General features: G+C 65.8%; 45 protein-coding genes, 1 tRNA gene and 2 rRNA genes (2 of these 48 running past the window's edge). 18 read left to right on the top strand and 30 right to left on the bottom strand.

Features of this window, described 5'->3' with window-relative positions; translation table 11 throughout:
- The 10 genes from U0025_RS19030 to U0025_RS19075 all read right to left on the bottom strand — a co-directional run.
- Nucleotides 1-1,238, bottom strand: the 5' portion of a protein-coding gene (locus U0025_RS19030; RefSeq protein WP_004209074.1) for a thiamine pyrophosphate-binding protein. The gene continues 547 nt to the left of window position 1, outside the view; only the first 1,238 of its 1,785 coding nucleotides appear in the window; it begins with the start codon at nucleotides 1,236-1,238; the stop codon falls past the left edge of the window.
- Nucleotides 1,235-2,611 carry an aromatic ring-hydroxylating oxygenase subunit alpha gene (locus U0025_RS19035; protein WP_004209075.1) on the bottom strand — a complete coding sequence of 459 codons (1,377 nt, stop codon included), beginning with the start codon at nucleotides 2,609-2,611 and terminating at the stop codon, nucleotides 1,235-1,237. The genes U0025_RS19030 and U0025_RS19035 overlap by 4 nt, the downstream gene beginning before the upstream one ends.
- A 167-nt stretch (nucleotides 2,612-2,778) precedes the next feature.
- Complete coding sequence (locus tag U0025_RS19040) at nucleotides 2,779-4,608, bottom strand: flavin-containing monooxygenase (protein ID WP_004209076.1); 1,830 nt, start codon at nucleotides 4,606-4,608, stop codon at nucleotides 2,779-2,781.
- 186 nt (nucleotides 4,609-4,794) lie between these two features.
- Nucleotides 4,795-4,965 carry a hypothetical protein gene (locus U0025_RS19045; RefSeq protein WP_155276487.1) on the bottom strand — a complete coding sequence of 57 codons (171 nt, stop codon included), beginning with the start codon at nucleotides 4,963-4,965 and terminating at the stop codon, nucleotides 4,795-4,797.
- Between the two features lie 137 nt (nucleotides 4,966-5,102).
- Nucleotides 5,103-5,780: an SDR family NAD(P)-dependent oxidoreductase gene (locus U0025_RS19050; RefSeq protein ID WP_037490652.1), complete on the bottom strand. Its 678-nt coding sequence runs from the start codon at nucleotides 5,778-5,780 to the stop codon at nucleotides 5,103-5,105.
- Nucleotides 5,781-5,799: 19 nt separating this feature from the next.
- On the bottom strand, nucleotides 5,800-7,248 hold the full coding sequence (locus tag U0025_RS19055; RefSeq protein WP_004209080.1) for an NAD-dependent succinate-semialdehyde dehydrogenase: 1,449 nt from the start codon (nucleotides 7,246-7,248) through the stop codon (nucleotides 5,800-5,802).
- Nucleotides 7,249-7,411: 163 nt separating this feature from the next.
- A complete protein-coding gene (locus tag U0025_RS19060) occupies nucleotides 7,412-7,960 on the bottom strand; it encodes a nuclear transport factor 2 family protein (RefSeq protein ID WP_004209081.1) in 549 nt (182 codons plus the stop codon).
- Between the two features lies 1 nt (nucleotide 7,961).
- Nucleotides 7,962-8,840, bottom strand: a complete 879-nt coding sequence (locus tag U0025_RS19065) for an SDR family NAD(P)-dependent oxidoreductase (protein ID WP_004209082.1) — start codon at nucleotides 8,838-8,840, stop codon at nucleotides 7,962-7,964.
- An 11-nt stretch (nucleotides 8,841-8,851) separates the two neighbouring features.
- Complete coding sequence (locus U0025_RS19070; protein WP_004209083.1) at nucleotides 8,852-9,391, bottom strand: nuclear transport factor 2 family protein; 540 nt, start codon at nucleotides 9,389-9,391, stop codon at nucleotides 8,852-8,854.
- A gap of 112 nt (nucleotides 9,392-9,503) precedes the next feature.
- On the bottom strand, nucleotides 9,504-10,139 hold the full coding sequence (locus U0025_RS19075) for a TetR/AcrR family transcriptional regulator (protein WP_004209084.1): 636 nt from the start codon (nucleotides 10,137-10,139) through the stop codon (nucleotides 9,504-9,506).
- A gap of 83 nt (nucleotides 10,140-10,222) precedes the next feature.
- Here U0025_RS19075 and U0025_RS19080 point away from each other — a divergent pair, with 83 nt between their 5' ends.
- The 6 genes from U0025_RS19080 to U0025_RS19105 are packed head-to-tail and all read left to right on the top strand — an operon-like array spanning nucleotide 10,223 to nucleotide 16,284.
- On the top strand, nucleotides 10,223-11,347 hold the full coding sequence (locus U0025_RS19080) for an acyl-CoA dehydrogenase family protein (protein ID WP_004209085.1): 1,125 nt from the start codon (nucleotides 10,223-10,225) through the stop codon (nucleotides 11,345-11,347).
- A gap of 12 nt (nucleotides 11,348-11,359) precedes the next feature.
- The gene (locus U0025_RS19085) at nucleotides 11,360-12,544 is read left to right on the top strand and encodes an acetyl-CoA C-acyltransferase (RefSeq protein WP_004209086.1); all 1,185 of its coding nucleotides are present in this window, start codon (nucleotides 11,360-11,362) and stop codon (nucleotides 12,542-12,544) included.
- Nucleotides 12,545-12,566: 22 nt separating this feature from the next.
- On the top strand, nucleotides 12,567-13,328 hold the full coding sequence (locus U0025_RS19090; RefSeq protein ID WP_004209087.1) for a 3-hydroxyacyl-CoA dehydrogenase: 762 nt from the start codon (nucleotides 12,567-12,569) through the stop codon (nucleotides 13,326-13,328).
- Complete coding sequence (locus U0025_RS19095) at nucleotides 13,328-14,119, top strand: enoyl-CoA hydratase/isomerase family protein (protein WP_004209088.1); 792 nt, start codon at nucleotides 13,328-13,330, stop codon at nucleotides 14,117-14,119. The genes U0025_RS19090 and U0025_RS19095 overlap by 1 nt, the downstream gene beginning before the upstream one ends.
- Before the next feature lie 3 nt (nucleotides 14,120-14,122).
- The gene (locus U0025_RS19100) at nucleotides 14,123-15,286 is read left to right on the top strand and encodes an acetyl-CoA C-acetyltransferase (protein ID WP_004209089.1); all 1,164 of its coding nucleotides are present in this window, start codon (nucleotides 14,123-14,125) and stop codon (nucleotides 15,284-15,286) included.
- Nucleotides 15,286-16,284, top strand: a complete 999-nt coding sequence (locus U0025_RS19105; protein ID WP_004209090.1) for an NAD(P)H-dependent flavin oxidoreductase — start codon at nucleotides 15,286-15,288, stop codon at nucleotides 16,282-16,284. The genes U0025_RS19100 and U0025_RS19105 overlap by 1 nt, the downstream gene beginning before the upstream one ends.
- Before the next feature lie 33 nt (nucleotides 16,285-16,317).
- Here the strand turns inward: U0025_RS19105 and U0025_RS19110 are convergent, their stop codons facing one another.
- From U0025_RS19110 to U0025_RS19130, 5 genes are all read right to left on the bottom strand, one after another.
- Nucleotides 16,318-16,665 carry a hypothetical protein gene (locus tag U0025_RS19110; RefSeq protein WP_004209091.1) on the bottom strand — a complete coding sequence of 116 codons (348 nt, stop codon included), beginning with the start codon at nucleotides 16,663-16,665 and terminating at the stop codon, nucleotides 16,318-16,320.
- A 365-nt stretch (nucleotides 16,666-17,030) separates the two neighbouring features.
- Nucleotides 17,031-18,647, bottom strand: a complete 1,617-nt coding sequence (locus U0025_RS19115) for an alpha-amylase family glycosyl hydrolase (RefSeq protein ID WP_004209092.1) — start codon at nucleotides 18,645-18,647, stop codon at nucleotides 17,031-17,033.
- Nucleotides 18,648-18,949: 302 nt separating this feature from the next.
- Complete coding sequence (locus tag U0025_RS19120; RefSeq protein ID WP_004209095.1) at nucleotides 18,950-20,320, bottom strand: efflux transporter outer membrane subunit; 1,371 nt, start codon at nucleotides 20,318-20,320, stop codon at nucleotides 18,950-18,952.
- Entirely contained in the window at nucleotides 20,317-23,478 is a 3,162-nt protein-coding gene (locus U0025_RS19125) for an efflux RND transporter permease subunit (RefSeq protein WP_004209096.1), read from the bottom strand. The genes U0025_RS19120 and U0025_RS19125 overlap by 4 nt, the downstream gene beginning before the upstream one ends.
- Nucleotides 23,479-23,488: 10 nt before the next feature.
- Complete coding sequence (locus U0025_RS19130) at nucleotides 23,489-24,622, bottom strand: efflux RND transporter periplasmic adaptor subunit (protein ID WP_004209097.1); 1,134 nt, start codon at nucleotides 24,620-24,622, stop codon at nucleotides 23,489-23,491.
- 197 nt (nucleotides 24,623-24,819) lie between these two features.
- On the opposite strand from U0025_RS19130, the gene U0025_RS19135 reads away from it, so the two are divergent.
- Nucleotides 24,820-25,548: a response regulator gene (locus U0025_RS19135; RefSeq protein ID WP_004209098.1), complete on the top strand. Its 729-nt coding sequence runs from the start codon at nucleotides 24,820-24,822 to the stop codon at nucleotides 25,546-25,548.
- Nucleotides 25,545-26,915: an ATP-binding protein gene (locus tag U0025_RS19140; protein WP_004209099.1), complete on the top strand. Its 1,371-nt coding sequence runs from the start codon at nucleotides 25,545-25,547 to the stop codon at nucleotides 26,913-26,915. The genes U0025_RS19135 and U0025_RS19140 overlap by 4 nt, the downstream gene beginning before the upstream one ends.
- Here the strand turns inward: U0025_RS19140 and U0025_RS19145 are convergent.
- From U0025_RS19145 to U0025_RS19160, 4 genes are read right to left on the bottom strand one after another with little or no spacing between them, the layout of a single operon-like run.
- Nucleotides 26,912-27,226, bottom strand: a complete 315-nt coding sequence (locus tag U0025_RS19145) for a DUF3325 domain-containing protein (RefSeq protein WP_004209100.1) — start codon at nucleotides 27,224-27,226, stop codon at nucleotides 26,912-26,914. The two genes, U0025_RS19140 and U0025_RS19145, sit on opposite strands and share 4 nt — an antisense overlap.
- Nucleotides 27,223-28,737 (bottom strand): PepSY-associated TM helix domain-containing protein, encoded by a 1,515-nt coding sequence (locus tag U0025_RS19150; protein WP_004209101.1) that lies wholly within the window; start codon nucleotides 28,735-28,737, stop codon nucleotides 27,223-27,225. The genes U0025_RS19145 and U0025_RS19150 overlap by 4 nt, the downstream gene beginning before the upstream one ends.
- Nucleotides 28,734-29,042 carry a hypothetical protein gene (locus U0025_RS19155; protein ID WP_004209102.1) on the bottom strand — a complete coding sequence of 103 codons (309 nt, stop codon included), beginning with the start codon at nucleotides 29,040-29,042 and terminating at the stop codon, nucleotides 28,734-28,736. The genes U0025_RS19150 and U0025_RS19155 overlap by 4 nt, the downstream gene beginning before the upstream one ends.
- Entirely contained in the window at nucleotides 29,039-31,162 is a 2,124-nt protein-coding gene (locus U0025_RS19160) for a TonB-dependent siderophore receptor (RefSeq protein ID WP_004209103.1), read from the bottom strand. Before U0025_RS19160 ends, U0025_RS19155 begins: the two co-directional genes overlap by 4 nt.
- 197 nt (nucleotides 31,163-31,359) lie before the next feature.
- Here U0025_RS19160 and U0025_RS19165 point away from each other — a divergent pair, with 197 nt between their 5' ends.
- Nucleotides 31,360-33,753, top strand: a complete 2,394-nt coding sequence (locus tag U0025_RS19165) for a membrane-bound PQQ-dependent dehydrogenase, glucose/quinate/shikimate family (RefSeq protein ID WP_004209104.1) — start codon at nucleotides 31,360-31,362, stop codon at nucleotides 33,751-33,753.
- 37 nt (nucleotides 33,754-33,790) lie between these two features.
- On the opposite strand, the gene U0025_RS19170 is transcribed toward U0025_RS19165, so the two are convergent.
- Both U0025_RS19170 and U0025_RS19175 read right to left on the bottom strand, forming a co-directional pair.
- Entirely contained in the window at nucleotides 33,791-34,960 is a 1,170-nt protein-coding gene (locus tag U0025_RS19170) for a TonB-dependent receptor domain-containing protein (RefSeq protein WP_004209105.1), read from the bottom strand.
- The gene (locus U0025_RS19175) at nucleotides 34,951-36,042 is read right to left on the bottom strand and encodes a sphingomyelin phosphodiesterase (RefSeq protein WP_004209106.1); all 1,092 of its coding nucleotides are present in this window, start codon (nucleotides 36,040-36,042) and stop codon (nucleotides 34,951-34,953) included. The genes U0025_RS19170 and U0025_RS19175 overlap by 10 nt, the downstream gene beginning before the upstream one ends.
- A gap of 198 nt (nucleotides 36,043-36,240) precedes the next feature.
- On the opposite strand from U0025_RS19175, the gene U0025_RS19180 reads away from it, so the two are divergent.
- A complete protein-coding gene (locus U0025_RS19180; RefSeq protein ID WP_004209107.1) occupies nucleotides 36,241-37,011 on the top strand; it encodes a thioesterase family protein in 771 nt (256 codons plus the stop codon).
- On the opposite strand, the gene U0025_RS19185 is transcribed toward U0025_RS19180, so the two are convergent.
- Together U0025_RS19185 and U0025_RS19190 are read right to left on the bottom strand one after the other, a co-directional pair.
- On the bottom strand, nucleotides 37,012-38,346 hold the full coding sequence (locus U0025_RS19185; RefSeq protein ID WP_004209108.1) for an acetyl-CoA hydrolase/transferase family protein: 1,335 nt from the start codon (nucleotides 38,344-38,346) through the stop codon (nucleotides 37,012-37,014). It abuts the gene before it with no gap.
- Between the two features lie 133 nt (nucleotides 38,347-38,479).
- Entirely contained in the window at nucleotides 38,480-39,979 is a 1,500-nt protein-coding gene (locus tag U0025_RS19190; RefSeq protein WP_004209110.1) for a CoA-acylating methylmalonate-semialdehyde dehydrogenase, read from the bottom strand.
- A 154-nt stretch (nucleotides 39,980-40,133) separates the two neighbouring features.
- On the opposite strand from U0025_RS19190, the gene U0025_RS19195 reads away from it, so the two are divergent.
- The 3 genes from U0025_RS19195 (at nucleotide 40,134) to U0025_RS19205 (ending at nucleotide 43,094) form a co-directional block, all read left to right on the top strand.
- A complete protein-coding gene (locus U0025_RS19195) occupies nucleotides 40,134-41,762 on the top strand; it encodes an AMP-binding protein (RefSeq protein WP_004209111.1) in 1,629 nt (542 codons plus the stop codon).
- 49 nt (nucleotides 41,763-41,811) lie between these two features.
- A complete protein-coding gene (locus U0025_RS19200; RefSeq protein WP_004209113.1) occupies nucleotides 41,812-42,249 on the top strand; it encodes a c-type cytochrome in 438 nt (145 codons plus the stop codon).
- 68 nt (nucleotides 42,250-42,317) lie between these two features.
- On the top strand, nucleotides 42,318-43,094 hold the full coding sequence (locus tag U0025_RS19205) for a helix-turn-helix domain-containing protein (RefSeq protein WP_004209114.1): 777 nt from the start codon (nucleotides 42,318-42,320) through the stop codon (nucleotides 43,092-43,094).
- A 30-nt stretch (nucleotides 43,095-43,124) separates the two neighbouring features.
- Here the strand turns inward: U0025_RS19205 and U0025_RS19210 are convergent, their stop codons facing one another.
- Nucleotides 43,125-43,517 (bottom strand): group III truncated hemoglobin, encoded by a 393-nt coding sequence (locus U0025_RS19210; protein ID WP_004209115.1) that lies wholly within the window; start codon nucleotides 43,515-43,517, stop codon nucleotides 43,125-43,127.
- Between the two features lie 100 nt (nucleotides 43,518-43,617).
- Nucleotides 43,618-44,526 carry an SDR family NAD(P)-dependent oxidoreductase gene (locus U0025_RS19215; protein ID WP_004209116.1) on the bottom strand — a complete coding sequence of 303 codons (909 nt, stop codon included), beginning with the start codon at nucleotides 44,524-44,526 and terminating at the stop codon, nucleotides 43,618-43,620.
- A gap of 156 nt (nucleotides 44,527-44,682) precedes the next feature.
- On the opposite strand from U0025_RS19215, the gene U0025_RS19220 reads away from it, so the two are divergent.
- Both U0025_RS19220 and U0025_RS19225 read left to right on the top strand, forming a co-directional pair.
- Nucleotides 44,683-45,459: an SDR family NAD(P)-dependent oxidoreductase gene (locus U0025_RS19220; protein WP_004209117.1), complete on the top strand. Its 777-nt coding sequence runs from the start codon at nucleotides 44,683-44,685 to the stop codon at nucleotides 45,457-45,459.
- A 37-nt stretch (nucleotides 45,460-45,496) separates the two neighbouring features.
- Nucleotides 45,497-46,111 carry a glutathione S-transferase gene (locus U0025_RS19225; RefSeq protein WP_004209118.1) on the top strand — a complete coding sequence of 205 codons (615 nt, stop codon included), beginning with the start codon at nucleotides 45,497-45,499 and terminating at the stop codon, nucleotides 46,109-46,111.
- On the opposite strand, the gene U0025_RS19230 is transcribed toward U0025_RS19225, so the two are convergent.
- On the bottom strand, nucleotides 46,108-46,563 hold the full coding sequence (locus U0025_RS19230; protein ID WP_004209119.1) for a MarR family winged helix-turn-helix transcriptional regulator: 456 nt from the start codon (nucleotides 46,561-46,563) through the stop codon (nucleotides 46,108-46,110). The two genes, U0025_RS19225 and U0025_RS19230, sit on opposite strands and share 4 nt — an antisense overlap.
- Nucleotides 46,564-46,645: 82 nt before the next feature.
- On the opposite strand from U0025_RS19230, the gene U0025_RS19235 reads away from it, so the two are divergent.
- Nucleotides 46,646-47,731 carry an alpha/beta hydrolase fold domain-containing protein gene (locus U0025_RS19235; protein ID WP_004209120.1) on the top strand — a complete coding sequence of 362 codons (1,086 nt, stop codon included), beginning with the start codon at nucleotides 46,646-46,648 and terminating at the stop codon, nucleotides 47,729-47,731.
- Here U0025_RS19235 and U0025_RS19240 read toward each other — a convergent pair.
- Nucleotides 47,728-48,393: a TetR/AcrR family transcriptional regulator gene (locus tag U0025_RS19240; RefSeq protein WP_254792339.1), complete on the bottom strand. Its 666-nt coding sequence runs from the start codon at nucleotides 48,391-48,393 to the stop codon at nucleotides 47,728-47,730. The genes U0025_RS19235 and U0025_RS19240 overlap by 4 nt on opposite strands.
- A gap of 85 nt (nucleotides 48,394-48,478) precedes the next feature.
- Here U0025_RS19240 and U0025_RS19245 point away from each other — a divergent pair, with 85 nt between their 5' ends.
- Complete coding sequence (locus U0025_RS19245) at nucleotides 48,479-48,802, top strand: 2Fe-2S iron-sulfur cluster-binding protein (RefSeq protein ID WP_004209122.1); 324 nt, start codon at nucleotides 48,479-48,481, stop codon at nucleotides 48,800-48,802.
- Between the two features lie 11 nt (nucleotides 48,803-48,813).
- Complete coding sequence (locus U0025_RS19250) at nucleotides 48,814-50,034, top strand: cytochrome P450 (RefSeq protein WP_004209123.1); 1,221 nt, start codon at nucleotides 48,814-48,816, stop codon at nucleotides 50,032-50,034.
- A gap of 67 nt (nucleotides 50,035-50,101) precedes the next feature.
- Here the strand turns inward: U0025_RS19250 and U0025_RS19255 are convergent.
- The 3 genes from U0025_RS19255 to U0025_RS19265 all read right to left on the bottom strand — a co-directional run.
- Nucleotides 50,102-50,178 (bottom strand) — tRNA-Met (locus U0025_RS19255).
- 110 nt (nucleotides 50,179-50,288) lie between these two features.
- A 5S ribosomal RNA gene (gene rrf / locus U0025_RS19260) occupies nucleotides 50,289-50,403 on the bottom strand.
- A 169-nt stretch (nucleotides 50,404-50,572) separates the two neighbouring features.
- Nucleotides 50,573-51,787, bottom strand: a 23S ribosomal RNA gene (locus U0025_RS19265); it runs 1,578 nt beyond the window's last position.

The following is a 51,787-nucleotide window of genomic DNA, read 5'->3' on the forward strand; positions in this document are numbered from 1 at the left end:
CGGATCAGGATGCCGTCCTTGGGGAAGGCCTCGGTTGCTTCCACCGCCAGGCGGGCGGGATGGATCGGCAGGTCGCCGGTGCCGTCGCTCTTGGTGCGCGATTCCGCCGCCAGTTCGTCCAGCTCGGCCTGGCCGTCGCGCATGAAGGCTTCCAGCATCGGTGCAGGCGCGCGCGGCGTATCCTTCAGCGCCTCGACCAGCTGCGGCACGACGCCGCGCAGGTCGCCGACCAGCGGCACGTCGATCGGCCGGTTGACGCCGATCGCAGCGGGATCCTGCTCGACATAGATCCATTTGCGGATCGCTTCATTCTTCATCCAGTAGCGCCATTTGCCGAAATGGACCGGCTCGCCCAGTTCGGTGCCCAGCGCCAGCACCAGATCCGATTCCGTGACCGCCTCGATCGACGCCTTGGAGAAGACGTACTGGAAAGTGCGATCTTCCAGCCCCTTGATATAGCTTGTGCCGCCTGAGGTCTGGATCACCGGGCAGTTCATCAGGTCCGCCAGCTGCTTCACCGCCGCGCCCGAGCGCGAGGTGTGGACGGCATGACCGACAAGCAGGATCGGGTTCTTGGCGGCGCGGATCAGATCGGCTGCTTCCTTGACCCGGTCGATGTCAGCGCCCTGGTTGACCAGTCGATAGCGATCCGGCGCCAGCGGCGCGGGCAGGTCCAGCTCTTCCAGGATGATGTGGCTGGGATATTCGATATAGACCGGGCCGGGGGTGCCGCCCATCGCCTTGCGGATGCCCTCGCGCACGACCTCGTCGGTCTGGTCGGCATATTCGATCGAGGCGGCATATTTCACGCTATTCTCGAACAGCGGCATCTGCTTCACGAACTGGATACGGCCACGACGGACGCGCTGTTCGGTGACGCGGGCGCGCTGGCCCGACAGGAAGATGACCGGCGAATTTTCGACCAGCGCGCACTGGATGGCGGGCGCCATATTGGCGATGCCCGGCCCCAGCGTGCCGATGGCGACGGCGGGCTTGCCGGTGATGCGCGACGCGGCCTCGGCCATGAAGCCGGCAGCGGCCTCATGATGGGGCGCAACCACGGTCCAGCCGCGCCGTTCGGCCTCCAGGAACATGTGGACGAAATTGGGATCGGGAATGCCGAACAGCGTGTTGATGCCTTCGGCCTCGAACAGGTCCAGCATCCGCTTGTAGACCGGCGTGCCCTTCTTGTCGGTGGCGTTCACGTTGACGGCGGGCTTGGGATCGTCATAGCTCATTTGAGTAACCTCGGTGCGCCCGTACCCATGTACGTGGCTAGGTTGCGGTGGAAATTGGTGATCTTGCGTTCCTGGTGCGGGTTGGGCAGCGGTCCGCGGAAGCCGCGCGACTTCATGCCCTTCTGCACCCATTCCATGTTGGAGAAGTCCTGGGCGAGGACGGCGCCCCAGCCCTCGGCGGTGGCCTCCGTCTCTTCCCATTCGGTCACCGGCACTTCGCCTTCGGGAAAGCGCTCGATCGCGTAGGATTCAAAGATGCACATGTCGGGATCGTCGCCATAGGGACGGGTGCGGTAGCAAAGGGCGAAGGTGATCCCCTGCAGCACCGACATGTTGGGAAAGACGTGCCAGGCGAGGCCCGCCTCGGCCATCACCTCGGGCGGGATTTCCGGCCAGATGACGCCGCGTGCGGCATCGTCCGCCTTGGCGGATTTCAGCCAATGGGCGATGACGTCGCCGGCCGCCGTGCCCTCGGGCAGTTCGTCGACCAGCCGGCTCGCCGCATTGACCAAGGTCTCGGTCGAGGCGGCATAGTTCAGCGTCTCGTAATTCTCGCGGATCAGCTCATAGGTGGAGCGGCGCGGATCATCGCCCTTCCCCGCGCGGGTGACGCTGCTGCTCTGGCTCATCTGGAAGGCCGGGTCGCGCTGGTCGAAACCGCTTACCCCATGCAGGCCATAGGCCGCGCTATATGCGTAATAATCGCCATAATCGAGCAGCTGGGTATGGGTGCCCGCGACATGATAAGGCTCCATGAAAGCCTCCAGCGCGGTCTTCCAATTGGCCGGATAGACCACCCATTTGCGCCATTTGTAGCGCATCTTGTCCATTTCGAAGTGGGACAGGATGCGACCGGCATCGCCCAGGAAATCGATCAGCGGCTCGGCATTGAGGTCCATGTGGATCCAGATCCAGCCGCCCCATATGTCGATCTTCACATCCGACAGGCGGGTGCATTCGGCATTGAGCGCGCCCTGCCAGTCCTGCGGGTCGAGGATGTAGGTGTTGTTGCCCTCGGTATCGAAGGTCCAGCCATGGAAGCCGCAGACGAAGCTGCGCCGGTTCTTGCCGCGCACCGAATGCACGTCCTTGGGCACGTCGACCAGCTGGCGGCCGCGATGCGGGCAGACATTGAAGAAGGCGCGCAACGTGTCGGGCGCGGTCCGCACGATGATGATCGACTCATCGCAAATGTCGTAGGTCATCCAGTCGCCGACATCGGGCAGTTCCTCGACCCGCGCCGCCATCTGCCAGACATGGGGCCACAGCTTTTCCTTCTCCGCCAGGGCATAATCCTTCGACAGGAATGCCTCGGTCGGGTAGGTCAGCGGCTTGGCCAGCGCCTCCACATCGATATTGTCGATCTTGCTCATGGCATCCTCCTGCAACGTCCGCGTTGCCCGCTGGGTACGGCCCGCGAGTCCGCTCGCCGGGTCCGCAAGGACAATATTTTCAACCTGCCTATCGCAACTGGCGGGAGCGCCCCAAGGGAAGAGCGGCGACCGCCACGAACCATCCCCGGGGCGATCCGGCCCATGGCTCAGGACCGCAATTCCATGCCGTCCAGATCACCCTTCGCGCGCCAGTCCTGCACCAGTTTCTGGAATGCGCCCCAGCCCGGACCATAGCCGCGGAACAAAGCCCAGGGCGCCTTCACCTGGCCTTCATTGGTGAAATAGCTGGGGGTACATTCCTGCTGGAAGGCGGTCATGTCGATTTCCATTTCCTCGAAATGGCGGACATAATCCTCCTGCCCCTGCAGGGTGGTCTCGACCACCTTGGCGCCCTTATCCATCACCGCATGGATGATATGGGCGATATGCTCCGCCTGGCGGCCGAACTGTTCGGTCACGCTGGCGTTGAGGCCGCCCTGGATATAGCCGATGAAGAACTGGTTGGGGAAACCATGGGTCATGGTGCCGTGCAGGGTACGCGGGCCATTGGCCCAATGATCGTAGATGGACAGGCCATCGCGCCCTTCCACCGCATCGATGCCCCAGCGGCGCTTCAGCTCGCTCGTCACCTCGAAACCGCTGGCGAAGATGATGCAGTCGACCTCATATTCGACGCCGCCCGACACGAAGCCCTTTTCGGTGATCTTCTCCAGCCCCTTGCTGTCGGCGACATCGATCAGCGTGACATTGGGCCGGTTGAAAGTCGGGTAGAACTCATTGCTCGACAGCGGACGCTTGCAGAGGAAGCGATACCAGGGCTTCAGGGCCTCGGCCGTCGCCTTGTCCTCGACCATCTCGTCGACGCGGGCGCGCAGCCGCTCCATCACGCGATAATCGACCACTTCGCGCTTGGCCATGAATTGCTCGATCGACATTTCCGGCCAGCCCTCGGCCTCCAGTTCGGCCGACAGGTTGCGGGCGATCTCGGTCCAGATGTCGCAGATCAGGTCAGGCTCGCCCGGCGCAAAGGATTCCATCGCGGCGCGGTGGAAATTGGCCTGGCGATCGGCCTGCCAGCCGGGTTGGAGCGATGCCGCCCAGTCGGCGTCGGTCGCCGGATTGGGCCGTTCGTCCACGGTCGATGGCGTGCGCTGGATGACATAAAGCTGCTTGGCGTAGCGGCCGAGATAGGGCACCGCCTGGATCGCGGTCGCGCCGGTGCCGATGATGGCGACGCGCTTGTCGGCCAGTTTGTCGAGCACCGGATTGGCGTAGCTGCCGCCGCTATAATCATAGTCCCAGCGGGCGGTGTGGAAGATCTTGCCCTTGAAGCTGTTGATGCCGGCGATGCCGGGCAGCTTGGGCATGTTGAGCACGCCGCAGCCCATCACCACGAAGCGGGCCAGCAGTTCGTCGCCCCGGCTGGTGCCGACGCGCCAGCGCTGGATCGTCTCGTCCCATTTCAGCGAGGTGATGAGCGTGTGGAACAGCGCCTTGTCAGCGAAACCGAAGCTTTCGGCGATCTGGCGGCAATAGGCCTGGATCTCCGCGCCGTCGGCGAATTTCTTCGACGGCATGAAGCCGGTTTCTTCCAGCAGCGGCAGATAGCAATAGGCGTCATTGTCGCACTGGATGCCGGGATAGCGATTCCAGTACCAGACGCCGCCGAAATCGCCGCCATGGTCGATGTTGCGGAAATTGGTGACGCCCTGCCTGGTCAGATGATAGCCGGCGAGCAGGCCAGCAAAGCCCGCGCCCAGCACCACGACATCCAGTTCCTCGACGATCGGGTCGCGCGCGACGACCGGCATATGCGGGTCGACGTCATAGCTGTGCGTCGTGTCGTCGGTGGTCGGCCGATATTGGCCTTCCCGGTCGGCGCGCATCCGCTTGTCGCGCTCGGCGCGATATTTCTCGCGCAGGGTCGGGATATCGAATGTGTCAGCCGCAGGCGTCTGCGTCGGCTTGCAGGTCATGACCTCTCCTGGGGATCGCTGTTCTCGCCATTTTGTTAATCAACACATATGTTGACTTGCAATGGCGGAGCGGCGGGCCGGCGCTGTTAGCGCTGTGGCGATCCCTTGGCGGCCTTCTGGCCGCGGCGCTGCCCTGAATATGGGCAGTCAGCGGGAGAGGTAGTCAGTCGTCAGCTGGCGCGCCGATCAGGCGGCGCGGGCCAGCTTTTCTTCCTTGGCGACCGGGAAGGTCACGACGTCGGCCGAAACCGGCTCGGCAGCGGGGGTCAGCGCGGCGATATAACGCTCGGCGGTGACGACGTCCCGGCGATAGGCGAAATAGAGCGAGATGAGCGAAAACATAAGAACCTCGGACAAGAATATTGCTGCGTCGCAGCATCGAGGTTCATCTGGTCTTCCCCGGCTTTTTTCGCAAATGCAAAGGCGCCAAGGCCAGTTGCACGAAACGCCATCGACCGGTTGCGCGCCTTGCAACGGCAACCGGTCGATGGCGATCAGACCCGGCCGGTGACCGGAATCAGCGCGCCGGTGATCGGCGCGGCGGCGGGCGACAGCAGGAAGGCGATCACCCCGCCCAGCGCCTCCGGCGAGACCCAGCGGCTGACATCCGCGTCGGGCATGTCGGCGCGGTTGGCCGGCGTGTCGATGATGCTGGGCAGCACCGCATTCACGCGCACGCCCGCATCCTTCAACTCTTCGGCCAGCGCCTCGGTCAGGCGCGCGACGCCGGCCTTGGACGCGGCATAGGCGCCCATGCCGGCCGCCGCCTTTGCCGACGCCGCGGCGCCGATATTGACGATCGCGCCGCCGCCATCGCGCAGCAGCGGCAACAAGGCGCGAGTCGCGATCAGCGCGGTGCGGACATTCATGCCATAGAGCCGGTCCCAGGTGGCGACCGACCCATCCTCCACCGTCTCCCAGCTGAAACCGCCGGCGATATTGACCAGCGCGTCGAGCCCGCCCAGCGCTTCGCCGATCTTCTCGGCTGCGCCGGCCATCGCCTGCTCGTCGGACAGGTCGATGCCGCCCAGCGCCAGGTCGACGTTGTCGGCCGGCACATCGCCCAGGTCGATACCCGCCACCGTCCAGCCGGCCGCACGCAGCACCTGCACCGCCGCCCGGCCCAGCGCACCGGCCGCGCCAGTTACCGCCACCACTCCCGCCATCATCATCCCCTTTCGATAGTCTGCGTCAGATCCCGGACATGCACAGATATTTGATCTCGACATAGTCCTCGATGCCATGGCGCGATCCTTCGCGGCCCATGCCCGATTCCTTGATGCCGCCGAACGGCGCCACTTCGGTCGAGATGAGGCCGGTGTTGATGCCGACCATGCCGACCTCCAGCGCCTCGCCCACGCGCCAGGCGCGCGACAGGTCGCGGGTATAGAAATAGCCCGACAGGCCAACCTCGGTGGCGTTGGCCAGCGCCACCGCCTCCTCTTCCGTGTCGAACAGGAACAGCGCGGCGAGTGGCCCGAACGTCTCCTCGTCGGCCAGCTTCATCTCCGGCGTGCAGCCGCTGATGATGGTCGGCTCGAAGAAGCTGTGGCCCAGGGCATGGCGATGCCCGCCACTCACCAGCGTGCCGCCCTTGGCCAGCGCGTCGGCGACATGTTCCTCGACCTTCTCCACCGCCTTCTCGTCGATCAGCGGCCCCTGGGTGACGCCCGCCTCGGTGCCCGGCCCGACCTTGAGCTTCGCGACGGCGGCTTTCAGCTTCTCGGCAAAGGCCGGCGCGACGTCGCGCTGGACAAGGATGCGGTTGACGCAGACGCAGGTCTGGCCGCTGTTGCGATATTTGGACGCGATCGCGCCTTCGACCGCCGCATCCAGATCGGCGTCGGCAAAGACGATGAAGGGCGCATTGCCGCCCAGTTCCATCGACAGCTTCTTCATCGTCGGCGCGCATTGCGCCATCAGCGTCTTGCCGACCTCGGTCGATCCGGTGAAGCTCAGCTTGCGCACCAGCGGATTGCCGGTCAGTTCCGCGCCGATCACCCGCGACGATCCGGTGACGACGTTGAACACCCCCTTGGGCACGCCCGCCCGCTCGGCCAGCACGGCCAGCGCCAGCGCGGTCAGCGGCGTCTGGGTGGCGGGCTTCAAGACCATGGTGCAGCCCGCCGCCAGCGCCGGTGCCGCCTTGCGCGTGATCATCGCGGCGGGGAAATTCCACGGCGTGATCGCGGCGACCACGCCGACCGGCTGCTTGATGACGACGATGCGACTGTCGGCGCGATGGCTGGGAATGATCTCGCCATAGATGCGCTTGGCCTCTTCGCCGAACCATTCGATGAAGCTCGCGGCATAGGCGATCTCGCCCTTGGCCTCGGCCAGCGCCTTGCCCTGCTCGCGGGTCAGGATCATGGCCAGGTCGTCCTGATGCGCGATCAGCAGCTCGAACCAGCGGCGCAATATGCGCGAGCGTTCAGCCGCGGTCTTCGCCTTCCACTCTGGCAGTGCCGCCTCCGCCGCCTCGATCGCCGCGCGCGTCCCCGCCTCGTCGATCGCTGGAATGCCGGCCAGCCGCTCGTCCGTCGCAGGATCGGTCACGTCGATGCTGGCGGCGCCGATCCACTGGCCGTCGACATAGCATTGTTCGCGCAGCAGGCTGGGGTCGGCAAGGGCTATGGTCATCGGATCACCTTCTTCGGCAGGATGCGGGGCAAGGGGCGCAGGGCGCGCCCGTCGCTGCGTCCAACGCAGCATGGCCCCATTTCGATGCGAAGGTGGGATGCGCGGCAGGCGGCGTCAACGTGGACAGAATGTCCCCGCCCAAGGATCGACCCCGCGATGCGCGCTATTGGGGAATATGCGGCGTCCGCCGATTGACTAGTGGCCGCAGATAGGAGGGATCGCTCGCGTCCCGTGCCGGCGCGCCATTGGCATGCAGGTCCGGTATATCGCCGAAGGGGAGCGGCAGGGTCGGCACCAGCCCGGACCATTCGATCATGTTGGTGCGCAGCACAATCTTCCACTGGCCATCGCGCCGTTCCAGCCGATCGAGATAGCGGCCCCCGGCGATCCAGTTGCTCTCGTCCCGGTTGCGGCCGACGAACAGATAATAGGTTTCGGCATGGGCGCTGTCGCCATCGATATCGATGGTCATGTTGAGCAGATTATGATGCGTCGCCACCTGCCCGCCCTCGTGCAGGGCGCTGGCCCAGGCATAGAGCGCATCGGGCGCGCCGACGAAGCTGCCCGCCGCGACGGTGGCGTCATCATGGAAGGCCGACAGGAACAGGTTGCGGTCGAACCGGTCCATGCCCCGGCTGAACCGGGTCAGACAGTCGACAATATCCTGCCGGTCGAGCAGCGCGTCGATCCGCGCCTGGCGATCCGCGTCCATCCTATGCCTCCGTCCGTGGGGCGATCGGCTGCCAGATCGGCGCGCCGCGCTCGGCCCGCAGCGACGGGATGGTCTTTCCGTCGACATCGGTGATGCCATAATCCTGCGCCAGTTCGGCGGTGATGAAGGTGCCGCCCGATCGCGCCATGATCGCCGGATCGGCCAGCAGCGCGGCGATCACCCGGCCGGGAAATTCGGGCGAGCAGCCGACCAGCGGATTGGTGACGGTCAGCGCCTTCATCGCCGGATTGGCGGCGATGTTGCGCTGCGCCCGCTCGGTCATGGTCAGCCCCTGCCATAGCGAGAGCGAGGCGACGCCATGGGGCTGCAATTCGATCGCCATGTCACGCGCCATGCGGTCGACCGCCGACTTGCACGTACCGAACACGACGCCATAGGTGTAGGTCACGCCGACATAGCCCGATATCGCCACGATGAGCCCCGATCCCTGCGGCACCATCATCTGCGCGGCATGGCGCGCAGCGACGAAGTTGGAGCGCACGCCGACATCGACCATGTCCCAGTTGGACAGCGGCTTTTCCCAGAAGCTGCCCGGCACGGTCAGATCTTCGGGGATCGCAAAGGCATTATTGACCAGCAGGTCGAGCCGCCCCTGCTCGCGCCGGACCTGGTCGAACAGGGCGGCCACCTGCGCATCGTCGCCATGATCGACCTGCACCGCAATGCCCCGGCCACCGCGCGCATCGCACAGCGCCGCCGTCTCGCCGACCGTGCCCGGCAGTTCATGGTCACCCGCCTTGACCGTGCGCCCGGTGACATAGACGGTCGCCCCCTGCTCGGCGAGCGCCAGCGCCATGCCCTTGCCGATGCCCCGGCTCGCGCCGGTGACGATCGCGACCTTGCCGTCCAGCGATTTCATGATCCTCTCCCTCAGTCCGTCTCGCGCGCGAAAAAGCGCACGCTGTGATCGCCGTTCGCGCGGCCAGTGAAATGCGGCGCGCTGAACGCCATGCCCATGACGCCCTGGCTCCAGTCGGCTGAGACGCCGATATCCTGCACCCAATCATAGAGCATGGTGCGCCGCGCGATCCGCCACTGGCCCTCGCGCCGCTCGAAAAGGTCGAGATAACGGCCGCCGATCATGACGTCGCGCTGCGCATCGCCCATGTCGATGCGATGATAGGATTGGACCTGCGTTTCGACCCGCGCAGCGTCGCCCTCCAGGTCGATGACGCTCTGCCCCAGCAGATGCTGGGTGCAGAGGATCGCGTCGGCGCCGGGCACCACCCAGGCGAGATAGGCATCGAAATCGCCGGCGAACACGCCATAGTCGGTGCTGCCGTCGGGCCAGCAACAGGCCCGGATCAGGTCGGCGTCGCGCCGGTCCTCACCCCGCGCCAGCCGGGCGAGGCAATCGCGGATCGCCTCCCGGTCCAGCATCGCCTGCAATGGCGTGGCGGCAATCTCCATCCGGCCCTCTCCTTCCCGCCCGTCATGGCGGGCTGTCTGTCCATTGGCCGGTCATAGGCGCGCGCCATGGCACGTCGCTTGACCAATTCGGACAGGAGAGAAGCGGGCAGCCTCAGCCGCGCGGGGCGAGCCCCGCGATCAGCAGGTCGACCTGCGCCGCCGCGATCGCCTCGGCGCTCATCGCGCCGGCAGGATCGCGCCAGCGCGCCGACCAGTTAAGCGCGCCGGCCAGGGTGAAGGCCGCCAGCTTCACGTCGACCGGGGCGATCGACCCGTCCGCCACCGCATCGGCGATCAGCCCACGCATGGCCAGGTCGATGTCGCGCTTGCGCGACCGGAACAGGATCGCCCCTTCGGCCGACAGGCATTCGTCGCCCGTCCGCACCACGCAGGCGCCAAAATCATCCATGATCACCGCGCCATAGCGGCGCAGGAAATAGCCGAGCCGGGCCAGGCCATTGCCTTCCCCCGCGCGCGCCTCATCGGCTGCCGCACGCAGCATTTCCAGGCCGCGGGTGACGCATTCGATCAGCACCTGCTCCTTGTTGCCCAGATAATGATAGATGGTCGGCTTGCTGATCCCCAGGCTCGCGGCGACATCGTCCAGCGAAGTCGCATGAAAACCGCGCGCGTTGAACATGCGCACCGCCGCGCGCAGCACCGCCTCGCGCTTTTCCTCCCGCTCGCGCGCCTTCTCCTCCCGCGTGCGGAAGGGAGACGGGATCGCCACTGCGCTTTTCGCCGACACTCGCTGTTCCTCCATGCCGCCTGTTGACAAGAAATCGCAACAGGCGCAACCTACTAATGAGTATAGGAGAGACGCAAGGGTTTATGCTGACCGAAATCCAGAGCGCGATTCGCGACACCGTCCGGGATTTCGCCCAGGCGACGATCCGCCCGCATAGCGCCCGGTTCGAGGCGGAGGGCGGCTATCCCCGTTCGCTGTTCGAGGAGATGGCCGGCCTTGGCCTCTGGGGCATGACCGCGCCCGAAGCCTATGGCGGCGCGGAGGCTGACTCGGTTTCCTATGCCCTCGCGCTGATGGAACTGGCCGCTGCCGACGGCGCCCTCTCCACCATCGTCTCGATCCAGAATTCGATCCTCGTCTCCGGCCTGCTCAAGGATGGCAGCGAGGCGCAGAAGGCCCGTTTCCTGCCCGACCTGATCGGCGGCCGCACCATCGGCGCCTTCGCCCTCACCGAAAGCGACGCCGGCTCCGACGCATCGGCCGTGCGCACCCGCGCGGTCAAGGTCGATGGCGGCTGGCGCATCACCGGTGCCAAGCAGTTCATCACCTCCGGCAAGATTGGCGGGCTGGTGATGATCATCGCCGTCACCGATCCCGACGCCGGCAAGAAGGGCCTGTCCGCCTTCATCGTGCCAACCGACCGCCCCGGCTATGCGGTCGACAAGGTCGAACACAAGATGGGCCAGGGCGCGTCGGACACCTGCGCGCTGCGGTTCGACGACATGTTCGTCGAGGATGATCTGCTGATCGGCCAGCCGGGCCAGGGCTACGCACAAGCGCTGGCCAATCTGGAGACCGGCCGCATCGGCATCGCTGCCCAGTGCGTCGGCATGGCGCAGGCGGCGCTGGAAATTGCCATTGCTTACGCCAGGGACCGCAAGAGCTTCGGCAAGGCGATCATCGAGCATCAGGCGGTCGGCTTCCGCCTCGCCGATCTCGCCACCCGGCTGGAGGCCGCGCGCCAGCTCGTCCTGTCCGCCGCCGCGATGAAGGACAGCGGCCAGCCGGCCCTGACCCAGGCGTCGATGGCCAAGCTGTTCGCCTCCGAAGCGGCCGAGGCGGTGGTATCCGGCGCGATGCAGACGCTGGGTGGCTATGGCTATCTTGAAGAATTCGGAATCGCGAAAATCTACCGCGATGTCCGCGTGTGCCAGATTTACGAGGGCACGTCGGACATCCAGCGCATGGTCATTGCGCGCAGCCTTTGAAGGAGTATTTCGATGCAGGATGATCCGGTAGTCATTGCGAGCTATGCCCGCACGCCGATGGGCGGGTTCCAGGGCGCGCTATCGGCGGTCAAGGCCACGGACTTGGGCGCCACGGCGGTCAAGGCCGCGGTCGAGCGGGCCGGCGTTGCCACTGATGCCATCGATCGCATCTATATGGGCTGCGTGCTGCCCGCCGGTCTTGGCCAGGCGCCCGCGCGCCAGGCAGCGCTCGGCGCAGGCCTTGGCCTCAATATCGAGGCGACGACCGTCAACAAGATGTGCGGTTCGGGCATGCAGGCGGCGATCATGGCGCATGAGGCGCTGGCATCGGGCGCGGCCGACATCGTGATCGCGGGCGGCATGGAGAGCATGACCAACGCCCCCTATGCCCTGCCCAAGCACCGCAGCGGCGCGCGTATCGGCCATGACCGCATCATCGACACGATGATGATGGACGGGCTGGAGGACGCCTATGAACCCGGCAAGGCGATGGGCGTCTTCGCCGAAGAGGCAGTGCGCGACTATCAGTTCACCCGCACCGATCAGGATGATTATGCCATCCGCTCGCTCGACCGCGCCAATGCGGCGATCGGCAGCGGCGCCTTCGTCCGCGAGATCACGCCGGTCACCGTATCGGGCCGGGGCGGCGACACCGTCATCGACACCGACGAACAGCCCGGCAAGGCCCGCCCGGAGAAGATCCCCGGCCTCAAGCCCGCCTTCGTCAAGGATGGCACCATCACCGCCGCCAATGCCTCGTCCATTTCGGACGGCGCCGCCGCGCTGGTGATGACCCGCCAGAGCGTCGCGGAAAAGCAGGGCCTGAAAATCGTCGCGAAGGTCGTCGCCACCGCCGCCCACGCCCATGAACCCGCCAAGTTCACCACCGCGCCGGTGCCTGCGATGCGCAAGCTGCTGGCCAAGGCCGGCTGGTCGGTCGAGGATGTCGACCTGTTCGAGGTCAACGAAGCCTTTGCCGTGGTCGCGATGATCGCCGCCAAGGAACTGGGCATCCCGGCCGACAAGCTCAACGTCAATGGCGGCGCCACCGCGCTCGGCCATCCGATCGGCGCATCGGGCGCGCGCATCGTCGCCACCCTTTTGGGCGCGCTGGAAACACGCGGCCTCAAGCGCGGCGTCGCCAGCCTCTGCATCGGCGGCGGCGAAGCCACCGCCATGGCCGTCGAACTCGTATAATTCTGCCGGGAGAGGACAGATAATGGATATCAAGGGACTGGCCGCCATCGTCACCGGTGGCGCCTCCGGCCTCGGCCGCGCCACCGCCACCATGCTCGCGGCGCAGGGCGCCAAGGTCGCGATCTTCGACCTCAATGAGGACGCCGGCAAGGCGGTCGCCGCCGAAATCGGCGGCCTCTATGTCGGCGTCAATGTTGCCGACGATGCCAGCGTCACCGCCGGGCTCGACACGGCGGAAGCCGCCCATGGCACGGCCCGCATCCTGGTCAATTGCGCCGGCATCGCCCCGGCCGTGAAGACGGTGGGCAAGGAAAATCTGCCCCACCCGCTCGACAGCTTCGCCAAGACGGTGACCGTCAACCTGATCGGCACCTTCAACATGATCTCCAAATTCGCTGCCCGCGCGGCAGCGGCCGAGGAGATGGACGGCGAGCGGGGCGTCATCGTCAACACCGCCTCGGTCGCGGCCTATGACGGCCAGATCGGCCAGGCGGCCTATTCCGCGTCGAAGGGCGGCGTGGTCGGCATGACCCTGCCGATCGCCCGTGATCTGGCCCAGCACAAGATCCGCGTCATGACGATCGCACCGGGCATCTTCCTGACGCCGATGCTGGAGGCCTTCCCCCAGCATGTACAGGATGCGCTGGGCGCGCAGGTGCCCCACCCCAGCCGCCTCGGCAAGCCCGCCGAATATGCCCAGCTGGTCGAGTCGATCGTCCGCAACCCGATGCTGAATGGCGAGGTGATCCGCCTCGACGGCGCCATCCGCATGGCGCCGCGCTGATGAGCGGGTCGGGCAGCGGCGTGGCGCTGGCGATCGCCGACGGCATCGCCCGGATCACGCTGGATCGCCCGGCGGTCGGCAATGCGATCGATCTGCCGCTCGCCCGTGCGCTGCTCGACGCCGCAATCCGGTGCGAGAGCGATGCGGCGGTCCGCTGCGTCGTCCTCAGCGGCAATGGCAAGCTGTTCTGCGCCGGCGGCGATGTCGCGCTGATGGGCGGCGCGGGGGCACAGCTCCCCACCGTCCTCACCGAACTCATCGCCACCTTCCACGCCGCCGTCACCCGCCTCGCTCGCATGGCCAAGCCGCTGGTGACTTTGGTCAACGGCCCGGCCGCTGGCGCAGGCTTCAGCCTCGCCATATTGGGCGATGTCGTGCTGTCCGCCCGCTCGGCCCATTATACCGCCGCCTATGGCGCGATCGGCCTGACCGCCGATGGCGGGCTGAGCTGGCTGCTGCCGCGCCTCGTTGGCTTGCGCCGCGCGCAGGAGATCATCCTCACCAACCGCCGCATCAAGGGCGAGGAAGCCGAAGCCATCGGCCTTGTCACCCGGCTGGTCGATGACGAGGCGCTGGAGGCGGAAGGGCTGGCGCTCGCCGCCCGCCTCGCCGACGCACCGACCGCAGCCTATGGCGCCGCCCGCACCCTGCTGCATGACAGTTTCGACACCGGTTTCGAGACCCAGCTCGACCGTGAATTGCGATCGATGGCGATCGCCGGCGCCGGCGAGGCGCAGGAGGGGCTTGCCGCCCTGCTCGCCAAGCGTTCCCCGAATTTCAGAGGAGCCTGACCCATGGCCGAGGCCTATATTGTCGATGCCGTCCGCACCGCCGGCGGCCGCGCCCGCAAGGGCGGGCTGATCGACGTCCATCCCGCCGATCTGGGCGCCACTATCCTCAACGCCCTGGTCGACCGCACCGGCATCGATCCCGCCGCGATCGAGGATGTGATCGTCGGCTGCGTCAGCCAGGCGGGCGAACAAAGCTTCGCCTTTGGCCGCAACCTCGTCCTCGCCTCCAAGCTGCCCGACAGCGTGCCGGCCGTGACGATCGACCGGCAATGCGGCTCCTCGCAGCAGGCGCTGCATTTCGCGGCGCAGGCGATCATGTCCGGCACCCAGGATCTGGTGATTGCGGCGGGCGCCGAAAGCATGACCCGCGTGCCGATGGGCTCCAACTTCCAGCTCCACGCCGCCGCCGGCCTGGGCGACGGCCCCTGGCCCAAAAGCATCCAGAAACGCTATGGCGTCGCCGAATTCAGCCAGTTCCATGGCGCGCAGGCGATCGCCAACAAATATGGCTTCACCCGCGAGGATATGGACGCCTATGCGCTCGCCAGCCATGCCAAGGCGGCAGCCGCGATCGACAGCGGCGCCTTCAAGGCGGAGATCGTCCCGGTGCTGACGCCAGAGGGTATTTTCGACACCGACGACGGCGTGCGCCGGGGCGGCACGATGGAGGCGATGGCCAGCGTCAAGACGCTGGAGGAAGGCGGCACCATCACCGCCGCCAATGCCAGCCAGATGACCGACGGCGCATCGGGCGTGCTGGTGGCGAGCGAAGCGGCGATCAAGCGCTTCGGCCTCACGCCCCTCGCCCGCATCGTCAACCTGACCGTCACGGCGGGCGATCCGGTCATCATGCTGGAGGAGCCGATCCCCGCCACCCGCAAGGCGTTCGAACGCTCGGGCCTGAAGCTCGACGATATCGACCTGTTCGAGGTGAACGAGGCCTTCGCCTCCATCCCCATGGCCTGGCTCAAGGCGATCGGTGCCGATCCGGCAAAGCTCAACGTCCATGGCGGCGCGATCGCGCTCGGCCACCCGCTCGGCGCATCAGGCACCAAGCTGATGAGCACGCTCGTCCATGCGCTGAAAGCACGGGGCAAGCGCTATGGCCTGCAAACCATGTGCGAAGGCGGCGGCATCGCCAATGTGACGATCGTGGAGGCACTGTGATGGCTTTGAAGACGCGTTTCACCGAACTGTGCGGCATCGAGCATCCGATCGTGCAGGGCGGCATGATGTGGGTCGGCCGCGCCGAACTGGCCGCCGCCGTCTCCAATGCCGGGGGGCTGGGCATCCTGACCGCCCTCACCCAGCCGACGCCCGACGATCTGCGCCGCGAAATCGATCGCTGCCGGACGATGACCGACAAGCCGTTCGGCGTGAACCTCACCATCCTGCCCTCGGTCAATCCGCCGCCCTATGCCGAATATCGCCAGGCGATCATCGACAGCGGCGTGAAGATCGTCGAGACCGCCGGCCACAAGCCGCAGGAACATGTCGATGATTTCAAGGCGCATGGCATCATCGTCGTCCATAAATGCACCGCCGTCCGCCATGCCCTCTCGGCCGAGCGGATGGGCGTCGACGCCATCTCGATCGACGGCTTCGAATGCGCCGGCCATCCCGGCGAGGACGATATTCCCGGCCTCATCCTGATCCCGGCGGCCGCCGACAAGCTCAGCATCCCGATGATCGCCAGCGGCGGCTTCGGCGACGGCCGCGGCCTCGCCGCCGCGCTGGCGCTGGGCGCGGAAGGCATCAACATGGGCACCCGTTTCTGCGCCACGGTCGAGGCGCCGATCCACCAGAATGTGAAGCAGTTCCTGGTCGACAATGACGAGCGCGGCACCAACCTCATCTTCCGCAAGTTCAAGAATACCGGGCGCGTCGCCAAGAACAGCGTGTCGGACGAGGTGGTCGAAATCTCGCTGCGCGAAGGATCGGTCTTCCCCGACATCCAGCCTCTGGTGTCGGGCGCCAAGGGCCGGGTCGCACTCGAAACCGGCGATCTCGACGCCGGCCTGATCTGGGCGGGGCAGATTCAGGGCCTGATCCACGACATCCCGACCTGTCAGGACCTCATCACCCGCATCGTCGAGGACGCCACCACCATCATCCAACGCCGCCTCGCCGGCCTCGTCACGCCGGAACTCGCGCCGGTAGGCTAAAGCGAAATTTGAGGGAGAGGCGGCTCCTCTCCCTCAATCATCATATCGGATGATTTCTGCAAAGCGGGATATCGATGGATCGCGGCTTGTGTCCAGATCGACCGAGAGCAGCGTAGCGCCGCACTGTTTCGTAATCTGACCAACCTGCCCGATCAGGCTGGCTATATCTTCTGCGGATTCGGGCGCCCGCAATTTCGGATAGAGGAAGCCCCCTTCGCCGTCGGCAAGATTGACGGCTTCCATCCGGGACAAGGCCTCCGCCACCCGATCAAGTGACGCCAGAGAACCCGAAAGATAGAAGGTCAACCATAAGTCGGGCACATCAAAACCCGCTTCTGCCCGCAGGACAGCGACCCGTTCGATGATGTCGGCGATGCTCATATTGAAAATCTAACCCGATTCGCGAGCAGCAGCTATCGAAGATCGAGAAGCGCCTGTTTCACGATAAACGTCTGGCGCATCTCCAATAGCCCTGTCCTATTCGCCGCGTCTCTGATCTATCCTCGACGATGGATCGCATCGGCGCGCCCCTGATTCCAACAGAGCATTCGTGCCCCAACCGAAGCGTGGGTGGTGCGTGGCTGTCGCTTAGCCGGCGCGTCGTCATGACCCGAATGGCGCGTCACCCTGACCCGGAAGTGACCCAAGCGTTGCGTCGGTGGGGCGTTGCCGGGGCATTTGGGGCGCATTCGGCCCTTTTTGCCGCACGACACTATATACTTTGCCCGGTGGAACGCAGGTGTGACCTAATCCTGCGCCAGCAGCAGCGCAGCATAGGGTGGCAATGCCATCCCCGACGCCGCATCGCTGATCGCCGCGACGATCGTGCCATCGGCCTCCACCTCATCCGGCCAGGGCGCGGGCGTTGGCGACAGGTTGAAGATGCAGGTCAGCGCCTGATCCTCTGCCACCCGGCGGAAGGCCAGGCACTGATCGTCGGCGCGCATGATATCCAGGCGCCCATGGCGCATCGCCGGATTCGCCTTGCGCAGCGCGATCATCGCGCGGGTGAAGTGCAGCAGCGAGGCGGGGTCGCCCTCCTGCGCCGCCACCGCCCGCGCGACATTCTCCGAACCCAATGGCAGCCAGGGCTCGCCATCGGTAAAGCCCGCCTCCGCCGCATCGACCGACCAGGGCAGCGGCGTGCGTGCGCCGTCGCGCGACAGGGTCAGCGGCCAGTTGGCGATCGCCTCGGGGTCCTGCAATTTCTCGAACGGGATATCGACCTGGGTGATGCCCAGTTCCTCGCCCTGATAGAGGATGACATTGCCGCGCAGCGCCATCAGCAGCAGCATCTTGAGCCGAGCAAAGGCCGGCTGATCCTCCGGCGCGCACCAGCGCGACAAGGCGCGCGGCGCATCATGATTCTCGAACGCCCAGCTCGGCCAGCCCATGCCCGGTTCGTCCGGCCAGCGCGCCAGCGTATCGGCGATCAGGCCGGGGGTCAGCGCCGGGGTATAGAGGAAGGTGAAGCCATAGGCGCTGTTGAGATGATCCTCGCCCGCCGTATAGGCCTTCATCTCCTGCTCGGCGAGGTCGCCGCCCACCTCCGCCACGGTGAAGATCGCGCCATAGCGATCGGTGAGGTCGCGGATGCGCGCGACGAAATCGACCACGCCGGGATGCGACTGGCTATAGCGGCGAATCTGATAATCGAAGGGTCGGGTGCGCGGCCCTTCCCCCTCGGGCGCGGGCGGATTGTCGCGCAATTCCGGGTCGTGCATCGCATGGTTGAGCGCGTCGAGGCGAAAGCCGTCGACGCCCCGGTCCAGCCAGAATTGCATTGCGCCCAGCAGCGCATCCTGCACCGCAACATTATGGACGTTGAGCTGCGGCTGGCTGGTCAGGAACTGGTGCATATAATATTGCCGCCGCCGCGCGTCCCAGGTCCAGGCCGGGCCGCCGAACACCGACTGCCAGTTGTTGGGCGGGGTGCCGTCCACCCTGGGGTCGGCCCAGACGAACCAGTCCGCCTTGTCATTGTCCCGGTCCTGCCGGCTCTGCGCGAACCAGGGATGCAGGTCGGAACTATGGGCATAGACCTGGTCGATCGTGACCTTGATCCCCAGTTCATGCGCGCGCGCCACCAGCGCGTCGAAATCGGCGAGTGTGCCGAAGATCGGGTCCACCCCGCAATAATCGGCGATATCATAGCCGAAATCGCGCATCGGCGAGGGGAAGAAGGGCGAAATCCAGATCGCGTCCACGCCCAGCCGCGCGACATGCTCCAGCCGCGCGGTGATGCCCGGCAGGTCGCCAATGCCATCGCCGTTCGAATCCTGAAAGCTGCGGGGATAGATTTGATAGAGGACCGCACCCTTCCACCAGGGCCGATCGCCTGCATCACGACTGTCGGGAGCCATTTGCGCCACCCCATGTCCCAAGCCTGCGGCGCATCGTGCCGCAGCGCCAGTCTACACGGCGGCGCGCGCAGGTGAAGAACTATGTTGCGGCTGCGAAGGGTTCAGGGCGTATGTCGGGATCGCGTCACGCTGGAGATCAGCTGGTTGATGACGCACTCATCCTGCGCGGCGGATGCACAAATGCCGCACAGCCAGTCCAGACACCGAGCCAGAAATGCCATGGCCCTCTCCTTCTTCTTTATGCGCGCAGAATAACAGGATTCGCGGGCATGGAAAAGCGGGAGAAGAGGGCAGATCGGCGCCTATTGGTCGGCGCCGATCACCCGGTAGAGCAGGATGCGATTCTGCACCGCCGCCAGCTGTGTCGCGATCGCCGATTGCTGCGCGCTGTAAAGCGACCGCTGGCTGGTCAGCGAATTGAGGAAGGTGTCGATGCCCGCCCGATAGCGCTGGTCCGCCAGCGCATAATAGCGCTGGTTGGCCGTCACCAGCGCCTGCTGTGCCGCCTGCTGCCGGTCGATCGTGCCGGCCCGCGCCAGCCCGTCCGACACTTCCTGGAAGGCGGTCTGGATCGCCTTCTCATATTGCGCGACATAAAGGTCGCGCTGCGCCTTGCTATAGTCCAGATTGCCGCGCGCCGCCCCGCCAAAGATCGGCATGCTGGCGGACGGCGCCGCCGACCAGGCAAATCCGCCATCGCTGAACAGCGAAGACAGGGCCGAGCTGGCCACGCCGATCGCCGTCGTCAGACTGATCTTGGGGAACATCGCCGCCCGCGCCGCGCCGATATCGGCATTGGCGGCCTTGAGCTGATGCTCCGCCTGCAACACATCGGGTCGCTGCAACAATACGTCGGAGGATAGACCTGCTGGCACCTTCGCGGTCGACTGCAACAGGCTGTCGAGCGATTGCGGCAGCAGCGCATCCTCGACCGGTGCGCCGACCAGCAGTTCCAGCGCGTTGCGGTCCTGCGCCACCTGGGTGACATTCGCCTCGATGTCGGAGCGCGCCTGCTCCACCGTGGTTTCAGCCTGATGCACGTCCAGCTTGCCGGCCAGACCCGATGTGTTGAGCGTCTGCGTCAGTTTCAGGCTGCGCTCGGCGCTCGCCAGCGTCTGGCGCGACAGGGCGAGCAATTCCTGGTCCGCCGCCATCGTCGCATAGGCGTTCGCCGTCTCGGCGATCAGGGTGATGCGGGTCGACCGCATCCCTTCCTGCGTCGCCAGATAGGATTCGAGCGCCGATCGGGTCAGATTCTTGACCCGGCCGAACAGGTCGATCTCGAACGCGCTGAAACCGACATCGGCGCTATAGCTGTTCTGCCGATTGTCATTCTGGCGACTGAAGCTCGCTGCCGCATCGCCGGTGATCGTCGGCAACTGCGCCGCCCGCTCGACCTTGTACTGCGCCCGCGCCGACTGGACATTGGCCAGCGCCACGCGCAGGTCGCGATTATTGGCCAGCGCCCGCTCGATCACGGTCTTGAGCCGCGTGTCGCCGATCAGCGCGGTCCAGGGCAGGCCGGCGGGTTCGGCGCTCGCCGGGGCATAGGCCTCACCCGTGGGGAAGGCCGGCGCCACCGGCGTTTGCGGTCGGACATATTTGGGCGCCATGTCGCACCCGGCCAGCACCAACGCCGACAGCGGCATCATCATCCATGCAGCGCGGGTCATGCGGGCACTCCGTCCACGGGCGCATCCTGGGCCGGCGGCTCGCCACCCGGCTTCTTCTTGTCCATGCCGAACAGGCGGGCGATCGAGACGAAGAAGAGCGGCACATAGAAGATCGCCAGCACCGTCGCCGTCACCATGCCGCCGACCACCGCCGTGCCGATCGCGACGCGGCTTTGTGCGCCGGCCCCGGTAGCGATGGCGAGCGGAATGACGCCGGCGATGAAGGCCAGGCTGGTCATCAGGATCGGACGGAAGCGCAGCCGCGCCGCCTCCAGCGCCGCTTCCAGCGCATTGCGGCCATTGCGATGCGCCAGTTCGGCAAACTCGACGATCAGGATCGCATTCTTCGCCGCCAGACCCATGGTGGTCAGCAGGCCGACCTGGAAGAAGATATTATTCTCCAGCCCGCGCAGCGTCACCGCCAGCACCGCGCCGATCAGGCCGAGCGGAATGACCAGCAGCACCGACAGCGGGATCGACCAGCTTTCATAAAGGGCCGCGAGGCAGAGGAAGACGACCAGCACCGACAGGCCATAGAGCAGGGGCGCCTGTCCGCCGGACAATTGCTCCTGATAGCTGAGGCCGCTCCAGGCATAGCTGGTGCCGGCCGGCAACTGCTTCTGCAGCGCCACCATCCGGTCCATCGCGTCACCCGAGCTGGCGCCCGGCGCCGACTGGCCCTGGATCTCGAAGGAGGACAGGCCGTTGAAGCGCTGCACGCTGCTCGGCCCCATCACCCAGTGGCTGGTGGCAAAGGCGGAGAAGGGCACCATCTCGCCGGTCGTGCTCGATCGCACCATCCAGTTGTCGAGATCGCTCGGCAAGGCGCGATAGGCGGCGTCGGCCTGCATATAGACGCGCTTCACCCGGCCGCGATCGACGAAGTCGTTGACATAGGTGCTGCCCCAGGCGGAGCTGAGCACATCGTCGACATTGGCCTGGGTCAGGCCCAGCACGGTCAGCTTCTCGGTATCGATGTCGATCTTGAGCTGCGGCGTGTCCTCCAGCGAGGCCGCCCGCACCCCGGCCAGAACCGGATCTTGCTGGGCAGACGCGATCAGCTGGTTGCGCAACTCCAGGAAGCGCTCGCGGCTGAGGCCGCCGCTGTTCAGCAGTTCGAAGGTGAAGCCGTTGGACTGGCCCAGGCCGCGGATTGCCGGCGGGGTCATCGCCAGCACCTTGGCATCGCGGATCGCGCCCAGCTGCTTGGTCGCCCGGTTGGCGATCGTGCCGGCCTCGTTCGTCTTGCCCTTGCGATCGTCCCATGGCGCCAGGTTGATGAAGCCCTGGCCGACATTCTCGCCCTGCCCCTGGAAACTGAAGCCGGTCATGATGAAGGCGAAGGCGACATTGTCCTTCTCGTCATTGAGGAAATAGCTCTGCACCTGGTCGATCGCCGCATTGGTGCGGCTCGACTTGGCGCCGGACGGCAGCGTGACCTGCACCATCACCTGGCCCTGATCCTCGACTGGCAGGAAGCTGGTGGGCAGGCGCATGAACAGCACGACCAATATACCCAGCACCACCACATAAAGGCCCCAGAAGATGCCCCGCTTGCCGATCACGCCCTGGGTGCGGCGGACATAGCCATTGGTCAGCCGCTCGAACCAGCGGTTGAACTTGCCGAACCAGCCCTTCTCGCGATGCGCCTTGTCGATCGGCTTCAGGATGGTGGCGCACAGGGCCGGCGACAGGATCAATGCGACCACGACCGACAACAGCATCGACGACACGATCGTGATCGAGAATTGGCGATAGATGACGCCGGTCGATCCGCCGAAGAAGGCCATGGGCAGCAGCACCGCCGACAGCACCAGCGCGATGCCGACCAGCGCACTGCCAATCTCCATCATCGACTTGATCGTGGCGTCGCGGGGCGAAAGCCCCTCTTCCTCCATGATGCGCTCGACATTTTCCACCACGACGATCGCGTCGTCGACCAGCAGGCCGATCGACAGCACCATGCCGAACAGGGTCAGCGTGTTGATCGAATAGCCGAACAGGGCAAGGATGCCGAACGTGCCGAGCAGCACGACCGGCACCGCGATCGCGGGCACCAGCGTCGCACGCCAGCTCTGCAGGAAGACGAACATCACGATCACGACCAGCACGACCGCCTCGATCAGCGTCTGCACGACTTCCTCGACCGACAGCTTGATGAAGGGCGTGGTGTCGCGCGGATAGACGATCTTGTAACCGTGCGGCAGGTTGCCGCCCAGTTCGGCGACGCGCGCCTTCACCAGCTCCGCGGTCTTGAGCGCGTCGGCGCCCGGCGCCAGCTGCAACGCCATCCCCGATGCCGGATGGCCGTTGAGGCGCGCGCTGGTGGTATAGCTTTCATTGCCCAGCTCGACGCGGGCCACGTCGGACAGGTGGACGACCGACCCGTCGCTCTGCGTCTTCACCACGATATTGCGGAACTGGTCCGGCGTTTCCAGGCGCGCACGCGCCGTGACGGTGGCGTTGATCTGCTGGTTGGCCGGTGCCGGATCGGCACCGATCTGGCCGGCCGACACTTCGATATTCTGCGCCTTGATCGCCGTTTCGACGTCCGACGGCATCAGCTTGACCGCGGCCAGCTTATAGGGGTCCAGCCAGATGCGCATCGCATATTGCGACCCGAAGATCTGGGTCGCGCCGATGCCGTCGATACGGGCGATCGAATCCTGGAAATTATTGACCAGATAGTCGGCAATGTCCGCCTGGGTGGCATTGTCGGTCTCGTCATAGAGACCCACCAGCATCAGGAAGTCGGTCTGCTGCTTGGTGACCGACAGGCCCTGCTGCTGCACGGCGCTGGGCAGGCGGCTCAGCGCCTGCTGCACCCGGTTCTGCACCTGCACCTGCGCGGTGTCGGGGTCGGTGCCCTTCTGGAAGGTGACGGTGATGCGCGACTGCCCCGTCGATGTCGACGAGGAGGAGAAATACATGAGCCCGTCGATGCCGGTCAGCTGCTGTTCGATGACCTGGGTGACACTGGTCTCGACCGTTTCGGCCGACGCGCCCGGATAGGTGGCGCTGATGCCGACGCCCGGCGGCGCGATATCGGGATATTGGGCGACTGGCAGCGACAGCATGCCGCCGAGGCCCGCCAGCATGATGCCAATGGCGATGACCCAGGCAAAGATCGGCCGGTCGATGAAAAAGCGGCTCAGCACCGGGCCTCTCCTACTTCTTCGCCGCGACGGCGACGGGCTTTACCTTGTCGTCGGGCTGGACCTTGTCGGTGCCCTCGACGATCAGCCGGTCGCCGGCCTTCAGGCCTGCGGTGATCAGCCATTTGTCGCCGATCGCCTGCGCGGCGGTGACGGTGCGGCGCTCGACCTTGTTGTCCTTGGTCACGACCAGCGCGGTCGCATTGCCCTTGGCATCGCGGGCGATGCCCTGCTGCGGCGCCAGGATCGCGCCGGGCACGACCGACTGGGGCGCGACGACGCGCACGAACATACCGGGCAGCAGCATGCCGTCGGGATTGGGGAAGCGCGCGCGCAGCGTCACCGTGCCGCTGTCGACATCGACGATCGGCTCGGCAAATTCGATCCGCCCTTCCAGCGGATATTCGCTGCCATCGTCCAGCTTCAGCCGGATCGTCGCGCTGGCCGGCAGCGTCTTGCCCGCCGCCAGCGATCGCCGCAGCTGCAGCAGCTGGCTGCTCGACTGGGTGACGTCGACATAGATGGGGTCAAGCTGCTGGATCGTCGTCAGCGGATCGGTCTGGCTGGCGGTCACCAGCGCGCCGGGGGTGAAGAGGGTCCGGCCGATCCGGCCGCTGATCGGCGCGCGCACCTGGGTGAAGGTCAGGTTCACATTGGCGGTGTCGAGCGAGGCGCGGGCCTGGCCCACGGCGGCCGCTGCCTGGCGGGCCGTCGCGATCACATCGTCGCGGTCCTGCGCGCTCACCGCCTCGGTATCGCCAAGGCCGCGATAGCGCTGCGCCTTGGCCTGCGCTGCCACCGCCGTCGCCTGCGCGCTCACCAGCGCCGCCTGCGCCTCGTCGCGCGACGCGCGATAGAGCCGTTCGTCAATCTGGTAGAGCGGCTGGCCGGCCGTCACCATCGATCCTTCGGTGAACAGCCTTTTCTGGATCACGCCGGTGATCTGTGGCCGGACTTCCGACTGCATGGTCGACACGGTGCGCGCCGGCAATTCGGACGAGACGGTCACATTCTGTGCCGCCAGCGTCACCACGCCCACTTCCACAGGCCCTTTCTTTGGCGCCTTTTCCTGTCCGCAAGCGGTGATCAGGATGCATAGTGCAATCGGTGCGACCCGGAGGCTCCGGAGCTCTGCGAAAATGGGCATGGCTTCACATCGTTACCGCCGGCAGGCAGCGCCGACGATCGCCTGATCGCGATTTGAGCGGTATCCTGCTAGACCAAGTTGATATCCTGACGCATCATCATGTCGCGTGACATCCGGACGCGTATCGCTTTGTATCGCCCTGTATCATCCCCGGTAGAGGCACAGACTTTTGCAATATCCGCCGCTAGAAGCGCAACATGGCTGACCTGTCCGATCCCCGCCGCAACAGCGTCATCGTCGTCGACGATGATGCCGATATTCGCGGTTTGATCGTCGATCAGTTGCGGCAGGAAAATTACGACCTGCTCTCTGCATCCAACCTCGCCGAACTGCGCCAGGCCCTGCGCGACCAGCCGGTCGACCTGATCGTGCTCGATCTCAACCTGCCCGATGGCGATGGCCTGTCGCTGTGCCGCGAACTGCGCGCCGAAGGATCGGGCATCCAGATCATCATGGTGACGGCGCGCGGCAGCGCGATCGACCGGGTGCTGGGGCTGGAATTGGGCGCCGACGATTATCTGACCAAGCCGTTCGAACCGCGCGAGCTGCTGGTGCGCATCCGCAACCTGCTGCGCCGCCCCCGCGTCGAGGCGCCGGCACCCGCCGACCAGTCCCGCTACGCTGTCTTCGGCCCCTGGCGGCTCGATCTGCTGCAACGCCGGCTGATCGCCCCGGACGACCGGCTTGTCATGCTGTCCTCCGCCGAATTCCGCCTGCTCTCCCGCTTCATCGAGGAACCCAATGTCGTGCTGGCGCGTGAGACTTTGCTGCCCGAACGGCGCGCCACCGCCGCCTTCGACCGCACCATCGACCTGCAGGTCAGCCGCCTGCGGCAGAAGCTGGCCGGCGCCACCGGCGGCGCCGACCTGATCCTGACCGTCCGCGGCGAAGGCTATGTCCTCGCCAGCCCGGTGCGCTACGAATGATCGGCCAGCCGGTGCAGCGCGTGCGGGATTTCTTCCGCTCGATGGCGGGGCATATCTTCGTGCTGCTGACCGTCGGCATCTCGCTCTCGGCCATCCTGGCGCTCGCCGTGTCGGAACAGGGGCGGCGTCATGATTTCGAACGGGTCCGCCGCCAGCGCGTGCTGGCCAGCGCCTTCGACGTGGCCGACCGGCTGCGCCGCGATCCGGTGCGCGTCCAGCAGATGCTGGAAAATCACGGCATTGTCGGCGCTTCCATCGCCCCTGACGGCATCTCGATCAACGAGCCGGATCCCGATCTCGAAGCCGCGCTCGCCCGGCGTTTCGGCCCCCGCGCCCAGCCGGAGGCGGGACAGGTGCCCTTCGGCCTCTGTTTCCCGGACAAGGATGCCGGGCGCAGCCGGGCTGCCGGCCTGATCGATGCGCCCCGACCCGATTGCTGGATCGTGCGCATGACCGACGCGACCGGCCAGCGCCGCGGCATGGCGCTTACCTTCCCGCGCCTCGCCCGGCCGCCCAGTTCGCTGTTCAGCCCGGCCTATCTGGTCGTCATCCTGCTCTCGGCCGCCGGCCTCTCCATCCTGATCGGCCGGATCGCCGCCAAGCCGCTGCGCCGCCTGTCCCAGGCCGCCGAAGCCTTTTCCGTGTCGCGCGACCCGGAGGAAATTCCCGAGCGCGGGCCGGAGGAGGTGCGCGCCGCCCTCTCCACCTTCAACCTGATGCAGCGCCGCGTCCGCGCCGGTTTCACCGAGCGGACGCAGTTGCTGGCGGCGATCAGCCATGATCTCCAGACCCCGCTCACCCGGCTGCGGCTGCGGCTGGAACTGGTCGAGAATGAGGAGCTGCGCGCCCGCCTGCTGCAGGATCATGAGGCGATGCAGCGGCTGGTGCGCGAAGGGCTGGACCTTGCCGCCAGCACCGAGACGCATGAGGATTGGTCGGTGATCGACCTCGACTCCCTGCTCGCCAGCATGGCCGAGGATGCGCAGGAACTGGGAGCGCCGGTCCAGTTCGCCGCCGGCTGCGGCGCGTCGGTCCGGGTCAAGCCCAATGCGCTGACCCGCTGCATGAGCAATCTGGTCGACAATGCCGTCAAATATGGCGGATGCGCGGAGATAAGCTGCCTGCGCACGCCCGGCCATGTCACGATCGAGATACGCGACCATGGCCCCGGCATCCCGCCGCAGGATCTGGACCAGATGTTCGAACCCTTCACCCGCGGCGCCAGCAGCCAGCCGGGCGGCCGGCACGGCACCGGTATCGGCCTCACCATCGCGCGGTCGCTGGGCCTCAGTTTCGGTGCGATCGTCGCGCTGCGCAATGCACCCGATGGCGGGCTGATCGCCAGTATCGAGATGAAGGCTGCCTAAACCGCGCCGACGACCATCAGCGCCAGCGCCACCAGCAGTCCCCCGCGCGCCAGCCGGGGGCCATAGGTCAGCGCCAGCAGCACCGCCCCCGCCATCAGCGGCAGCAGCCCGCACCAGGTGACGATGCCGATCCCGTCCGCACCGGCCAGGATCGCGCCGAGCAGCGACAGGGCAATCGCGCTCCAGCCGAGCAGCGGCAGATGCCGGGCCAGCCCATGGCGCTGCCAGGGGCCGAGCAGCGCCGGCCCATGCCGCGTCATCGCCGCCGCCAGTGCGAAGAAACCGATATAGAGCAGCCCCGCGACGATCATGCTGGCTGCTCCCGCATCCGCCGACGCGCTGGCGTTGGCGCATTGCGCCGCCGCACCTGCCGACGCACGATCAGCGCGAGCGCTGCCGCCATGGCCAGGAACAGAAGATTGCCGGCCAGAAGGACCGGTTCGGTCGACCAGACCGGCCCCAGCACCGCCGCCAGCACGCAGGCGAAGGCGAGCAGCCCCATCATCAGCGGCCAGCCGATGGCCGGACGCAGCGCCAGCCCGGCCAGCACGGCCGCCGCCGCCATCCACAAGGCCACGGACACTTCCGCTTCCGGTCGCCCCGCCATGCCGATCGGCAACAGCCGATTGGCGATGAAATAGGCCACCGCGCCCAGCGGCACGCCAGTGATCACGCCGACATTGAGCCGTTCGAGGATGCGATTGCCGATCGAGAGGGGCTGGCGCTCGCGCCGCTTGGCGATCCACAGCACCATGCCGGTCGAGATCGCCAGCGTCAGCATCGCCCCGCCCAGCACATAGAGCCAGCGCGTCGCCATCGGCGCGAAGCGCGCCATGTGCAGCCCATAGATGACCTGATAGGTCCGCATCGCCGGCCGCCGCTCGACCCAGCTCTTGAGCAGCCGGCCCGTGGCCCCGTCGAAGCTCGCCTGCCCCCGCATATAGCCGATCGTGTCGGCATCGGACTGGTAGACGGTGACGACCGATGCCGCGTCGCCGGGATTGAAGACATAGACGCGGCCGACATGGCCGCCGCCAAATGCGCGCTCGGCCGCCGTCAGCATCGGTGCGATCGGCGCCAGCGACGCGGGCTTTCCGGCCGCCGGACGGGTCACCGAACCGGGTGCCAGCGCCTCGTACATCTCCATCACCTTGTCACCATAGCCGGCACTGATCGGCCAGGGCATGTTGAGCGACGCCAGCGTCAGCAGCCCGGTGAAGGTGATCATCAGGTGAAAGGGCATGGCCAGCACGCCGGTCGCATTATGCCCGTCGAGCCAGGACCGCTGGCCCTTGGCCGGGCGGAAGGTGAAGAAGTCCTTGAAAATGCGCTTGTGCGCGATGATGCCGGTGACCAGCGCGACCAGCATGACCATCGCCGCCAGCGAGGCGAGCAGCCGGCCCCAGGGATAGGGAATTTCCAGCTCGAAATGGAGGCGGTAGAAGAATTCGCCGCCCAGCGTCTCGCGCGCGACCGGCGCACCGGTCACCGGATCGAGCGCGCGATACAGATAGTCGCTGCCCTGGTCATAGGATGCCTCGACCGTATTGGCCCGGCCGTCAGGCGCGGTCAGATACCAGCCGGTGGAACCGGGCGCATGTTTCGACAGCCAGCCTGTCGCCGCGACGATCGCGCTCTTGCTGTCCGCCTGCGCCGTCACCTCGGGCCGCATCCAGCGGCCGATCTCCGGCTTGAAGACGCTGAGCGTCCCGGCCAGGCACATGACGAACAATACATAGCCCAGCAGCAGCCCGGTCCAGCCGTGCAGCCAGGCCATCGCCTGCCGCACGCCATCCCGCACCATCGCCGATGCCCCGCTCATGCAAAGCCTCCGCTGGTCCAGACCAGTCCCGCCAGCCCGGCGGACAGCAACACAACGCCGCCCAGAGCGACCCAGGGTCCGCGTGCGAGGAAGGCCCACACGGTTACTGCTGGCGCAAACAAATAGGAGAACATGGTCGCCACCGTGACCGCCTCCAGCCGGCCCATCGGCAGGGTGCGGGCCAGCAGCATCGCCGCCAGCGCCGCCACCGCATAGGCGCCCACCGTGCCCGCGAGCGTGCGCAGCGCGACATTGCCGCGATAACGCCAGCCGCTACGGGCGCGCAGAGCCGCCGCCTTCGTCAATAGTCCACGCTCAGCGTGAACACCGCCGTGCGCGGCGCTGCGTAGAAGGCCTGGCCCCACATCAGGCTGCCCAGATATTTGGTGTTGGTGACATTCTTCACGTTCACGCTCGCCCGCAGATGATCGACCACCCGGATACCCGCCATCAGGTCGAGCACGGCATAGCTCTTCTGCTTAACGACCACATCGCCCATGTAAACATCGCCGTCATAGACATCGGTCAGCGTCGTCTTGATCGCGTTCTGCCAGCGCATCTGCGCCCCCAGCTTCAGGTCGTTGAGCTGCGGCACCTGATAGGTGGTGGCCAGTTTCAACGACTTGGTCGGCAGCCAGGTGCGGGTGTCGTTGCCCTCGTCATCCTCGATATCATATTGGGTATAGCCGCCGCTCAGCGTCCACTGGTCGGTGATCTTGCCTGCCACTTCCAGTTCGAAACCGGTCGAGGTGGTATCGACGCCGGCATAATAGCTGCCGCCGGCCTTGCCCGGACCATTTTCGTCGAAGGTGCCGGCATAGTCGGCCAGCCCCTTCTGCTTGGCGCGGAACACGGTGGCGGTGGCATAGAGGCGATCGCCGAACCAGCTGCTCTTGATGCCGCCCTCGATGCTGGTGCCCTTGGCCGGGTCCAGCTTGCGATTATTCGCGTCGACTTCCGCCTGCGGGTTATAGATGTCGGTATAGCTGGCATAAAGGGTGACGTTGGGCGTCACGTCATAGAGCAGGCCGAGATAGGGGCTGATCTTGTGGTCGTCGCGCGCCTGATCGGTGCCATAGGAATAGCCGGACGACTTGATCCACATCGCGCTGGCGCCGACCACGCCCTTCAGCTGGTCGGTGAAGTTCAGATGCGCCGCACCATAGAGGCGAGTCAGCTCGTCGCTATATTTGGCGGCCAGATATTCGCCCGGATAATCCGGCTCGGTCACCTGCGCGCTGCCCCAGTCATAGACCGACGGATAGACCAGCGCCGTGTCCTCGGCGAAATTCTCCCACTCCTTGGCATTCGACTTGGCATAGGACAGGCCCAGCACCAGCTTGTGCTCGCGGCCGAACAGGCTGAACGGGCCGGTGGCGCTGAAATCGCCCAGATATTGCTTATAGTCGGACGGGTAGATGCCCGACATGCCATAGACGCCCTCGCCCGTCTCCTTGTCGGGATAGCCATAGGCATAAAGCAGCTTCGCATTCTCCTGGAAGCGCTTGTAGGTGAACATCCCGCTCAGCGTCCATTGGCCCATGGTATAGACCAGCTCGCCAAAGCTGTTCTGGTCCTTGGTGTTCCAATAGGTCCAGTCGGCCGAGGTGGTTGCCGAACGCGCATGGTCGATCCGCGTGCCGTCGGTGAAGACCAGCGGCATCGCCCCCCACAGCACGCCGTCGGCGTCATTTTCCTGGCGCGTATAACCGACCGTCGCCTTGAGATCGGGCGTCACCTGCCAGGCGACGATCGCGCCAAAAACGTCGCGATTGATATGGTTATAGTCGAGATGGGTGTCGCGATCCTCATGGGCATAGATGAAGCGCGCCGATACTGTATCCGTGACCGGGACATTGACGTCGCCTTCCACGCGCCACAGGTCGCGCGAACCGACCTGGGCCGTGCCCTTGGCCTGGAACTCGTCGAGCGGCCGCTTGCGGACATAGTTGATCGTCGCCGACGGGTTGCCGATGCCGGTCATGATCGCATTGGCGCCGCGCACCGCCTCGACATTCTCGAACAGGGCGGTGTCGAGGTCGCCGAACTGGATACCCCAGGCGAGCGGCAGGCCGACGCCATCGACCTGAAAATTGGACACGTCGAAACCGCGCGAGTTGAAATAGGTGCGGTCCGTCTCGACGCGCTCGACATTGATGCCGATCGTCTGGTCGAGCAGGTCGTTGACGTTGGTGATCGCGAAATCCTCGATCCGTTCGCGATTGATGATCGTCACCGACTGCGGCGTCTCGCGCACCGACAGCGACAGGGCGGTGGCGGAACTGGACGGCTGGTTGGCCGCGGTCACGACGATCCGCGACGCGTCCTCTGCGGCATTGTCCGCTTCTGCCGCGTGGGCGGCATGCGGCATCACGACAAGGGCAAAGCTGCTGCTCAACAGGAGGTGGCGCAAGGACAGACGCATTTTGATTTCCCCGATGGCTCTCTATCTGCGCCGCGCGTTAGGCATGTCCAGAATGCGAGTCAAACGCATTAGCATTGCATGCGCGCTACAATCACGCCACGAAGATGAAATTTTGTTCATGTCTGGAACGAAGCTGGTCGGTTTCTCCTTTGTAAACCGGCACCTGCCCGTGCCTCCTGCCCAGGGAGTATCCGATCATGACAAATGCACCGCCCCGCCGATCGATCGCCGCCCTGATATTGGGCATCGTCTTCGGCCTTATCGGGCTGGTGCTGACCGGCGGCGGCGCCTGGCTGCTGATCTCGGGCGGCTCGCCTTATTATCTGGTCACCGGCATCGCCCTGATCGTCGCGGGCGTGCTGCTGGCGCGCGGGCGCAAGGCCGGCGGCTGGCTCTATATTGTCATCTTCGCTGTCACTTTGCTCTGGGCCTATTGGGAAGTGGGCCTTGATCCCTGGGCACTGGTGCCGCGCGTCGTCGCCCCGCTGGTCCTCCTGATCGCGCTGCAACTGGTCTGGCCGACGCTCGACCGCAGCGCCGGTCGCTGGCGCCGTGCATGGGTCGGGGTGGCTGTCACTTTCGCTGTCGCGATCGGCTTTTTCTGGAGCATCGCCGGCAACTTCATCCCGCCGGTGCTGCAGGGTCTGCCCGACGCCCGCTATGCCATGGCCGATCCCTCGATCGGCACCACCGGCGCCGACTGGCCGGCCTATGGTGGCACCAACAGCGCCCGGCGCTACTCGCCGCTCGCCCAGATCACCCCGGCCAATGTGGGTAACCTCAAGCGCGCCTGGCTGATCCACACCGGCGATCTGCCGGCCTCGGCCCAGATCCGCAACACCTATGGCGCGGAAAACACGCCGCTCAAGATCGGCGACACCCTCTATGTCTGCACGCCCAAGAGCATGGTGATCGCGCTCGATCCTGCCACCGGCAAGCAGAAATGGCGCTTCGACCCCAAGGTGTCGGACGAGGCCATTCCCTATACCGCCGCTTGCCGCGGGGTCAGCTATTATGCGGTGCCCGGCGCCGCTGCCGACACGCCCTGCGCCCAGCGCATCATCCTGGGCACGCTCGACGCGCGGATCATGGCATTGGATGCCCGCACCGGCCAGCAATGTCGCGACTTCGGCAGCAATGGCCAGGTCCGCATCACCGACGGCATGGGCCAGGTCCCTCCGGGCTATGTCTCCATCACCTCGCCGCCGACCATCGTGCGCGGCGTGATCGTCACCGGTCATCAGGTGCTGGACGGGCAGGATCGCTGGGCGCCGTCCGGCGTGATTCAGGCCTATGGCGCGGTCACGGGCAAGATGCGCTGGGCCTGGGACATGATGCACCCGGAACGCAGCGGTCCGCCGCCGGCCGGCCAGACCTATGCCCGCGGCACGCCGAACATGTGGACGATCGCCTCGGGCGACGAGCAGCTTGGCCTCGTCTATCTGCCCATGGGCAACAGCGCCGCCGATTATTACAGCAGCCTGCGCCGGCCGGAGGAAAATCGCTACGCCACCTCGCTGGTCGCGATCGACGTGATGACCGGCAAGCCGCGCTGGAATTTTCAGGCGGTGCGCAAGGATGTGTGGGACTATGATTTCGGCGCCCAGGCGACCCTGATCGACTTCCCGACCACGCGCGGTCCGGTGCCGGCGATGCTGCTGCCCAGCAAGCAGGGCGACATCTATGTGCTCGACCGCCGCACCGGCCGGCCGCTGACCCCGATCGGTGATATCAAGGCCCCGCAGATCGGCGTGGAGCCGGAGCAGCGCGCCGCCACCCAGCGCATCTCGCTCTACCATACGCTGCGCAAGCCAGACCTCACCGAAAAGGACATGTGGGGCATGTCGCCGATCGACCAGATGATCTGCCGCATCCAGTTCCGCCGGGCGAGCTATAAGGGCTTCTTCACCCCGCCCGAAGCCGACAGACGCTCGATCGAATATCCCGGTTATAATGGCGGCACGGACTGGGGTGGCATCGCCGTCGATCCGGCGCGCGGGGTGATCGTCGCCAATTATAACGACATGCCCAACTATGTCCGGCTGGTGCCTCGCAAGGAAGCCAACAAGAAGGGCTGGGCACCGCGCGACCAGGCGCGTGGCGAGATTGGCGGGGCGGAGGGGGCTGGCGATCCGCAGGCGCACACTCCCTATGCGATCGACGTCAATGCCGGCTGGCGCCTGCCCTTCACCGGCCTGCTCTGCAAGCAGCCCCCCTATGGCGGCATCCGCGCGATCGACATCGCCACCGGCAAGACCATCTGGGATCGTCCCTTCGGCACCGCGCGCACCAACGGGCCGTTCGGCATCCCCTCCATGCTGCCGCTGACGATCGGCACGCCCAATAATGGCGGATCGGTGGTGACGGCCGGCGGGCTGATCTTCGTCGCCGCCGCGACCGACAATCTGATCCGCGCGATCGACCTCAAGACCGGCAAGACGCTGTGGCAGGACGTGCTGCCCGCCGGTGGTCAGGCGACGCCGATGACCTACAGCCAGAATGGCAAACAATATCTGGTCATCATGGCCGGTGGTCATCATTTCATGCAGACGCCAGTGGGTGATGAACTGATCGCCTATGCCCTGAACTAAGATGCTTTACTGAGACGCTTCGCCGCCGCCCTTTGCCTTACCAGGCGAGGGCAGCGGTCAGCATCAGTGCCTGCGCCTTATCCTCCGGCCGCGCCGCGCCGGAGGCATCGGCGCGCATCAGCCTGCTGCTCGCCAGTTGGTCGGGGTCGATTAGGTGCAGGCCGACCCGTATCGGTCGACGCCCGGTCAGCGCATAATCGACGCCGGCCTCCAGCCGCAGGCCAGCATCATCCTGCATCAGCGCCGGCGCACTGCTCTGCGCCGCGGCAACCCGGCAACGCCATGGTCCCTTCGCCCAAAGCCCCTCCAGCGTCAGCTGCTGTTCCTGCACATTGCCGCCCCGGTCCTGGCGCAGTCGCGCCATATGGTAGCGCGCCGACAGGCTGAGCGCGGACGTCAGCCGATGCTCCGCCCGCATCGCCAGCCCCCGCACATGCGCCGACCCGCGATTGACCGGCAGATAGCCGTCCTCGACAAAGGCCAGCCGGTCCTCGATCTCGCCGTCAAAGGCATCGACCGCCAATGTCAGGTCGGACGCGACCATCCAGTCGCTGCCCAGCCGCATGCGGCTGTCGCGTTCCGGCCGCAAACCGGCCTGCAATGTGCGGAACGCCTCCCGCGTCAGCCCCAGCGCGCCCGACAGGCCGACCCCGGCATAGGCCTCTATCGTCTCGCGATAGTCCGCGCGCAGGGTGACGCCGGGCGCGGCGTCATAGGCCAGCCGCCCCATCGGCAAGAACAGGTCGCGGCTCTTGATTGCGTCGCGGCCATAGAGCGCCGTCACATTGGCCCCGCGATTGTTGAGCTTGGCCCCCTGCCAGCCCAGTTCGGCCTGCAAGCCGTCCGCCAGTGGCACGCTGCCATGGGCGTCGACCAGCATCAGGCTGCTACGCGGTTGGGCATCGCCGGACAGGTCGGTGGGCAGCGGCACCGTGCCGATCCGACGAGCCGGCAGCGCCACCATCCGGTTACGCTTGCGCTGGACCGCGATGCCGATCGCCGCCGGCTCGGCTGGCGATGGCGTCAGTTCGACGGCATAGATACGCGCCGGCTTCGTTGCGCCGTCCAGCGGCGCGGGCAGCAGGGAAAAACGCAAGGGCCGTTTCAGCACAAAGCCGCCATGATCGGGGGTAATCGTCTGCGCTGATGCGGGGACCACGAACCCCAGGGCTACCAGCACCACCACCATCCAGCGGATCATCGCCATGACGCCACCTGCGCCAACTGGATAGCGGCCCCGGCGCGACGTTCCGGTTCATAGGCGATCATGTAACCGAAATGGTCGGACAGCGGCGCGCCCTCCACCTCCGTACCAAAAGGCACGGCCGCGTGGATGGCCCGCATCGGCCGACCACGATCGTCGCGTGCGAACAGCCAGTCCTTGCCGCGCGCGCTTGCCTGTTCGAGATCGCGATGCGTGCCGGCATCGGATGGCAGGCTGTCCGCCAAAGCCCGACGTGCGCCGCCCAGATGCGCCGCGACAAAGCCCATGCCCGCCCGCGCCCAGCGGGTGAAGAAGGCGTGGATGCGGTTGCGATCGGCGCCGATATTGAGGTCGCCGCCCAGGATCATCGGCTGTCCGGCGGGAACATGGGCACGCACGAAATCGGCCAGCAACCCGGCCTGCCGATCGAATGCCCGCTGCGACCGGGCGATCGCCACGCCTGCCGCCTTGCGCGCGTTGAGATGGGTGTTGACGATGCTGACGGGCCGGTCGAAGCCCGGCACCGCCAGATGGGCGATCAGCACGCCCTTGTTCGCCAGGCAATCGAAGCCGGCGCAGGCGAAATCGGGAAAGGCCATGCGGTCGACGCCGGTGATCGGATAATCGGACAGGATCAGCAGCCCGCTGTTCAACTGCTTGGGCACAGTCTCGCCCCGGTCCCATCGCGCCGCCTGCGCATAGGCGCGGTCATCCGGTCCCGCCACAATCGCCGTACGCAACCCGCTGTCCGGGCCGATCGCGACATGGGCATAGCCGGCGCGGCGCGCCAGTTGTGCGGCCTGCGGCGAAAAGGCTTCCTGCAGCAGGACGATATGGGGCTGGCGCCCGGCCCGGCGCAGCGCCGCCAGCCGATCGGCGATGCGGCCCAGTGCCTCGTCCCGGCCAAGGGCGATCGGCCAGGGCAGGCCCATCACATTATAGGTCATCACCGACAGCGGCAGATCGGGCCGAGGCACAGCCGCCGTCAGCCCGGCAGTGTCACTCTGCCGGCTTTCGCCCTGCGATCCCGTGGCAGCCAAGACCGCCAGGCTCGCGACCAATATCGCACGCAAAGGCTTCGCCATCCCTCAATCCCCTGCGCCCTTCATAGCGCGCGCATGAGTCATGCTCGTGTCGTTCGCGCGGCAGCCGGGTTAAATTTTGAAGGCGGCAATGGTCACCGGAGCGACGCGGGACTGTCATCATCGCCGTCAGCTTGCGGGCGGACGGTTCCAGCTGATAGGGGAACTCCGACCCGCCCAGACGGCAATGAAGAGGATCCCATGGCCTATTTCCGGCGGCTTGATGCCCGCCATTTCACCCCGACGGAACTGGTCGGCGGCGCCTGGAACGTGACGGAGCAGCATGTCGCCCCCGCGATCGGCCTGCTGGCCCATGCGATCGAGGTGGACGCCAAGGCGCGCCGGCCCGATCCGCTGCAACTGGGGCGCCTGTCCTATGATATCCTGGGCACCATCCCGCTCGATACGGTCGAAATCGACGTCACCGTCATCCGACCCGGCCGCACCATCGAACTGGTCGAGGCACGGCTCAGCCATGGCGGCCGGCCGGCAATCCTGCTACGCGCCTGGCTGGCCCAGGCCTATGACAGCAGCGCGATCGCCGGTGGCGGCTTTGATCCCGTTCCCGGCCCGGAAACCATGGCCCCTTGGGACGGCACCGGCGAATGGCCCGGCGGCTTCATCGCCAGCATCGACGCCCGCCGCCAACCTATCGCACCCGGCCGTGCCATAGGCTGGATCCGCACGCCCCATGCGCTGATCGAGGATGAGGCAGTATCGCCGCTCGCCCGCGCCATGGGGCTGGTCGATACCGCCAATGGCCTGGCGCCTCTGGTATCGACCGCCGACGCCGCCTTTCCCAATCTCGACCTCACCGCCCATATCTTTCGGGCGCCGGTCGGCGAATGGCTGGGCTGCGACGTTACCGTCTCGTTCGGCGCCGATGGCATCGGCCTTACCCACAGCATCCTGCATGACCGGGACGGCGCGATCGGCACCGTGTCGCAATGGCTGACGATCCGCCCGCGCTGATCAGCCGGCAAACAGCCCGGCGTCGAACGCGGCGCGGTCCAGTTGCTCCCGGAAATCGGGGTGGGCGATGGCGATCAGGGCTTTGGCCCTCTCACCCACCGACTTGCCCTTGAGGTCGGCCAGGCCATATTCGGTGACGATCAGATGCGTGTCCATGCGCGGCGTCGTCACCGGCCCGTCCAGACGCGGGGTGATGCGCGATATCGTGCCCTTGGCCGCGGTCGAATGGCAGGCGATGATCGATCGGCCGCCGTGCGAGGCATAGGCGCCGCGCACGAAATCCACCTGTCCGCCGGTGCCGCTGAACTGTCGCCCGTTGACGAATTCGGAATTGCAGGCGCCGTGGAAATCGACCTGCAGTGTCGCGTTCACCGACACCATATTGTCGTTGCGCGCGATCAGGAACGGGTTGTTCACATAATCGACCGGATGCGCCTCGACCGCCGGATTGTCGTGCAGGAAATCATAAAGCGCCTGATCGCCAAGCGCGAAGGTATAGATCGCCTTGCCGGCATGGATCTGCTTGCGGCTATTGTCGACCACGCCCGACTGCATCAGTCCGGCGAGGCCCGTCGTCATCATCTCGGTATGGATGCCCAGATGCCGATGATTAGCAAGGCCGGCGCACACCGCCTCCGGCAGCGCGCCGATCCCCATCTGCAGGCAATCGCCATCGCGGATCAGACCGGCGACGGTGGCGCCGATCGCATCGTCGACCGCCGTGCGGGTGATGGCCGGCAGCGTCGGCAATGCGACATCATGCTCGACCAGCGCGGTCACCGCCGACAGGGGGATCATGCAGTCGCCCCGCACATAGGGCATATGCGCATTCACCTCCAGGATGATCCGGGTGCCGGGCTTGCGCGCCACCGCCAGCGCATAGTCGACATCGGTTCCCAGGCTGAAATTGCCGTCCGCATCCATCGGCGCGACCGTCGCGATCAGCGTGTCGACGCCGACATGCTCGACCATGGCGCGCGGCACCTGGCTGAAATGACAGGGCAGGAAATCGATCATCGGCAGATGCGCCTCGCCATGCTGGCGATCCAGCATCCGTTCGACACCGCCATGGAACAGGCTCATCGGCGTGATCCGGTCGCGCAGCGCGAAGTCGAACAGGCTGGCGCCGGCGATCCCGGTGCAGAGCATATAATAGATACGCAGATCAGCGACAGAAGCGGACCGGGCGCGTTCGGCAAGGGCGGCGAGCAAGGCGGGCGGCTGGCCCGTCCCCAATGCCATGCAGATCTTGGCGCCCGACGGGATAAGCGCCGCCGCCTCCTGCGCCGAACGCCGTATCCGCTGATATAATGCCTGGTCGCCCTTTGGGGTCATGGATCGCCTCTCTCCTGTGGTCGATCCACGCCTTATAGCTCGCCGCCATCGCCGTGCCAGTTTTTCGCCCGGACGGCACAATGGCGGGTCCGGTTACCCGGCCCGCCCTTGCCTTCTCATCCCAGGATAAGCTTCAGCCCATGGTCGGGATGACGAAGCTCTGATCCAGCACCGCGCCGCCGCTCGGCCAGCGCTGGGTGACGGTCTTGACCCGCGTGTAGAAACGCACGCCGTCCATGCCATATTGGTTCATGTCACCGAACCCCGAGCGCTTCCAGCCGCCGAAGCTGTGATAGCTGACCGGCACCGGGATCGGCACGTTGATGCCGACCATGCCGACCTCGACATTGGCGCAGAAGCGGCGCGCGAAATCGCCATTGCGGGTGAAGAGTGCGACGCCGTTGCCATATTGATGCCTGGTCGGATAGCCGATCGCTTCCTCAAACGTCTCGGCACGAACCATCTGCAGGACGGGACCGAAAATCTCTTCCTGATAGCTTTTCATCTGCGGCGTCACGCGGTCGAGCAGGGTCGGGGCGAGGAAGAAGCCATCCTCATAGCCCTGCAGCGCGAAGCCGCGACCGTCGATCACCAGTTCGGAGCCTTCATCGACCGCCATCTGGATATAATTTTCGATCCGCGCTTTGTGCGCGGCGCTCACCACCGGGCCATAATGGGCATCGGGATCGCTCGGCACGCCGACGCGCAGCCCGGCGATACCTGCTTCCAGCTTGGCACGCAGCGCCACCGCCGTCTGCTCGCCCACCGGCACCACCACCGGCAGTGCCATGCAGCGCTCGCCCGCCGAACCATAGGCCGCACCCAGAATGTCGGCGACCGCCTGATCCAAATCGGCGTCGGGCATGACGATGCCGTGATTCTTCGCGCCGCCCATGCACTGCATCCGCTTGCCGTTCGAAGCGCCACGGCCATAGACATATTGGGCGATGTCGGACGAGCCGACGAAGCTGACCGCCTTGATCGCGGGATGATCGAGGATCGCGTCCACCACCTGCTTGTCACCATGGACGACGTTCAGGATACCGGCCGGCAAGCCCGCTTCCATCGCCAGTTCGGCCAGGCGCACCGGGACAGAGGGATTGCGCTCGCTGGGCTTCAGGATGAAGGCATTGCCGCAGGCGATTGCCGGCGCGAACATCCACATCGGGATCATCGCCGGGAAGTTGAACGGGGTGATGCCCGCCGCGATGCCGATCGGCTGACGCAGCGAATAGACGTCGATGCCCGGACCTGCCCCCTCAGTATATTCGCCCTTCAGCAGATGCGGGATGCCACAGGCAAATTCGACCACGTCCAGGCCGCGCTGGATATCGCCCTTGGCATCGGAATGGACCTTGCCATGCTCGACCGACAGCAATTCGGCCAGCTCGTCCATATGCTGTTCGATCAGCGCCTTGAGGTTGAACATCACGCGGGCGCGGCGCTGCGGGTTCATCGCGGCCCAGGCGGGTTGCGCGGCCTGCGCATTGGCGACGGCTTCATCCAGTTCGCTGGGCGCCGACAGGCGGACCTGCGCCTGCACCTGGCCAGTGGCGGGGTTGAAGATGTCGCCCAGGCGCGTCGACGCCGATGCGCGATGCTGCCCCCCGATGAAATTGTCGACTATGCGCATGCTGCCCTCTCGAAACGGATCGGGTCGGCCATAAAGGAGGATCGGAAGGGTCGGAACCGGCTCGCCGATTTGATCGCGGGGACGTTGGATCGGCGCTGCGCTTGCCCGGTCGGCGCTTCTTTCGCATGGCTCATCCATCGACAGCGGAGCGAGCATGGCCGGGACAGGAGCAGGACGGCGGATCACCGCCGCAGGGTGGGACATACGCTGGGACGCCGATCAGGCGGCGCAGGCCTATGCCGATGGCTGGTGGCGATCGGACACCGCCGCCGATGCGCTGGCGCATGCAGCGCGCGATACGCCCGACCGCATCCTGCTGATCGACGGCGATCATTGCCTGACCGCCGCCGGCCTGCACGATCAGGCACAGCGTCTGGCGCAGGCGTTGCTGGTGCGCTTCCCGGTCGGCAGCGTCATATCCTTCATGCTGCCCAACTGGCAGGAGGCGGCCGTCATCTACATGGGCGCGACCCTGGCCGGCATGGTCGCCAATCCGATCCTGCCGTCGCTGCGCGACCATGACCTGCGTTTCATCCTGGCGGATGTGGAAAGCCGCATGATCTTCATGCCGGAGCGCTTCCGCGGCCATGATTATGGCGCGATGCTGGAACGGGTGGCGGCGGAGATGGAGAGGCCGCCGGAGATTGTGATCGTCCGGGGGGAAGATGGCAAAGTTTGCGCCTATGACGCCCTGTTGACTTCGGCCCCGGCCGGCCGGCCGCTGCCCGCGCTGGATGCCGACGAGGTGCGCATGGTGATGTACACCAGCGGCACCACCGGCCGGCCCAAGGGGGTGATGCACAGCCATAATTCGATCAATGCGCTGATCCGCCAGATCGGCCGCCACTGGCTGGTCGAACCGGGCGACCGTTTCCTGGTGCCGTCGCCGATCAGCCATATTGGCGGGTCGATCTATGCGTTCGAAACGCCGCTGCTGCTGGGCGCGACGGCGATCCTGATGGAACAGTGGAACCCGGACGATGCGGTGCGGATCATGGCCGAGGCCGATTGCACCCATATGGCCGGGGCCACCCCCTTCCTGCAGCATCTGCTGGCGGCGGCGCGCGCGGCGGAGACGCGGCTGCCCGCGCTCAAGCTGTTTATCTGTGGCGGAGCGTCGGTGCCGCCGGCGCTGATCCGCGAAGCGGCCGGCTATTTCGAGCAGGCGGTGGTCAGCCGCGTCTATGGATCGACCGAATTGCCGGTCACGACCGTCGGCGTGATCGACCGGGCCGATGTCGCCCATGCCGCCGAGACCGACGGCCGCCCCGGCATCGCCACCGTCCGCATCGCGCCGGATGGCGAGATTCGCGCGCGCGGGCCGCAGATGATGGTCGGCTATATCCACAAGGCGGATGAGGCCGCGAGCTTCGATCCGGACGGCTATTATCGCAGCGGCGACCAGGGCGCCTGGGTCGATGGCGACCATCTGGTGGTGACCGGCCGGATCAAGGATCTGATCATCCGCAATGGCGAGAATATCGCGCCCAAGGAGATCGAGGATCTGCTGGTGGGCCATGACGCCATTGCCGAGATCGCGATCGTCGGCATCCCCGACCCGCGCACCGGCGAACGGGCGGTGGCGGTGATCGTGCCGCGCCCCGGCGCCGCGCCCGACGTCGCCGCGCTGGCCGCGCATCTGGCGGGCCATGGCGTCGCCCGCTTCAAATATCCCGAGGCGGTGGCGCTGTGGGACGCCCTGCCCAAGAATGACGCCGGCAAGGTGCTGAAGCAGCAGATCCGCGCCCGGCTGGTGGAAGAGACCGCACCGGCGGCGTCGTAGGACAATTGGTCCGCTGGCCGCGCGCCCGCCGATCGGGCATGGGCGCGCCATGTTGCGTCCCGCCTCCGCCGCCCTGTTGCTGACCCTGAGCCTGATCGGCTGTGCCGACGATCGCCGCGCCGAGCGGTTGAAGGCCGCCGGCCCCAATCCGACGCTGGAAAAGCTGATGACGGTGGCTGACGCCAAGGCCGGCGCCCGCCTGTTCGGCACCTGCGCCGCCTGCCACACAAGCAGCGCCGGCGGCCCCGACACCGGCGGCCCCAATCTGCACGGCATTTACGGCCAGCCGATCGGCCAGCACAGCGCCCGGTTCGGCTATACCGCCGCGTTGCGCGCCAAGGGCGGCGTTTGGGACGACAAGGCGCTCGACGCCTGGATCGCCAATCCGCAGCGCTTCGTGCCCGGCACCAAGATGCAGTTCAGCGGCATCCCCGACCCGCTCGCGCGCGCCGACCTGATCGCCTATCTGCGCAGCCTGTCGGACTGAGCGGCCCCGCCAAAGATACGAATTTTTTGGGGTAGCTGGCGCACCGGGGGCTTCGTACATCTGGCGCCATGACCAGCGGGATGACAGACGGCCTTTGGGCGCTGACCGAGAAGGAAAAGCAGACGCTGCGCCTGATGGTCCGGGGCCATGACGCGAAATCCATCGCGCGCAGCCTGGACCTGTCGGTCCATACCATCAACGAACGGCTGCGCGACGCGCGGCGCAAGATGGCGGTGTCGAGCAGCCGCGAGGCCGCCCGGCTGTTGCTGGAGGCCGAAGGTGCGCCCGAGGCATCACCCCCCGATTTTCTGGGGGACAGGCTATTGGGGGCAGACGCAGCCCCGGTCGAAGCGGATCAGGACGAGGCGCCGGTCGTCGGCGTGGGGCCGGCCGATCGCCGGCGCCCGATCCTTCCTGGAGTGCTTCTCATGACTTTTGTCCTTGGCCTGCTGGCGCTCGCCGCCCTGCCCGATGCCGCCCCCACACCGCAAGCGATGCCGGCCGCCGCCCAGGCGCATAATGCCGAGGTCGTCGACGCCGCGCGCCAATGGCTGGCGCTGATCGACCAGGACAAATGGGCCGAAAGCTATCGCGGCACCGGCAGCGCTTTCCAGAAACTCAACACGGTGCAGGTCTGGACCGAGGTGTCGCAGACGATGCGCCGCCGGTTCGGCACCCTCCAGTCCCGCAGCCTGCTGAGCCAGGAGGAACTGCCCGCCCCGCCCCATGGCTATGAAGTGGTGAAGTTCCGCGCCCGCTACGCCAATCAGGCGCAGGCGATCGAGACGGTGACGCTGGATCGCGAAAATGGCGGCTGGCGCGTGGTCGGCGTGACGATCGAATAAGGCGGACAGGGGCGCGTATCCGCGCCCCCTTCATGCCCCCGCGACCGGCGGCGCCCCCAGCCGGAAGAACAGCGCGAGTTGCAGGCTTTCCGCGATCCGCTGCGCCTTGTCCTGCAAGGCGGCGGCCGCCGCCGGAACCATGACGGCGTCGGTCGTCTGCGACCAGAGATTCAGCCAATGGTCGAACAGGTCGGGCGTGATCCGGTCGCGATGCGCCATATGCACCGGGACGGGCTGTCCCTTGTAACGGCCCGACGACAGCATCACCGACGACCAGAAATCGACCAGCCGGTCGATATGCGCCGGCCAGTCGTCGACGGCGTCGTTGAAGATCGGACCAAGCCGGTCGTCCGCGCGGACGCTGGCATAGAAGCTTTCGACCAGCTGGCGCAGGCTGGCCTCGTCGATCCGTTCCGCCTTCATGGGTTCCGACTCCGCACGGGGATGCCCGATCCATAGCGCATCAACCGCCGGGGTTCGACTGGCCGGATTCGACTGGCCGGATGCGATCGGAACGCGGCCTTTATTCCCCCGCGACGGCGCGGCCGAAGCTGTAGCGGATATGGTCGACATGGCCCTCCAGCCCGAAGACCAGCGGATCCTGGCTGTCCATGATCGCGTCGATCCGGGCGCCGACATCCTCGGGCGTCCAGCTGGGCTGATAGACGCCCTTGCTTTCGGCGATGAAGGCGCGGGCGACGCGGCCGGCGATCGACACCAGCATCTCGCCCGTGACCGAGCAGCTTTCATGCGCCAGCCAGGCGACGACCGGCGAGACCAGTTCCGGCCCCATCGGCGGATATTGCGAGATATCCAGCCCCTCGGCCATGCGGGTGACGGCGCCGGGCACGATGATGTTGGATTTGACCCCTTCGGCCTCCCCCTCCAGCGCGAGCACATTGTTGAGGCCGATCATGCCCGATTTGGACATGCCATAATTGACGCAATCGCGATTGCCATAGAGGCCGCCGATCGAGCTGGTGAGGATGATGCGGCCATAGCGCGCCTTGCACATATGCGGGAAGGCAGCGCGCGCGACATGGAAGGCGCCGCGCAGATGAACGTCGAGCACGGCGTCGAAATCTTCCTGGCTGAGCGCCTGCATCGAGCCGTAGCGGACATTGCCGGCATTGTGGATCAGCCCGTCGATCCGGCCATAATGGTCGAGCGCCGCCTCTATGATGGCGCGGCCGCCCTCCGGCGTGGCGACGCTGTCGGTCGAGACGATCGCGTCGCCGCCCTGCGCCTTGATCGCGGCCACCACTTCGGCCGCCGGGCCGGCGTCGATCCCCTCGCCGCGCACCGCGCTGCCCGGATCATTGACCACGACCCTGGCGCCGCGTGCGCCCAGCAGTTCCGCATAGGCGCGGCCAAGCCCCCGCCCGGCACCGGTGATGACGATGACGCGATCGTCGTAGCGCAGTTCGGACATGAGCGGGCCTTTCGCTGGATTATGCAGATGATGGCGCAGGGGTGACGCGGCGCGCGCGCGGGTTCAAGCCGGGGCGGCAAGGCATCGCCATGGCGGTTCGCCGATGCCCGGCGAAGCGGATAAGAGCGGGGCAGGACAGCGTAGAGGACAGGATAGATGCAGGTAGCGATCATCACCGGGGCGGGCAGCGGCATCGGGCTCTGCACGGCGAAGATGCTGCATGCCGCCGGCATGGCGATCGTCGGCGTCGGCCGCGATCCGGCCAAGCTGGCGACGCTGGAGAGCGAAATCGGCGATCCGGCGCGGGTCGCAACCCTGTCCATCGACGTGACTCAGGATGATGCGCCGGCGCAGATCGTGCAGCTGGCGCTCGATCGCTTCGGCCGCATCGACTTTTTGGTCAACAATGCCGGCGCGGGCAGTCCCAAGCCGCTGCACGAAACCGACGACGCCACGCTGGACGGATTCCTGGACCTGATGCTGCGCGCGCCCTTCCGCCTGGCGCGCGAGGCGATCGTCCATATGGGCGAGGGCTGCGGCATCGTGAACGTCACCTCCACCTATGCGGTGATCGGCGGACGGCGTGGCGGCGCCTATTCGGCGGCCAAGGGCGGGCTGGATGCGCTGACCAAGCACATCGCCTGCGACTATGGCCCGCAGGGCATCCGCGCCAACTGCGTCGCGCCGGGCGTCACCATGACCGACATGGTGCGCCACCGGTTCGAGGACGAGATGTTCAAGCGGGTGAATGTGGAGACCACCCCCTTCCCGCGGCTGGGCGAGGTGGAGGATGTGGCCAGCACCATCGCCTTCCTCTGTTCGCCCGGCGCTGCCTTCATCAACGGCCAGACGATCGTCGTGGATGGCGGCTGGACCTCGACCAAATATCTCTCGCCGCGCGCGCTGACGACGACATGGGTCGAGGCGGAGTAAGACTACTCTTTGGCGATGGCCGCGGTTAAGGCGGGCCATGGCCGATGCCCCGATCCTCTATTCCTTCCGCCGCTGTCCCTATGCGATGCGGGCGCGGCTGGCGCTGCTGATGAGCGGACAGGCGGTGGCGCATCGCGAAATCCTGCTGCGCGCCAAGCCGGCGGCGATGCTGGCCGCCTCGCCCAAGGGGACGGTGCCGGTGCTGGTCCTGCCCGACGGCCGGGTGATCGACGAGAGCCTGGAGATCATGCGCTGGGCGCTCGGCCGGCATGATCCCGAGGGGTGGCTGGCCGGTGACGACGCGGCGCTGATCGCGACCAATGACGGACCGTTCAAGCGGCATCTGGATCGCTACAAATATGCCGAGCGCCATGGCAGCGACCCGATCGCCCATCGAACCGAGGCGGCCGGGCGCCTCGACGCGCTGGAGGCGCGGTTGCGCGATCAGGCCCAGCTTTGTGGCGCGCGGCGGACATTGGCCGACATGGCGATCTTTCCGTTCGTGCGGCAATTTGCGGCGGTCGAGCCGGACTGGTTTGCCGCGCAGCCCTGGACCGCGTTGCGCGGCTGGCTGGCCGGGCATCTGGAATCCGAGCTGTTCGCCCGCGCGATGGTGCGCCACCCGCTATGGGTGGAGGCGGACTCCGGCTAGGCCGGGCCGCAACAGGCGTCGAGGCAGATCTGGCGCAACAGGGCGATGACGTCGTGGCGCTGTTCCATCGGGATGGAGCGACCGATCCGCGCCTCATGCGCGTCGAACGCCGCGCAAACCCGGCCGTGCAGCGCCTGCCCCTCCGCCGTCAGCGTCAGCGGAATGGCGCGCCCCTTGCCCGCGCCCTTTTCCAACAGGCCAGACAGCGCCAGCTTGTTGATGAGCGGCACCAGATTGGCCGGCTGGGCGCGCAGCGCGCGGGCAATGTCGCTCTGGCTGCACCCCGGATTGGCGCCGATCAGGCGCAGCAAGGTCGCTTCGCCCGGATTGAGGCCAAGCGGCGCCAGCGCCTCGCCCAGCGCGCCGGTGACTGCCGCCGCCGTGCGGCGCAGATGGAAGCCCAGCATCGCGTCGAGCGGGTCGGTGAAGGCGCTGTCGGGATCGATCGTCACCGCGCCGGTCTAGCCCCCTTGCCGCGCCCGCTCAAGTCGATATGTTATATACCATAATATAAGATGGAGAGGAGCGATGTTCATGACGATGCGATTCGCCTTGCCGTTTGTCCTGCTGGCCCTGGCCGGAACGGCACCCGCCCAGACGCCGCCGCCCGATAACCCACCGGCTTCCGGCACGATCGAGCCGGATGGCACGGTCCATGTTCCCGGCTTTCGCCTGCCCCCCTCCATCTATCTGAGCGAGGCGGCGAAGAAGGCGCTGCCGCGCACGCCGACCGATCCCGAAGAGCCGATGATGCGCGCGGTCGCCGCCGGGCAGGCCGGTGCGCTGCGCCAGCGCATGCCGCAACTGGTCGCGCCGCGGATCGATGCGCTGAAGGCGATGTACAAGGTGACGACGCGCGAGGAACAGATCGCCGGCATAGCGGCCGTGCGTGCGACACCGGCAGCCGGCATCGCACCGGGTAACCGCGGGAAGATATTGCTCAACCTGCCGGGCGGCGGCTTCATCATGGGCGTGGCCGGCGGCACCGGCATGATGGAATCGATCCCGCTCGCGGGGCTGGTCGGGGTGGAGATCCTCTCCATCACCTATCGCCAGGCGCCCGAAACCATCTGGCCGGCCGCGACCGAGGATGTGACCAAGGTCTATCGCGAACTGCTCAGGACCTACAAGCCGCAGGATATCGGCATTTTCGGCTGTTCGGCCGGCGGGCTGCTGACGGCCGAGGCGATCGCCTGGTTCATCCATGAGAAACTGCCGCTGCCCGGCGCAATCGGCATCTTCTGCGCCTCGGGCGATGCGCGCTGGGGCGGCGACAGCCAGAGCTTTGCCCGGCCCTTCCAGGCGCTGCCGCCGCGCGACGATGTCCGCGCCTATTTCAAGGGTATCGACCGCAGCGATCCGCTGGTGTCGCCGGCGCTGTCGCCGCCCACGCTGAAACTGTTTCCGCCGACGCTGCTGATCACCGGCACCCGCGCCTTCGAGATGAGCGCGACCGTCAACACCCATCGCGAACTGGTGAAGGCGGGGCTGAAGGCCGACCTGCATATGTGGGATGGGCTGGGCCATGCCTTCTTCTACGATCCTGCCCTGCCGGAATCGCGCGAGGCCTTCGACGTCATGACCGCCTTCTTCCGCGATCGGCTGAAGCTGGCGCGCTAGGCCGCGATCGCCCGGCGGCAAAATTCCCATATCTCGACCGCCAGTTCGGATCGGCGCTGGCGGTCGGGAATGGCGGCCTCCTCGGCAAGCAACTGGCTGTGGACGGTGGTCGAGACCAGATTATAGACAAGCAGCGCCATCCACGACGGCGGTCCTGCGCGGACCTGCCCCTCGGCCATGCCGTCGGACAGGATCGTGGCAATCAAGTCGATGAGCGGGCTTACCGCCTTTTGCAGTTCGACCGGACGCGCCTCCGCCAGGCGCAGATGCTCGCGGCTGAGCGCCGCGCTCCGGCGCTGGCCGCCTTGCCAATCGCCATCAATGGCTGCGCGACCGATGACGATGGCCGTCACGATATGATGCAAGCGCGCCAGCGGGTCCGGCAGGTCGCGCACCTGTTCGCCGAACTGTTCCGCTGCGCGGCGGAGCGTATGGGCAAACACCGCCAGGACCAGATCATCCTTGCCCGCAAAGCGATCGTACAGCGCCCGACGGGCGAGCCCGGTGCGCTGCAATACGGCACGGATCGTCAGCCCCTCCAGCCCTTCCTCGTCGAGCAGATCATAGGCGGCGGCGACGATCTGCTGGTTGCGATCGTCCAGTTCCGTGATCGCGTCGTCGGTCTGCGGCACCCGGTACATGGTCGGCGATCCTCTCTGCATTAATCGCTTTCCATCTAGCAGCCCGCGACTATAGTGCCAGCATTGAGAACATTGTTCTCATCACGAAGATATATGGGAGAGTGCGATGGCGACGGTCCTCTTTGTCGAGGCCAGCGGCGCGGAGCATCGGATCGATGTGCCGACGGGCGAGAATCTGATGCGCGCGGCGCTTAACGAGGGGCTCGACGGCATGGTCGGCGAATGCGGCGGCGGCCTCGCCTGCGCGACCTGCCATTGCTATGTAGAGGAGGATTGGGCCGACCGTCTGCCCGCGCCTGCGCAGACCGAGCTGGACATGCTCGAATGCACCGCCAGCGAGCGCCGCCCGAGCAGCCGCCTTGGCTGCCAGATCATCGCCAGCGATGCGCTCGACGGGCTGGTCGTCCACCTGCCCGCTGCGCAATATTGAGGAGCCCGATCATGGCAACCACCCAAGCGACGCCGGTGATGGACATTCCCGCCCATGTCCCGCCCGAACTGGTGCGCGAGATCGGCCTCACCACCGGTCCCGAATTTCTCGCCGCGCCCCATGCCTTCATGGCGAAGCTGCACGAGACGCATCCGCCGATCTTCTACAGCGTCAATCCGCTGATCGGGAACAGCTGGTGTACGATCAAGCATGAAGATGCCTTCTTCGCGCTGCGCCACCCGGAATATTTCACCACCGCCGGGGCCACGCCCTTCCCGCGCGACCCCAATAATTATTTCCATTTCATCCCGCTGGAGATCGATCCGCCGCATCATCGCAAATATCGCGCGATCCTCGATTCGACCTTCTCGCCGCAAAGCGTGCTGCGGCTCGAATCCTATATGCGCCGCCTTTCCAATGAGCTGATCGATGGCTTCATCGATGCGGGCGAAGTGGAATTCACCACCGCCTTCGGCCGACCGCTGCCGGTGTCGATCTTCCTTGATCTCATGGGCCTGCCGCAGGAGATGCGCGACACCTTCGTCGGCTGGGCGGTCGACCTGCTCCATTCGCAGGATCGCATGACCGCCGGCCTCGCCATGCGCGGGATCGAAGCCTATCTGGCGCAGGTGATCGTCGAGAAGACGGCCAGGCCCGATGATGGCGTCATCAGCACGATCATCCAGGCGCGGCCGGGTGGCGAACCGTTGAGCGAGCGGGAGATTTTCGGCTTCACCTTCTTCCTGTTCATCGCCGGGCTCGACACGGTGTTCGCGACGCTCAACAATATCTGGCTGTGGCTGGCGCAAAATCCCGATCGGCGGCGCGAGATCATCGCCCATCCCGATCAGATCAATGCCCAGGTGGAAGAATTGCTGCGGGTCTTTTCCGTTACCTTTTCCGGCCGGACCCTGACCCAGGATCTGGAAATGCGCGGCGTGCAGATGAAGAAGGGCGACAAGTTCAACAGCATCCTGCCCGCCTGCAATTACGACCCGGACGTCTTTCCCGATCCGACCCGTGTGGATTTCAACCGGCCACGCAAGCCGATCCTGGCCTTTGCCGGCGGGGTGCATAGCTGCATCGGCGCGCATCTGGCGCGGCTGGAGGTGAAGGTTGCGTTGCAGGAGTGGCTGCGGCGGTTGCCGGACTTTGCGGTTCGGTCTGATGCGTTGATCAGCTACTGGCCTGGCGGTGTGGTTGGGCCCAAGTCGCTGCCGCTGGTCTGGTAGGGCGCGAACACAAAAAAAGCCGCCTTGGGGCTGTCCGAGGCGGCGTGTGTATGTGCTGTGTGTGATTTGGTTGCGGGAGTAGGATTTGAACCTACGACCTTCAGGTTATGAGCCTGACGAGCTACCGGGCTGCTCCATCCCGCGACACTGGGCGATTTGGGTGCCCTGACACGCAAAAAGGGCGGCTTTGTCGGCCGCCCTGTTTTGTAACATTGTGATGGGTTTTTGATCCGTTGCTATGCGCGTGCTTCAATGCCTGGCGACGCCCTACTCTTCCAGTGCTTGAGCAATAGTACCATCGGCGCAGACTGGTTTCACGGCCGAGTTCGGGATGGGATCGGGTGGGTCACAGACGCTATGGTCACCAAGCAATGAAGCAGGCGCATAACTGCGGGTTTTTAATCGATACCGTGCACAATTCACTTTCACTTGGGAAAGTGAACAACAAGAGCTTTGGAGTTTGTATGTTCGTATATCTGGGCTGGCTTAACGACCACATCGTGGACAGTTCCCAGAACTGTCGTTGATGGTGGGACTCTTAAGCGCGAACAGAGCAATTAGGACTGGTTAGCTCCATGCGTTACCGCACTTCCACATCCAGCCTATCAACGTCGTGGTCTACGACGGCTCGATGAAATCTTATCTTGAGGGAGGCTTCCCGCTTAGATGCTTTCAGCGGTTATCCCGTCCATACATAGCTACCCTGCTGCGCCACTGGCGTGACGACAGGTACACCAGAGGTATGTTCAACCCGGTCCTCTCGTACTAGGGTCAACTCCTCTCAAATTTCGACGCCCACGGCAGATAGGGACCAAACTGTCTCGCGACGTTCTGAACCCAGCTCACGTACCACTTTAATTGGCGAACAGCCAAACCCTTGGGACCTGCTCCAGCCCCAGGATGTGATGAGCCGACATCGAGGTGCCAAACGATTCCGTCGATATGAGCTCTTGGGAATCATCAGCCTGTTATCCCCGGCGTACCTTTTATCCGTTGAGCGATGGCCCTTCCACGAGGGACCACCGGATCACTATGACCGACTTTCGTCTCTGCTCGACTTGTCAGTCTCGCAGTCAGGCGGGCTTATGCCATTGCACTCTAACAGACGGTTTCCAACCGTCCTGAGCCCACCATCGCGCGCCTCCGTTACTCTTTAGGAGGCGACCGCCCCAGTCAAACTACCCGCCACAGAGGGTCCCTGCACCGGATAACGGTGCGAGGTTAGACATCAGAAAACAACAGGGTGGTATTTCACCTATGGCTCCACATCAACTGGCGTCAATGCTTCAAAGCCTCCCACCTATGCTACACAGTTCTTTCCTAATGCCACTCTGAAGCTGCAGTAAAGGTGCACGGGGTCTTTCCGTCTAACCGCGGGTACTCCGCATCTTCACGGAGAATTCAATTTCGCTGAGCATATCCTGGAGACAGTGGGGAAGTCGTTACGCCATTCGTGCAGGTCGGAACTTACCCGACAAGGAATTTCGCTACCTTAGGACCGTTATAGTTACGGCCGCCGTTTACCTGGGCTTCAATTCAGAGCTTGCACTCCTCCTCTTAACCTTCAGGCACCGGGCAGGCGTCAGGCCCTATACGTCGTCTTGAAGCCGACTTAGCAGAGCCCTGTGTTTTTGCTAAACAGTCGCTACCCCCTGGCCTGTGCCCCCCATCAAAAGTTGCCTTGAGATGGGGCCTCCTTCTTCCGAAGGTACGGAGGCAATTTGCCGAGTTCCTTCAGGATACTTCTCTCAAA

Origin of the sequence: Sphingobium yanoikuyae (genome assembly GCF_034424525.1) — a bacterium.
Classification (GTDB): Bacteria; Pseudomonadota; Alphaproteobacteria; order Sphingomonadales; family Sphingomonadaceae; genus Sphingobium; species Sphingobium yanoikuyae.

Excerpts from the sequence above, each read along its gene's own strand:
- U0025_RS19200 (WP_004209113.1), top strand. The coding sequence starts at position 41,812 with ATGTTGCGTCCCGCCTCCGCCGCCCTGTTGCTGACCCTGAGCCTGATC.
- U0025_RS19105 (WP_004209090.1), top strand. The coding sequence starts at position 15,286 with ATGGCTTTGAAGACGCGTTTCACCGAACTGTGCGGCATCGAGCATCCG.
- U0025_RS19150 (WP_004209101.1), bottom strand. The coding sequence starts at position 28,737 with ATGAGCGGGGCATCGGCGATGGTGCGGGATGGCGTGCGGCAGGCGATG.
- U0025_RS19195 (WP_004209111.1), top strand. The coding sequence starts at position 40,134 with ATGGCCGGGACAGGAGCAGGACGGCGGATCACCGCCGCAGGGTGGGAC.
- U0025_RS19095 (WP_004209088.1), top strand. The coding sequence starts at position 13,328 with ATGAGCGGGTCGGGCAGCGGCGTGGCGCTGGCGATCGCCGACGGCATC.
- U0025_RS19100 (WP_004209089.1), top strand. The coding sequence starts at position 14,123 with ATGGCCGAGGCCTATATTGTCGATGCCGTCCGCACCGCCGGCGGCCGC.
- U0025_RS19170 (WP_004209105.1), bottom strand. The coding sequence starts at position 34,960 with ATGGCGATGATCCGCTGGATGGTGGTGGTGCTGGTAGCCCTGGGGTTC.
- U0025_RS19215 (WP_004209116.1), bottom strand. The coding sequence starts at position 44,526 with ATGTCCGAACTGCGCTACGACGATCGCGTCATCGTCATCACCGGTGCC.
- U0025_RS19185 (WP_004209108.1), bottom strand. The coding sequence starts at position 38,346 with ATGACCCCAAAGGGCGACCAGGCATTATATCAGCGGATACGGCGTTCG.
- U0025_RS19035 (WP_004209075.1), bottom strand. The coding sequence starts at position 2,611 with ATGAGCAAGATCGACAATATCGATGTGGAGGCGCTGGCCAAGCCGCTG.
- U0025_RS19120 (WP_004209095.1), bottom strand. The coding sequence starts at position 20,320 with ATGACCCGCGCTGCATGGATGATGATGCCGCTGTCGGCGTTGGTGCTG.
- U0025_RS19205 (WP_004209114.1), top strand. The coding sequence starts at position 42,318 with ATGACCAGCGGGATGACAGACGGCCTTTGGGCGCTGACCGAGAAGGAA.
- U0025_RS19225 (WP_004209118.1), top strand. The coding sequence starts at position 45,497 with ATGGCCGATGCCCCGATCCTCTATTCCTTCCGCCGCTGTCCCTATGCG.
- U0025_RS19220 (WP_004209117.1), top strand. The coding sequence starts at position 44,683 with ATGCAGGTAGCGATCATCACCGGGGCGGGCAGCGGCATCGGGCTCTGC.
- U0025_RS19115 (WP_004209092.1), bottom strand. The coding sequence starts at position 18,647 with ATGGCTCCCGACAGTCGTGATGCAGGCGATCGGCCCTGGTGGAAGGGT.
- U0025_RS19180 (WP_004209107.1), top strand. The coding sequence starts at position 36,241 with ATGGCCTATTTCCGGCGGCTTGATGCCCGCCATTTCACCCCGACGGAA.
- U0025_RS19090 (WP_004209087.1), top strand. The coding sequence starts at position 12,567 with ATGGATATCAAGGGACTGGCCGCCATCGTCACCGGTGGCGCCTCCGGC.
- U0025_RS19055 (WP_004209080.1), bottom strand. The coding sequence starts at position 7,248 with ATGACCATAGCCCTTGCCGACCCCAGCCTGCTGCGCGAACAATGCTAT.
- U0025_RS19080 (WP_004209085.1), top strand. The coding sequence starts at position 10,223 with ATGCTGACCGAAATCCAGAGCGCGATTCGCGACACCGTCCGGGATTTC.
- U0025_RS19190 (WP_004209110.1), bottom strand. The coding sequence starts at position 39,979 with ATGCGCATAGTCGACAATTTCATCGGGGGGCAGCATCGCGCATCGGCG.
- U0025_RS19085 (WP_004209086.1), top strand. The coding sequence starts at position 11,360 with ATGCAGGATGATCCGGTAGTCATTGCGAGCTATGCCCGCACGCCGATG.
- U0025_RS19070 (WP_004209083.1), bottom strand. The coding sequence starts at position 9,391 with ATGGAGATTGCCGCCACGCCATTGCAGGCGATGCTGGACCGGGAGGCG.
- U0025_RS19145 (WP_004209100.1), bottom strand. The coding sequence starts at position 27,226 with ATGATCGTCGCGGGGCTGCTCTATATCGGTTTCTTCGCACTGGCGGCG.
- U0025_RS19040 (WP_004209076.1), bottom strand. The coding sequence starts at position 4,608 with ATGACCTGCAAGCCGACGCAGACGCCTGCGGCTGACACATTCGATATC.
- U0025_RS19165 (WP_004209104.1), top strand. The coding sequence starts at position 31,360 with ATGACAAATGCACCGCCCCGCCGATCGATCGCCGCCCTGATATTGGGC.
- U0025_RS19245 (WP_004209122.1), top strand. The coding sequence starts at position 48,479 with ATGGCGACGGTCCTCTTTGTCGAGGCCAGCGGCGCGGAGCATCGGATC.
- U0025_RS19065 (WP_004209082.1), bottom strand. The coding sequence starts at position 8,840 with ATGAAATCGCTGGACGGCAAGGTCGCGATCGTCACCGGCGCGAGCCGG.
- U0025_RS19250 (WP_004209123.1), top strand. The coding sequence starts at position 48,814 with ATGGCAACCACCCAAGCGACGCCGGTGATGGACATTCCCGCCCATGTC.
- U0025_RS19135 (WP_004209098.1), top strand. The coding sequence starts at position 24,820 with ATGGCTGACCTGTCCGATCCCCGCCGCAACAGCGTCATCGTCGTCGAC.
- U0025_RS19050 (WP_037490652.1), bottom strand. The coding sequence starts at position 5,780 with ATGATGATGGCGGGAGTGGTGGCGGTAACTGGCGCGGCCGGTGCGCTG.
- U0025_RS19240 (WP_254792339.1), bottom strand. The coding sequence starts at position 48,393 with ATGCAGAGAGGATCGCCGACCATGTACCGGGTGCCGCAGACCGACGAC.
- U0025_RS19235 (WP_004209120.1), top strand. The coding sequence starts at position 46,646 with ATGACGATGCGATTCGCCTTGCCGTTTGTCCTGCTGGCCCTGGCCGGA.
- U0025_RS19210 (WP_004209115.1), bottom strand. The coding sequence starts at position 43,517 with ATGAAGGCGGAACGGATCGACGAGGCCAGCCTGCGCCAGCTGGTCGAA.
- U0025_RS19110 (WP_004209091.1), bottom strand. The coding sequence starts at position 16,665 with ATGAGCATCGCCGACATCATCGAACGGGTCGCTGTCCTGCGGGCAGAA.
- U0025_RS19140 (WP_004209099.1), top strand. The coding sequence starts at position 25,545 with ATGATCGGCCAGCCGGTGCAGCGCGTGCGGGATTTCTTCCGCTCGATG.
- U0025_RS19160 (WP_004209103.1), bottom strand. The coding sequence starts at position 31,162 with ATGCGTCTGTCCTTGCGCCACCTCCTGTTGAGCAGCAGCTTTGCCCTT.
- U0025_RS19175 (WP_004209106.1), bottom strand. The coding sequence starts at position 36,042 with ATGGCGAAGCCTTTGCGTGCGATATTGGTCGCGAGCCTGGCGGTCTTG.
- U0025_RS19130 (WP_004209097.1), bottom strand. The coding sequence starts at position 24,622 with ATGCCCATTTTCGCAGAGCTCCGGAGCCTCCGGGTCGCACCGATTGCA.
- U0025_RS19060 (WP_004209081.1), bottom strand. The coding sequence starts at position 7,960 with ATGGACGCGGATCGCCAGGCGCGGATCGACGCGCTGCTCGACCGGCAG.